The organism is Geopseudomonas aromaticivorans, assembly GCF_019097855.1.
Lineage (GTDB): Bacteria > Pseudomonadota > Gammaproteobacteria > Pseudomonadales > Pseudomonadaceae > Geopseudomonas > Geopseudomonas aromaticivorans.
Window position 1 is genome coordinate 1 of the sequence record NZ_JAHRGL010000020.1, and the last position, 53,437, is coordinate 53,437.

General features: G+C 67.4%; 62 protein-coding genes and 1 pseudogene (1 of these 63 cut by a window edge). 19 read left to right on the forward strand and 44 right to left on the reverse strand.

What is annotated here, in order from left to right; genetic code table 11:
* From KRX52_RS09685 to KRX52_RS09735, 11 genes and pseudogenes are all read right to left on the reverse strand, one after another.
* Positions 1-124, reverse strand: a pseudogene (locus KRX52_RS09685) (IS110 family transposase); the annotation flags it as partial.
* A gap of 89 nt (positions 125-213) precedes the next feature.
* A complete protein-coding gene (locus KRX52_RS09690; RefSeq protein WP_217681542.1) occupies positions 214-756 on the reverse strand; it encodes a flavodoxin in 543 nt (180 codons plus the stop codon).
* 224 nt (positions 757-980) lie between these two features.
* Complete coding sequence (clpX, locus tag KRX52_RS09695; RefSeq protein WP_217681543.1) at positions 981-2,297, reverse strand: ATP-dependent Clp protease ATP-binding subunit ClpX; 1,317 nt, start codon at positions 2,295-2,297, stop codon at positions 981-983.
* The gene (nifM, locus tag KRX52_RS09700) at positions 2,290-3,171 is read right to left on the reverse strand and encodes a nitrogen fixation protein NifM (protein ID WP_217681544.1); all 882 of its coding nucleotides are present in this window, start codon (positions 3,169-3,171) and stop codon (positions 2,290-2,292) included. Before nifM ends, clpX begins: the two co-directional genes overlap by 8 nt.
* Complete coding sequence (locus KRX52_RS09705) at positions 3,161-3,631, reverse strand: nitrogen fixation protein NifZ (RefSeq protein WP_217681545.1); 471 nt, start codon at positions 3,629-3,631, stop codon at positions 3,161-3,163. Before KRX52_RS09705 ends, nifM begins: the two co-directional genes overlap by 11 nt.
* A gap of 18 nt (positions 3,632-3,649) precedes the next feature.
* Entirely contained in the window at positions 3,650-3,997 is a 348-nt protein-coding gene (nifW, locus tag KRX52_RS09710; protein ID WP_217681546.1) for a nitrogenase-stabilizing/protective protein NifW, read from the reverse strand.
* A gap of 36 nt (positions 3,998-4,033) precedes the next feature.
* On the reverse strand, positions 4,034-4,783 hold the full coding sequence (gene cysE / locus KRX52_RS09715; protein WP_217681547.1) for a serine O-acetyltransferase: 750 nt from the start codon (positions 4,781-4,783) through the stop codon (positions 4,034-4,036).
* On the reverse strand, positions 4,780-5,931 hold the full coding sequence (gene nifV, locus KRX52_RS09720; RefSeq protein WP_217681548.1) for a homocitrate synthase: 1,152 nt from the start codon (positions 5,929-5,931) through the stop codon (positions 4,780-4,782). The genes cysE and nifV overlap by 4 nt, the downstream gene beginning before the upstream one ends.
* 46 nt (positions 5,932-5,977) lie before the next feature.
* Entirely contained in the window at positions 5,978-7,186 is a 1,209-nt protein-coding gene (gene nifS / locus KRX52_RS09725) for a cysteine desulfurase NifS (RefSeq protein ID WP_217681549.1), read from the reverse strand.
* A gap of 1 nt (position 7,187) precedes the next feature.
* Entirely contained in the window at positions 7,188-8,150 is a 963-nt protein-coding gene (nifU, locus tag KRX52_RS09730) for a Fe-S cluster assembly protein NifU (RefSeq protein WP_217681550.1), read from the reverse strand.
* Between the two features lie 57 nt (positions 8,151-8,207).
* Positions 8,208-8,531 carry a HesB/IscA family protein gene (locus KRX52_RS09735; RefSeq protein WP_217681551.1) on the reverse strand — a complete coding sequence of 108 codons (324 nt, stop codon included), beginning with the start codon at positions 8,529-8,531 and terminating at the stop codon, positions 8,208-8,210.
* 415 nt (positions 8,532-8,946) lie between these two features.
* Here KRX52_RS09735 and KRX52_RS09740 point away from each other — a divergent pair, with 415 nt between their 5' ends.
* The 5 genes from KRX52_RS09740 (at position 8,947) to KRX52_RS09760 (ending at position 12,786) form a co-directional block, all read left to right on the forward strand.
* Positions 8,947-9,759: a TOBE domain-containing protein gene (locus KRX52_RS09740; RefSeq protein ID WP_217681552.1), complete on the forward strand. Its 813-nt coding sequence runs from the start codon at positions 8,947-8,949 to the stop codon at positions 9,757-9,759.
* A gap of 14 nt (positions 9,760-9,773) precedes the next feature.
* Positions 9,774-10,535, forward strand: coding sequence for a molybdate ABC transporter substrate-binding protein (modA, locus tag KRX52_RS09745; RefSeq protein WP_217681553.1), 762 nt, complete (start codon positions 9,774-9,776; stop codon positions 10,533-10,535).
* Between the two features lie 19 nt (positions 10,536-10,554).
* Positions 10,555-11,238, forward strand: coding sequence for a molybdate ABC transporter permease subunit (modB, locus tag KRX52_RS09750; protein WP_217681554.1), 684 nt, complete (start codon positions 10,555-10,557; stop codon positions 11,236-11,238).
* A 23-nt stretch (positions 11,239-11,261) separates the two neighbouring features.
* The gene (modC, locus tag KRX52_RS09755; RefSeq protein WP_217681555.1) at positions 11,262-12,389 is read left to right on the forward strand and encodes a molybdenum ABC transporter ATP-binding protein; all 1,128 of its coding nucleotides are present in this window, start codon (positions 11,262-11,264) and stop codon (positions 12,387-12,389) included.
* 178 nt (positions 12,390-12,567) lie between these two features.
* Positions 12,568-12,786, forward strand: coding sequence for a Nif11-like leader peptide family natural product precursor (locus KRX52_RS09760; protein WP_217681556.1), 219 nt, complete (start codon positions 12,568-12,570; stop codon positions 12,784-12,786).
* 72 nt (positions 12,787-12,858) lie between these two features.
* On the opposite strand, the gene KRX52_RS09765 is transcribed toward KRX52_RS09760, so the two are convergent.
* The 19 genes from KRX52_RS09765 to nifH all read right to left on the reverse strand — a co-directional run bounded on the left by KRX52_RS09765 (position 12,859) and on the right by nifH (position 28,804).
* Positions 12,859-13,605, reverse strand: coding sequence for a DUF364 domain-containing protein (locus KRX52_RS09765; protein ID WP_217681557.1), 747 nt, complete (start codon positions 13,603-13,605; stop codon positions 12,859-12,861).
* On the reverse strand, positions 13,602-13,994 hold the full coding sequence (locus tag KRX52_RS09770; RefSeq protein ID WP_217681558.1) for a hypothetical protein: 393 nt from the start codon (positions 13,992-13,994) through the stop codon (positions 13,602-13,604). The genes KRX52_RS09765 and KRX52_RS09770 overlap by 4 nt, the downstream gene beginning before the upstream one ends.
* Positions 13,995-13,999: 5 nt before the next feature.
* The gene (locus KRX52_RS09775) at positions 14,000-14,323 is read right to left on the reverse strand and encodes a 2Fe-2S ferredoxin (protein ID WP_217681559.1); all 324 of its coding nucleotides are present in this window, start codon (positions 14,321-14,323) and stop codon (positions 14,000-14,002) included.
* A gap of 11 nt (positions 14,324-14,334) precedes the next feature.
* The gene (gene fdxB, locus KRX52_RS09780; protein ID WP_217681560.1) at positions 14,335-14,625 is read right to left on the reverse strand and encodes a ferredoxin III, nif-specific; all 291 of its coding nucleotides are present in this window, start codon (positions 14,623-14,625) and stop codon (positions 14,335-14,337) included.
* A 532-nt stretch (positions 14,626-15,157) separates the two neighbouring features.
* Positions 15,158-15,367, reverse strand: a complete 210-nt coding sequence (locus tag KRX52_RS09785; protein ID WP_217681561.1) for a CCE_0567 family metalloprotein — start codon at positions 15,365-15,367, stop codon at positions 15,158-15,160.
* 15 nt (positions 15,368-15,382) lie between these two features.
* Positions 15,383-15,865 (reverse strand): NifX-associated nitrogen fixation protein, encoded by a 483-nt coding sequence (locus KRX52_RS09790; RefSeq protein ID WP_217681562.1) that lies wholly within the window; start codon positions 15,863-15,865, stop codon positions 15,383-15,385.
* A gap of 28 nt (positions 15,866-15,893) precedes the next feature.
* Positions 15,894-16,370 carry a NifB/NifX family molybdenum-iron cluster-binding protein gene (locus KRX52_RS09795; RefSeq protein WP_217681563.1) on the reverse strand — a complete coding sequence of 159 codons (477 nt, stop codon included), beginning with the start codon at positions 16,368-16,370 and terminating at the stop codon, positions 15,894-15,896.
* A gap of 3 nt (positions 16,371-16,373) precedes the next feature.
* Positions 16,374-17,750: a nitrogenase iron-molybdenum cofactor biosynthesis protein NifN gene (nifN, locus tag KRX52_RS09800; protein WP_217681564.1), complete on the reverse strand. Its 1,377-nt coding sequence runs from the start codon at positions 17,748-17,750 to the stop codon at positions 16,374-16,376.
* Positions 17,751-17,760: 10 nt separating this feature from the next.
* The gene (gene nifE, locus KRX52_RS09805) at positions 17,761-19,173 is read right to left on the reverse strand and encodes a nitrogenase iron-molybdenum cofactor biosynthesis protein NifE (protein ID WP_217681565.1); all 1,413 of its coding nucleotides are present in this window, start codon (positions 19,171-19,173) and stop codon (positions 17,761-17,763) included.
* A 314-nt stretch (positions 19,174-19,487) separates the two neighbouring features.
* Entirely contained in the window at positions 19,488-20,141 is a 654-nt protein-coding gene (locus KRX52_RS09810; protein ID WP_217681566.1) for a peroxiredoxin, read from the reverse strand.
* Between the two features lie 214 nt (positions 20,142-20,355).
* Entirely contained in the window at positions 20,356-21,567 is a 1,212-nt protein-coding gene (locus KRX52_RS09815) for a hypothetical protein (RefSeq protein WP_217681567.1), read from the reverse strand.
* 192 nt (positions 21,568-21,759) lie between these two features.
* Entirely contained in the window at positions 21,760-22,227 is a 468-nt protein-coding gene (locus KRX52_RS09820) for a hypothetical protein (protein ID WP_217681568.1), read from the reverse strand.
* A 292-nt stretch (positions 22,228-22,519) separates the two neighbouring features.
* Complete coding sequence (locus KRX52_RS09825) at positions 22,520-23,251, reverse strand: 4Fe4S-binding leucine-rich repeat protein (protein ID WP_217681569.1); 732 nt, start codon at positions 23,249-23,251, stop codon at positions 22,520-22,522.
* Positions 23,252-23,259: 8 nt separating this feature from the next.
* Positions 23,260-23,529: a DUF6129 family protein gene (locus KRX52_RS09830; protein ID WP_217681570.1), complete on the reverse strand. Its 270-nt coding sequence runs from the start codon at positions 23,527-23,529 to the stop codon at positions 23,260-23,262.
* Between the two features lie 10 nt (positions 23,530-23,539).
* Positions 23,540-24,280 (reverse strand): dinitrogenase iron-molybdenum cofactor biosynthesis protein, encoded by a 741-nt coding sequence (locus KRX52_RS09835; protein ID WP_217681571.1) that lies wholly within the window; start codon positions 24,278-24,280, stop codon positions 23,540-23,542.
* A 4-nt stretch (positions 24,281-24,284) separates the two neighbouring features.
* The gene (gene nifT / locus KRX52_RS09840) at positions 24,285-24,503 is read right to left on the reverse strand and encodes a putative nitrogen fixation protein NifT (protein WP_217681572.1); all 219 of its coding nucleotides are present in this window, start codon (positions 24,501-24,503) and stop codon (positions 24,285-24,287) included.
* 130 nt (positions 24,504-24,633) lie between these two features.
* Positions 24,634-26,205, reverse strand: coding sequence for a nitrogenase molybdenum-iron protein subunit beta (nifK, locus tag KRX52_RS09845; protein ID WP_217681573.1), 1,572 nt, complete (start codon positions 26,203-26,205; stop codon positions 24,634-24,636).
* A gap of 112 nt (positions 26,206-26,317) precedes the next feature.
* A complete protein-coding gene (nifD, locus tag KRX52_RS09850) occupies positions 26,318-27,799 on the reverse strand; it encodes a nitrogenase molybdenum-iron protein alpha chain (RefSeq protein WP_217681574.1) in 1,482 nt (493 codons plus the stop codon).
* Positions 27,800-27,922: 123 nt separating this feature from the next.
* The gene (gene nifH, locus KRX52_RS09855; protein WP_217681575.1) at positions 27,923-28,804 is read right to left on the reverse strand and encodes a nitrogenase iron protein; all 882 of its coding nucleotides are present in this window, start codon (positions 28,802-28,804) and stop codon (positions 27,923-27,925) included.
* A 457-nt stretch (positions 28,805-29,261) separates the two neighbouring features.
* On the opposite strand from nifH, the gene KRX52_RS09860 reads away from it, so the two are divergent.
* Both KRX52_RS09860 and KRX52_RS09865 read left to right on the forward strand, forming a co-directional pair.
* On the forward strand, positions 29,262-30,125 hold the full coding sequence (locus KRX52_RS09860; protein ID WP_367890529.1) for an SIR2 family protein: 864 nt from the start codon (positions 29,262-29,264) through the stop codon (positions 30,123-30,125).
* A gap of 36 nt (positions 30,126-30,161) precedes the next feature.
* Positions 30,162-30,728: a hypothetical protein gene (locus KRX52_RS09865; RefSeq protein ID WP_217681576.1), complete on the forward strand. Its 567-nt coding sequence runs from the start codon at positions 30,162-30,164 to the stop codon at positions 30,726-30,728.
* A 257-nt stretch (positions 30,729-30,985) separates the two neighbouring features.
* On the opposite strand, the gene KRX52_RS09870 is transcribed toward KRX52_RS09865, so the two are convergent.
* Complete coding sequence (locus tag KRX52_RS09870; RefSeq protein ID WP_217681577.1) at positions 30,986-31,726, reverse strand: helix-turn-helix domain-containing protein; 741 nt, start codon at positions 31,724-31,726, stop codon at positions 30,986-30,988.
* Positions 31,727-31,841: 115 nt separating this feature from the next.
* Between KRX52_RS09870 and KRX52_RS09875 the strand changes: the two genes are divergently transcribed.
* From KRX52_RS09875 to KRX52_RS09890, 4 genes are read left to right on the forward strand one after another with little or no spacing between them, the layout of a single operon-like run.
* Positions 31,842-32,660, forward strand: coding sequence for a hypothetical protein (locus KRX52_RS09875; RefSeq protein ID WP_217681578.1), 819 nt, complete (start codon positions 31,842-31,844; stop codon positions 32,658-32,660).
* Positions 32,661-32,674: 14 nt separating this feature from the next.
* The gene (gene aas, locus KRX52_RS09880) at positions 32,675-34,840 is read left to right on the forward strand and encodes a bifunctional acyl-ACP--phospholipid O-acyltransferase/long-chain-fatty-acid--ACP ligase (protein WP_217681579.1); all 2,166 of its coding nucleotides are present in this window, start codon (positions 32,675-32,677) and stop codon (positions 34,838-34,840) included.
* The gene (locus tag KRX52_RS09885; RefSeq protein ID WP_217681580.1) at positions 34,837-36,714 is read left to right on the forward strand and encodes an MFS transporter; all 1,878 of its coding nucleotides are present in this window, start codon (positions 34,837-34,839) and stop codon (positions 36,712-36,714) included. Before aas ends, KRX52_RS09885 begins: the two co-directional genes overlap by 4 nt.
* Entirely contained in the window at positions 36,711-37,115 is a 405-nt protein-coding gene (locus KRX52_RS09890) for a cupin domain-containing protein (RefSeq protein WP_254797497.1), read from the forward strand. Before KRX52_RS09885 ends, KRX52_RS09890 begins: the two co-directional genes overlap by 4 nt.
* Positions 37,116-37,292: 177 nt before the next feature.
* Here KRX52_RS09890 and KRX52_RS09895 read toward each other — a convergent pair whose 3' ends face one another.
* The 12 genes from KRX52_RS09895 to rsxA form a co-directional block, all read right to left on the reverse strand.
* Entirely contained in the window at positions 37,293-37,865 is a 573-nt protein-coding gene (locus KRX52_RS09895) for a MerR family transcriptional regulator (protein ID WP_217681581.1), read from the reverse strand.
* Positions 37,862-38,278, reverse strand: a complete 417-nt coding sequence (locus tag KRX52_RS09900) for a hypothetical protein (protein WP_217681582.1) — start codon at positions 38,276-38,278, stop codon at positions 37,862-37,864. The genes KRX52_RS09895 and KRX52_RS09900 overlap by 4 nt, the downstream gene beginning before the upstream one ends.
* A gap of 205 nt (positions 38,279-38,483) precedes the next feature.
* The gene (locus tag KRX52_RS09905) at positions 38,484-38,939 is read right to left on the reverse strand and encodes a hypothetical protein (protein ID WP_217681583.1); all 456 of its coding nucleotides are present in this window, start codon (positions 38,937-38,939) and stop codon (positions 38,484-38,486) included.
* A gap of 331 nt (positions 38,940-39,270) precedes the next feature.
* Positions 39,271-39,987, reverse strand: coding sequence for a dinitrogenase iron-molybdenum cofactor biosynthesis protein (locus tag KRX52_RS09910; RefSeq protein WP_217681584.1), 717 nt, complete (start codon positions 39,985-39,987; stop codon positions 39,271-39,273).
* A gap of 49 nt (positions 39,988-40,036) precedes the next feature.
* On the reverse strand, positions 40,037-40,441 hold the full coding sequence (locus tag KRX52_RS09915) for a NifB/NifX family molybdenum-iron cluster-binding protein (RefSeq protein WP_217681585.1): 405 nt from the start codon (positions 40,439-40,441) through the stop codon (positions 40,037-40,039).
* 50 nt (positions 40,442-40,491) lie between these two features.
* The gene (locus KRX52_RS09920; protein ID WP_217681586.1) at positions 40,492-40,755 is read right to left on the reverse strand and encodes an RnfH family protein; all 264 of its coding nucleotides are present in this window, start codon (positions 40,753-40,755) and stop codon (positions 40,492-40,494) included.
* Between the two features lie 21 nt (positions 40,756-40,776).
* Complete coding sequence (locus KRX52_RS09925) at positions 40,777-41,496, reverse strand: electron transport complex subunit E (RefSeq protein ID WP_217681587.1); 720 nt, start codon at positions 41,494-41,496, stop codon at positions 40,777-40,779.
* A complete protein-coding gene (gene rsxG, locus KRX52_RS09930) occupies positions 41,493-42,173 on the reverse strand; it encodes an electron transport complex subunit RsxG (RefSeq protein WP_217681588.1) in 681 nt (226 codons plus the stop codon). The genes KRX52_RS09925 and rsxG overlap by 4 nt, the downstream gene beginning before the upstream one ends.
* 2 nt (positions 42,174-42,175) lie before the next feature.
* On the reverse strand, positions 42,176-43,267 hold the full coding sequence (locus KRX52_RS09935; RefSeq protein WP_217681589.1) for an RnfABCDGE type electron transport complex subunit D: 1,092 nt from the start codon (positions 43,265-43,267) through the stop codon (positions 42,176-42,178).
* Positions 43,264-44,745: an electron transport complex subunit RsxC gene (rsxC, locus tag KRX52_RS09940; RefSeq protein ID WP_217681590.1), complete on the reverse strand. Its 1,482-nt coding sequence runs from the start codon at positions 44,743-44,745 to the stop codon at positions 43,264-43,266. The genes KRX52_RS09935 and rsxC overlap by 4 nt, the downstream gene beginning before the upstream one ends.
* Before the next feature lie 20 nt (positions 44,746-44,765).
* On the reverse strand, positions 44,766-45,290 hold the full coding sequence (locus tag KRX52_RS09945; protein WP_217681591.1) for an RnfABCDGE type electron transport complex subunit B: 525 nt from the start codon (positions 45,288-45,290) through the stop codon (positions 44,766-44,768).
* Between the two features lie 35 nt (positions 45,291-45,325).
* Positions 45,326-45,898 (reverse strand): electron transport complex subunit RsxA, encoded by a 573-nt coding sequence (rsxA, locus tag KRX52_RS09950; protein ID WP_217681592.1) that lies wholly within the window; start codon positions 45,896-45,898, stop codon positions 45,326-45,328.
* Between the two features lie 462 nt (positions 45,899-46,360).
* Here rsxA and nifL point away from each other — a divergent pair, with 462 nt between their 5' ends.
* The 8 genes from nifL to grxD all read left to right on the forward strand — a co-directional run bounded on the left by nifL (position 46,361) and on the right by grxD (position 53,336).
* A complete protein-coding gene (gene nifL, locus KRX52_RS09955) occupies positions 46,361-47,926 on the forward strand; it encodes a nitrogen fixation negative regulator NifL (RefSeq protein WP_217681593.1) in 1,566 nt (521 codons plus the stop codon).
* Between the two features lie 17 nt (positions 47,927-47,943).
* Positions 47,944-49,503, forward strand: coding sequence for a nif-specific transcriptional activator NifA (gene nifA, locus KRX52_RS09960; protein WP_217681594.1), 1,560 nt, complete (start codon positions 47,944-47,946; stop codon positions 49,501-49,503).
* 273 nt (positions 49,504-49,776) lie between these two features.
* Entirely contained in the window at positions 49,777-51,288 is a 1,512-nt protein-coding gene (gene nifB / locus KRX52_RS09965) for a nitrogenase cofactor biosynthesis protein NifB (protein ID WP_217681595.1), read from the forward strand.
* A gap of 35 nt (positions 51,289-51,323) precedes the next feature.
* Positions 51,324-51,602: a 4Fe-4S binding protein gene (locus KRX52_RS09970; RefSeq protein ID WP_217681596.1), complete on the forward strand. Its 279-nt coding sequence runs from the start codon at positions 51,324-51,326 to the stop codon at positions 51,600-51,602.
* Between the two features lie 12 nt (positions 51,603-51,614).
* Positions 51,615-52,055 carry an ArsC/Spx/MgsR family protein gene (locus tag KRX52_RS09975; RefSeq protein WP_217681597.1) on the forward strand — a complete coding sequence of 147 codons (441 nt, stop codon included), beginning with the start codon at positions 51,615-51,617 and terminating at the stop codon, positions 52,053-52,055.
* The gene (locus tag KRX52_RS09980; protein WP_217681598.1) at positions 52,052-52,639 is read left to right on the forward strand and encodes a nitrogen fixation protein NifQ; all 588 of its coding nucleotides are present in this window, start codon (positions 52,052-52,054) and stop codon (positions 52,637-52,639) included. The genes KRX52_RS09975 and KRX52_RS09980 overlap by 4 nt, the downstream gene beginning before the upstream one ends.
* Positions 52,636-52,992: a rhodanese-like domain-containing protein gene (locus KRX52_RS09985; protein WP_217681599.1), complete on the forward strand. Its 357-nt coding sequence runs from the start codon at positions 52,636-52,638 to the stop codon at positions 52,990-52,992. The genes KRX52_RS09980 and KRX52_RS09985 overlap by 4 nt, the downstream gene beginning before the upstream one ends.
* Positions 52,993-53,006: 14 nt before the next feature.
* Complete coding sequence (gene grxD, locus KRX52_RS09990; RefSeq protein ID WP_217681600.1) at positions 53,007-53,336, forward strand: Grx4 family monothiol glutaredoxin; 330 nt, start codon at positions 53,007-53,009, stop codon at positions 53,334-53,336.
* Positions 53,337-53,384: 48 nt separating this feature from the next.
* Here grxD and KRX52_RS09995 read toward each other — a convergent pair whose 3' ends face one another.
* Positions 53,385-53,437, reverse strand: the 3' portion of a protein-coding gene (locus KRX52_RS09995) for a lipocalin-like domain-containing protein (protein WP_217681601.1). Its footprint extends 385 nt past the window's final position; the window shows 53 of its 438 coding nt (coding positions 386-438); the start codon falls outside the window, past its right edge; it ends in the stop codon at positions 53,385-53,387.

Here is a 53,437-nt window from a genome sequence, read left to right on the forward strand (position 1 = left end):
GGAAGAAGTTGAACATCTGCGCCCGCTTGAGCTGCTTGCGGCAGATCACCTGCTCATGACTGTCGACGCCGTGAATCTGGAACACCTGCTTTGCCAAATCGATGCCGATTCGCTTAAGTTTCATGGTGACTCCCTCCTCCGGTGACTGCTGTTTTCAGCAACTTCAGTCTGGCGCATTGACGCCGTTAGGAGGGGGGAGTCCATTTCATTGCCCTACAGGTTCAGGTCGAAGTCAGGGGCAATCAGCTTCAACCATGTACTCAAGCGCTCCTCGGTGAGGCCACTCTGGTTATCCAGATCCAGGGCCAGACCGACGAACTTGCCGTCGACCACCGCTTCGGAGTGTTCGAACTCGTAGCCCTCGGTAGGCCAGGCACCGACCACCTTGGCACCACCCTCGACGAGGAAGTCGTTGAGCAACCCCATGGCGTTAAGGAACTCCGCGGCATAGCCAACCTGATCACCCAGACCGAAGATGGCCACGGTCTTGCCGGCGAAATCCACACCCTGCAGTTTCGGCAGGAACTCCTCCCAGCTTTCATTCTCGCAATCGGCCGACAGCCCGGGCAGCTGGCCATCGCCGAGGGTTGGCGTACCGATGATCAGGTACTGGTACTGGGCCACGTCCTCAGCGGAGGCGCGATTGACGTTCAGCGCGTCCGCCATGATGTCGTCGTCGAAGCGCTTTTTGATCATTTTGGCCACCTTGCGGGTTTTGCCCGTATTGGTGCCGAAGAAAAGTCCAATCCTGGCCATAGCTCACCTCTGACTGCGTGCATGAGATCCGTTTTCGGGGATGCCTACCTCGGCTTGACCAGGCGGGCATTGGTTATCAGCAGGAAACGGGCCACTTCAGCAATACCCCAAAGCGCTTACAACCCACTGATACGTAAAGCTTTTCTATTTCATGAAACTGTCTTTGTCAGGGAGCTGACAGCGGGGAAGCGTGCCAACCAAGCGCCCTGTCGGCATTGCGACACTCACAGGTCGACCGACATCAGCGCCTGCTGCGGGCTTGCCTCGGGCAGCAGGCGGCTATCCGCCTGCTCGACGTCGCCCTCCTCGGCCAGGGTTTCCAGCACTTCGAGGTGCCCCTCGACCAGATCCAGCGTGCAGCCACGCAGCAACGGCTTCGATGGCATGCTGAACATGGTCTGCTGCAGAGCCGCCTCCAGCACCGCACGCAGGCCGCGCGCGCCGGTCTTGCGCGTCAGGGCCTGATCGGCGACGTGGCTTAGCACCGCATCGGTGATCTCCAGCCTGACGCCCTGGTAGGCGAACAGCTGCTTGTACTGCTTGACCAGCGCATTGCGCGGCTCGGTGAGGATGCGCAGCAGGGTGGCGTGGTCCAGCTCCTGCAGGAAGGTGATGATCGGGAAGCGGCCGATGAACTCGGGGATCAGACCGAACTCGTGCAGATCGTCCGGCAGCAGTGCGGCCAGCAGCTCGTTGATCGATGGCTGCTCCTGGCGCGGCGGCTGGGCGTGGAAGCCGATGCCGCCGCTCTTCGGCTGCAGACGGCTGCACACCAGCGCCTCCAGGCCGGGAAAGGCGCCACCGGCGATGAACAGGACGTTGCGCGTATCCACCACCTGCTCTTCGCTGTGCTCGTTGCGCCGCCCGGACTTGGCGATGCGCACCTCGGTGCCCTCGACCATCTTCAGCAGGGCCTGCTGCACCCCCTCGCCGGAAATGTCGCGCACCGCCGTGCCGCCGCCACTGCGCTTGGCCAGCTTGTCCACCTCGTCGATGTAGACGATCCCCCACTGCGCCTGCTGCACGTCGCCACCGGCCGCCTCCAGCAGACGGGCGATGATGCTGTCGACATCGTCGCCGACGTAGCCAGCCTGGGTCAGGGTGGTGGCATCAGCCGATGCGAACGGCACGCCGAGGATGCGCGCCAGGCTGCGTACCAGCAGGGTCTTGCCGGTGCCCGAGGGACCGGCCATGAGGATGTTGGACTTCTCCAACTCGACCTCCTCGCCGAGCTGGCAGATCGGCTCGCGGTCGCAGTTGAGCAAGCGCAGGTAATGGTTGTAGACCGCCACCGCGAGGGTTTCCTTGGCCGCCTCCTGGCCGATCACCGACTCGTCGAGGTGCTGCTTGTAGGCCGCCGGGGTACGCAGCTGCGGCGCCAGCTGCTGGCTCTTGCGCCGCTGCCCCCAGCTGCTCACCACCTTGTGGGCCAGGGTGACGCAGGCCTCGCAGATACGCCCTTCGGTGCCGGCAATCAGCGGCACACTCGGACTCTTTTCCGCGCCGCAGAACGAGCAGCAGGTTTTCTCGGTGTCAGCCATGGGCCTGGTTCTCCACAGGGGCAGATGGTTGCAGCAGGCTTGCCAGCCATTGGCGCTGGCGAGCCTTGCGCTGCCGGCTCTGCAAGCTGTCGCGCAGGCGCGGCAGAACCTCTTCGAGCGAAAGGCGCCGGGCTTGCTGGACGGCCTCGCAGCGCAGCAGGTGGAAACCCAGTGGCGACTCCAGCACCGGGCTCGTCTCACCCTCCGCCAGCTCGAACAGGCAGGCCTCCAGCTGCGGATACAGGGTGCCCGGCTTGATGGTGCCGAGCAGGCCGTCCTGCAGCGCGGTGGGACATTCCGAATGTTTCAGCGCCTGCTCGGCGAAGCGCTCCGGTTTGCTGCGCAGACGCTTGGCGATGGCCTCGATGCGCGCCCGTGCGGACTCCCGGGTGTTTTCCGGAAAGTCCGGATTGATGGTGATCAGGATGTGCCGCGCCACGCGCGCGGCCGGAACCTCAAACTGCTCGAGATGACTGAAGTAGTACAGGCCGACGTCGGTCTCGCTGACTTCCGGCAGACCGGCGCAGACGCGCTCGAGCACCGCCTCGACCTTCAGTTCATTGGCCAGCATCGCGCGCAGGCCGGCAGCGTCCAGACCGTGGCCGGCGAGCGCCTGCAGCAGCTCGCCTTCGGCATAACGGCTGCCGATGCTCGCCCAGGCCTCCTCCACCTGCGCGGCGGGGATCACCACCCCGGACGCTTCCGGGCTGCGCAGCACCGCCTCCTCGATCTGCCGCTGGCGGGCGGCGATGCGTGCAGCCTGCTCATGCTGCTCTGCCGCCAGTTCGCCGGGCGCCCGGCCGAACTGTTCGTGGGCCACCTTCAGCAGGTAATAGCGACTGTCGCCGTCGCTCATCAGTCGCTCACTGCTCATCACCCACCTCCGCTTGCGGATCGGCCATGCACAGGCTCCGCTCGGGGACCTGCAGCACCCGGCCGTCGCCGAAGTGCACGTGGTACTGCACGCCATCCGGCAGATCGCGCAGCACCTTCATCACACTGCCCACCTGGCCCTGCGCCACTACCACTTCGCCACGCACGGCGAAGCTGCACGTGGCCGTAACGTTGTCGCGAAACTCGAACAGGCTGGGCGTCCAGGGCGCCGAGGCGGGAATCAGCTCCTCCTCGCGGCAACCGACGGTGCGCCCCGATTCGAGAAAGTGCACCCGGTAGATCAGCTGGTCCTGCAGGTAGGTGCCGACGTCGTACACGCAGCCCACCGAACCGCGGCGGATCAGCAGGGTGCCGGTATCCATGCCCGGATAGGTGCCGTCGTTGCGCACATTGCGGACCACGCGCACTTCATCGCCATACTCGAATTGCGGCAGACTCATGGCTCTGATCTCCCCTGCTCAGCTCAACAGCTGGTCGATGGAGACGAAGGTGGTCTGCGGCTCGTGCATGCGAAACACCTTGAACACCTTTTCGGTCTGCGCATCGGAGTCGACGAAGTCCTGGTAGGCGCGGCTGAGCAACTGGCGATAGACCGCCTGCCGCGCCGCGTCGTCATGCTCGTCCAGGCTGCCGGCCTTGCTCAGGTAGTCGTGGTAGCGCTGCATGATGTGCAGCCGATTGATGTGCACGACCGTCTGGTCGAAGGGCACGCCGAAGAAATCGAGGAAGTCTTCGGCGGACACCAGCTCCTCCATCGCCTCGTCCAGCGTCAGGTCGGAATCCAGGGAAAAGCCTTGTACGGTCATGGTCGTGTCTCCGCGGTGGCCGCAGTAGGGAAAGGATCAGCAGCGCGCTCGCGCACCGCCGGCACAGTCGCTCTCGCAGATGCTGTTGTCGGCGCTGCAGCCCTGGAAGAACTGCTGCTGGCTGCCGGCGGCGAGCAGGCCGCCCTGCTCCAGCCGCTGCTCCAGGCCGTCGATGCGCTCCAGCAGGCAGGCGATGGCCTTGCCCACCGGGTCGGGGATCAGGTGGTGGTCGAGGTCGATGCCGTAGGGGTTGAGCTGGCCGGCCTCGCGCAGCCTGACCACCTTGCCGGGGATGCCGACCACCGTGCAGCCGTCCGGCACGTCCTGCACCACCACCGAGTTGGCGCCGACCCGGGCGCCGGCACCGACGGTGATCGGCCCGAGGATCTTCGCCCCGGCGCCGACCAGCACGCCGTCGCCCAGGGTCGGGTGGCGCTTGCCCTTGCGCCAGCTGGTGCCGCCCAGGGTGACGCCGTGGTAGAGGGTCACGTCCTGGCCGATCTCGGCGGTCTCGCCGATCACCACGCCGGCGCCGTGGTCGATGAAGAAGCGCGGGCCGATCACCGCGCCGGGATGGATGTCGACGTTGCTCACCAGCCGCGCGAGGAACGCCAGCAGCCGCGCCGGATAGCGCCAGCCGGAGCGCCACAGGCGATGGCCGAGGCGGTAGAGCAGGATAGCGTGCACCCCCGGGTAGGTGGTGAGCACCTCGAAGGTGGTGCGCGCGGCGGGATCGCGCTGGAACACGCAGCGGATGTCGTCGCGCCACTCGCCGAGCAGGCTCATGCCCGACCTCCTGCGCGCAGCGCACCGGCCGACTCGATCAGCTGGCGATGGAACTCCTCCAGTTCGGCCGCCTGCGGGCTGCGCTTGCTGCGGGTGGAGAAGGCGCGGATGCGCCCGAGCAGCAGCTGGCACTGCACCTCGTCCAGCTCGATGCCCAGCTCGCGGTAGCGGGTGCGCACCAGGTGCGCCCCGGAATGCTTGCCCAGCACCAGGCTGTGGCTGCGGCCCAGCTCGTCGGGATTGAGCCCCTCGTAGGTGCGCCGGTGCTTGAGCAGGCCGTCGACGTGGATGCCCGCCTCGTGGGTGAACACCCCGGCGCCGACCACGCTCTTCTGCCAGGCCACCTGGCGCCCGGAGGCCTGCTCGACCAGCGCCGAGATCGCCGGAATGCCGCGGGTGTCGATGCCGCAGTCGATGTCGTAGAGATGCTTGAGGGCCAGGGCGCACTCCTCCAGCGCGGCGTTGCCGGCGCGCTCGCCGAGGCCGTTGACCGTGGTGTTGAGGTGGCTGGCGCCGCCCATCACCGCCGCCACGGTGTTGGCGGTGGCCAGGCCGAAGTCGTCGTGGGCGTGCACCTCCAGCTCGAGATCGAGGCGCGCGCGCAGGAAGCGGAAGCGCTCGAGCATGCCGAACGGTTCCATCACCCCCACGGTGTCGGCGAAGCGCAGGCGCCGCGCACCGGCCGCCTGAGCGACGTGGGCGACGCGCACAACGAACTCCATGTCGGCGCGCGAGGCATCCTCGCAGCCCAGGCACACCTCGAGACCGGCCAGGCGCGCGTCGCCGACCAGCCGCGCCACCTCGCGCAGGGCCCAGTCGCGGTCGCGGCCGAGCTTGTGCCGGAGCATCAGGTCGGACACCGGCAGCGACAGATCGACCATGCCCACCCCGCTGTCGCGCGCCGCGGCGAGATCGCCGTCGCACAGCCGGCACCAGGCCAGCAGACGCGCCGGCAGCTGGAGGCCGGCGATGGCGCGCATGCCCTCGCGCTCCTCCTCTCCCATGCCGGGGATGCCGATCTCCAGCTCCGGCACGCCCAGCGCGGCGAGGGCGCGGGCGATGGCGATCTTCTCCTCGACACTGAAGGCCACCCCGGCGCTCTGCTCGCCGTCGCGCAGGGTGGTGTCGTCGATGATCACGCTAGCCATGGCTGCTCTCCTGTGCGGATCGGCCTGCCCGAGGTGGTGGGGCGGATCAGGCGTAGACCGGGGCGAAGGCCTTGCCCGGGTCTGCCACCGGACCGTCGCCGTTCCAGTACGGCGACAGCTTGCGCAGCTGGGCGACGATCGGCGGCACCTCGCGGATCACGTGGTCGATCTCCGCCTCGGTGGTGTAGCGCGACAGCGAGAAGCGCACGGTGCCGTGGGCGGCGGTGTAGGGAATGTCCATGGCGCGCATCACGTGCGAGGGTTCCAGCGAGCCCGAGGTACAGGCCGAACCGCTGGAGGCGGCGATGCCGACCTTGTTGAGCAGCAGCAGGATGGCCTCGCCCTCGATGTACTCAAAGGCGATGTTGGCGGTGTTGGGCAGACGGTTGCCCGGATCGCCGGTGACGAAGGCGTAGGGCACCTGGGCGAGGATGCCGGCTTCGAGCTTGTCGCGCAGGCGCGCGACCTCGGTGTTCTCGTGCGCCATGAAGGCCAGCGCGCGCTCGGCGGCGACACCGAGGCCGACGATGGAAGCGGCGTTCTCGGTGCCGGCGCGGCGGCCGCGTTCCTGGTGGCCGCCGCGCAGCAGCGGACGGAAGCGGGTGCCGCGGCGCAGGTAGAGCACGCCGATGCCCTTGGGCGCGTGCAGCTTGTGACCGGACAGCGAGAGCATGTGGATCGACGAGTTCTGCAGGTCGAGCGGCACCTTGCCGACCGCCTGCACGGCGTCGGTGTGGAACATCACGCCGGCCTCGTCGGCCATGCGCGCCATCTCCTCGACCGGGAACAGGGTGCCGGTCTCGTTGTTGGCCCACATCACCGAAACCACCGCCACGTCGTCGCTCAGCAGGGCGGCATAGTCGTCCAGGTTGAGGCGGCCCTTCTTGTCCACCGCCAGCTTGTGCACGGTGTAGCCCTCGGTGACCAGGTAGTCGCACAGAGTCAGCACCGCCGGGTGCTCGACCGTGGTGGTGATGATGGTCTTGCGCTCGGGCTGGGCCTTGAGCGCGGAGAGAATCGCGGTGGAGTCGGCTTCGGTGCCGCAGGAAGTGAAGATGATTTCCGAGTCGTGCTCGGCGCCGAGCAGCTGTTGCACGCTCTGCCGGGCCTTCTTCAGCGCCATGCCGACCTGGTTGCCGAAGCTGTGCAGCGACGACGGGTTGCCGAACTGCTCGGTGAAGAACGGCAGCATGGCCTGCACCACTTCGTCGTCGACGCGGGTGGTGGCGTTGTTGTCTAGATAGACGGCGGTCATCTCACACCTCCAGCTGGGCATGGGCGGCCGCGGCGCCGGCGGCGCTGACCGGGATCACCTTGACGAATTCGCCGAGCTCCTCGATCAGCCGCTGCTGGATGCCGCTGAGGGTCATGCTGGCCATCTGGCAGCCGGTGCAGGCGCCGGTCAGCTTGACGTAGACGTTCTTGCCGTCGACCTCGAGCAGCTCGACGTCGCCGTGGTCGCGCTGCAGGGTCGGACGGATCGACTCCAGCACGGTCTCGATGCGGCGGATGCGCTGCAGGTTGGTCATCTTCGGCGCCGCCGGAGCGGCCGGCGCAGGTGTCGGCTCGGCTACCGGGACCGGCGCGTTGAGGTTGACCAGGCCGGACTTCGACTTGGCCTTGGTCGGCGCGGCGACGAACACCTCGCCGCGCGCGGCCAGCTCCTCGCTGAGCAGACGCTCGAGGCCTTCATGGCAGGCCGAGCAGCCGCCGCCGGCCTTGGTGTAGTTGGTGACGTCCTCGACGCTGGACAGGTTGTTGGCACGGATGGTCTCGCGCACCATCACCTCGTCGACGGCGAAGCACTTGCAGACCAGCGCGCCTTCCTCGTGGTCGTCGTCCAGTTCCTCGCCGCGGTAGTTGGCCACCGCCGCCTGCAGGGCCTCGCGGCCCATCACCGAGCAGTGCATCTTCTCCGGCGGCAGGCCGTCGAGGAAGTCGGCGATGTCCTGGTTGCTGATCTTCAGCGCCTGGTCGACGGTGAGGCCCTTGATCATCTCGGTCAGTGCCGAGCTTGATGCGATCGCCGAGCCGCAGCCGAAGGTCTGGAAGCCGGCGTCGAGGATCACGTCGGTGTCTGGATCGACCTTGAGGGTCAGGCGCAGGGCGTCGCCGCAGCTCAGCGAACCGACGTCGCCGACTGCGTTGGCCTCGACCACCGCGCCGGCGTTCTTCGGGTTGTAGAAGTGTTCTTTGACCTTTTCCGAGTAATCCCACATGACGGCTGATCTCCGGTGATTCCTGGATCGCCGGTCGTCGCCGGCGACTTCGATGTCTTAGCAGGCGAAGGATTTGCCGCAGCTGCAGCTGTGGCTGGCATTCGGATTGACGAAGGTGAAGCCACTGCCTTCCATGCTTTCCACGAAGTCCATGGTCACCCCCGCGAGCAGCGGCGCGCTGCTGTCGTCGACCAGCAGGGTGAGGCCGCCGCAGTCGAGCTGCTGGTCGCCCTCGGCAGCGCGTTCTTCGAGTTTCAGGCTGTACTTGAGCCCGGAGCAGCCGCCGCCCTCGACGCGGATGCGCAGGCCGGCGACTGGCTTGTCGGTGCTGCTGATGAAGCGGTTAACGGCACTCTTCGCGCTGTCGGTCATGATGATCATCGGCGTGTCTCCTCGGCTCCGCGGTGGCTTGAGCCAACCGGCAGAACAGCTTTTGCAACCGCCATGCCACCCCGGAAGATCGAAAAACCCCTTTGATATCAATTAGTTGAACTAAAGCCTGGAAACCCGCGGCTGTCGCGAAAAGGACGCGCGGCGGCCAATGTCGGGTTTGCGACAAGGCCGCAAGCGGCCTGCGTGCCACCCCGCAGCGGCCGCACGTGGCGCCTCGTGTAGCGCTATATACAAAACGACATAGCGCCCGTAAGAATGTCGCATCCCGGACAATCCGCGAGCGCGCTCGGCAGGCCCATACCGACACGCAAGTGATTGATTAAAAAGACGAATATCTGGAAACCCGAAAAATGGAAGCCTTCTTGCAATCACTTCGTCACCGACCCGCCAGCAAGGAGATGCCATGAGCGACCCACAGACACCCGGCCCACTGCGCGTGGATGGCCAGCTCTGGTTCAACCGCGGCGAAAAGGGCTACCTGGGCGGCAAGCGCATCGAGCTGCTGGAACAGATCGAGGCCACCGGCTCGATCAGCCGCGCCGCCAAGCAGATAAAGCTCAGCTACAAGGCCGCCTGGGATGCGGTGGATGCCATGAACAACCTGTCGGAACGGCCGCTGGTGGTCTGCTCCGCCGGTGGCGCGCAGGGCGGCGGCACCCGGCTGACCGATTTCGGCCGCGAGATGCTCCACGTCTGGCGGCGCATGCAGAGCGAGTACGAGCGCTTTCTCGCCCAGGTGGCCCAGGGCATCGAACAGTTCGACGACATCGACCGCCTGTTGAGGGCCATCGCCATGAAGACAAGCGCACGCAACCAGTTCCGCGGCCGCATCAGCCGGGTCGAGAAAGGTGCCGTCAACGGCATCCTGGAGCTCGATCTCGGCGAGGGCCTGAACATCGTCGCCACCCTGACCAACGACAGCATCGACGAGCTGCAGCTGGCCCCGGGCAAGACCGCCATGGCGCTGATCAAGGCCAGTTTCGTGCTGCTCTCGCCCGATCCTGAAGTGAAGATCAGCGCGCGCAATCGCCTGACCGGCACCATCTGCGCGCTGATTCCCGGCGCGGTGAACTGCGAGGTGAAGCTGCTGCTGCCGGGCGGCCGCACCCTCAGCGCGGTAGTCACCCTCGACAGCGTCAGCGAGCTGGGCCTGGCCACCGCCCAGCCCTGCACGGCGCTGATCAAGGCATCCCACGTCATCATCGCCATCGACTGAGCGAGGTCGTCATCATGAGAAACGGATTTTCCCGGCGCTGCGCCGCCCTGCTGCTCGCCCTGCTGCCGCTGGCGGCCGCCCAGGCCGGCGAGGTGCAGGTGGCGGTGGCCGCCAACTTCACCGCGCCGATGCAGGCCATCGCCGCCGAATTCGAGAAGGACACCGGACACAAGGCCCTGCTCGCCTTCGCTGCCACCGGCAAGTTCTACGCGCAGATCCACAACGGCGCGCCCTTCGAGGTCTTCCTCGCCGCCGACGACGCCACTCCGGCCAAGCTCGAGAGCGAGGGGGCTGCGCTGGCCGGCAGCCGCTTCACCTACGCCATCGGCACCCTGGTGCTGTGGTCGGCCACGCCGGGCTACGTCGACGACCAGGGCGCGGTGTTGAAAAAGGACCAGTTCAGGCACCTGGCGCTGGCCAACCCGAAGACCGCGCCCTACGGCGTGGCGGCGCTGGCCACCCTGGCCAAGCTGGGCATCGCCGAGAAGACCCTGCAGGGGCGCCTGGTGCTCGGCGAGAACATCACCCAGGCGCACCAGTTCGTCGCCACCGGCAACGCCGAGCTGGGCTTCATCGCCCTGTCGCAGGTGTACAAGGATGGCAAGCTCGCCAGCGGCTCGGCCTGGATCGTGCCCGCCGATTACCATGCGCCGATCCGCCAGGATGCGCTGATCCTCGCCAAGGGCAAGGACAACCCGGCCGCGGCGGCGCTGGTCGACTACCTCAAGGGGCCGAAGGCGACCGCGCTGATCCGCTCCTACGGCTACGACCTCTGACTGAACAAGGAGCCGCGGCATGGTCCCGCTCGACAGTGTCGACCTCGCAGCGATCTGGCTGACCCTCAAGCTGGCCACGCTGACCACCGTGCTGCTGCTGCTGATCGGCACGCCGATCGGCTGGTGGCTGGCGCGCACCCGCTCGAAGTGGAAGGGCCCCATCGGTGCGGTGGTCGCCCTGCCGCTGGTGCTGCCTCCCAGCGTGCTGGGCTTCTACCTGCTGGTGGCGATGGGGCCGAATGGCTTCATCGGCCAGCTGACCCAGAGCCTGGGGCTGGGCACCCTGCCCTTCACCTTCGCCGGCCTGGTGGTGGCCTCGGTGTTCTACTCGCTGCCGTTCGTCGTACAGCCGCTGCAGAACGCCTTCGAGGCGATCGGCGAGCGGCCGCTGGAAGTGGCGGCGACCCTGCGCGCCAGTCCCGCGGACACCTTCTTCACGGTCGTGCTGCCGCTGGCCAAACCCGGCTTCGTCACCGCCGCGATCCTCGGCTTCGCCCACACCGTCGGCGAGTTCGGCGTGGTGCTGATGATCGGCGGCAACATCCCGGAGCAGACCCGCGTGGTGTCGGTGCAGATCTACGACCACGTCGAGGCCATGGAGTACGCCCAGGCCCACTGGCTGGCCGGCGGCATGCTGGCGTTCTCCTTCGTGGTGCTGCTGGTGCTCTACACCAGCCGGCTGAAACAGGGCTGGCGCGGCTGAACGCGATGGATAGAGGAATCCCCATGCACACGCTCACCGAACCCACGGTCGCCAGCCCCGCCGAGCGCGCCGACGCCGGCATCCAGGCGCGCTTTCGCCTCGCCTATGCCGGCTTCAGCCTGGATGTCGACCTCAACCTGCCCGGGCGCGGCGTCACCGCGCTGTTCGGCCACTCCGGCTCGGGCAAGACCACCTGCCTGCGCTGCATCGCCGGCCTGGAGCGCGCGCCCGAGGGCCGCCTGGAGATCAACGGCGAGCTGTGGCAGGACAGCGCCGCCGGCGTGTTCGTGCCGACCCACCAGCGCGCGCTCGGCTACGTGTTCCAGGAGGCCAGCCTGTTCCCGCACCTGTCGGTGCGGCGCAACCTGGAGTACGGCCTGCAGCGCGTGGCGGCGGCGACGCGGCGGGTGGAGTGGGAGCACGTCCTCGAACTGCTCGGCATCGGCCAGCTGCTCGAGCGCATGCCCGAGCGCCTGTCCGGCGGCGAGCGCCAGCGCGTCGGCATCGCCCGCGCGCTGCTCACCAGTCCGCGCCTGCTGCTGATGGACGAGCCGCTGGCGGCGCTCGACCTCAAGCGCAAGAACGAGATCCTCCCCTACCTCGAGCGCCTGCACGACGAGCTGGACATTCCCATCCTCTACGTCAGCCACGCGCCGGACGAGGTGGCGCGCCTGGCCGACCACGTGGTGCTGCTCGACCAAGGCCGGGTGGTCGCCCAGGGCGGCCTGCAGGAAACCCTGGCGCGCCTCGACCTGCCCACCGCCTTCAGCGAGGACGCCGGGGTGGTCATCGAAGCACGGGTCGCCGAGCACGACGACGCCTACCACCTCACCCGCCTGGTGTTTCCCGGCGGCGAGGTGCTGGTCGCCCGCCGTGCGGAGGCGCTCGGCCAGCGCCTGCGCTTTCGCGTGCATGCCCGCGACGTCAGCCTGGCGCTGGCGCGCGCCGAGGGCACCAGCATCACCAACCTGCTGCCGGCCACGGTGCAGGCGCTGGCCGCCGCCGACACCCCGGCGCACGTGCTGGTGCGCCTGGACGCCGACGGCACCCCGCTGCTGGCGCGGATCACCCGGCGCTCGGCCGACCAGCTCGGCATCGCCGCGGGGCAGCGGCTGTGGGCGCAGATCAAGGCGGTGGCGCTGCTCGGCTGAGCGCTTGTGCGGATTGCTGCAAGCAGCGGCTGTGCGATTGTCGCCAACGCGACAAGCCACTCTCACGCAAGTCATTGATTCAAAAGGCATCTACCGGGGCATCAATGTTGCATTGATGGACGCGGGCAAGTGCTGGTCGAGACTTGCCTTCCGTCAACCGCGACAGAGAGAGAGCAGCATGTCCATCAAGGAAATCAAGGCCTTCTCGGAGCAGGCCAAAGTCGATCCGACCCTCGGCGAGAAGTTGAAGGCCTGCGAGAAGGTCCGCGAAGTGATCGCCCTCGGCAAGGAGCACGGCTTCAGCTTCATCGAGGACGTCCTCTATCCGCCGAACGAGCCGCAATTCACCGAAGAGCAGCTTTCGCCGAAGATGGCCAAGGCGCTGCTGCGCGCCTGAGTCCCCGGCGGGCAATGGAGCGCTGCACCAGGAAATGCAGCGCTCCACTGCCTGGCCAGGCCGAACGCATGCTCAGCCCAGCGCCAGCAGCGCGTACTCCACCGGACCGGTGAACAGCCGGGTACCGCCGCCCTCGGCCACCACCTGGCGCGCGGCCGGCGCATCCAGCACCCGCACCCCGGCCAGGTAGTCCACGCCGAACTGTCGCCAGCCATCCAGCCATGGCAGGCTCGGCCCCATCAGCACCACCCTCGCGTGGCGGGACAGTTCGAGCAGGCGCGGCAGGGTCTTGTTGGCCAGGCTGCTGGCGGTGACGAACACCCAGTCGGCCTGCGGCAGGAGGAACTCGGCGGCGCTGTCCGGCAGGTCGCCGTCCTGCGGGTTGCGCTCCAGGCACTGGTAGGGAATGTCGTGCCAGAGGCGCTCGAGCCCCGGATAGTGGCCGACCACCACCACCCGCTGCCCGTCCAGCTGCGGACGGAAATGGGCGAACACGCGCAGATGGCCGGGCACCTCGCCGCGCAGCGGCAGGGCATCGCGCAGGCAGGAGCCGGTGCCGTTGAGGCTGGCATTCAGCACGGCCAGCCCGACCGCCGCTTCGCCGCCGTCCCACGACAGCAGCCACGGCCGCAGCTCCGTGCCGGGTCGCCCGGCAAGGGTGCCCGCCCAGCTCAGGGTGCGCGGCACCTGGCGCGGACTGAAGGCGAAGCCGAGGCGCTCGCCCACTTCGGCCAGCGTCCAGTTCAGGCCGAGTTGCAGGCGCTCGACCGGCTCGGCTCCGGCCGCACTGGCGAGCAGCCAGTCATACAGCCCGTTCATGCGCCGAGCGCCGGCAGCAGACGCAGTTCGCTCTTCACCGCCCCACTGCGCCCCCAGGCGGTGGCCGCCTCGATCACCCAGTTCGCCTTGCGCGGGTGCGCCAGCAGCACGTCGAACTCGGCGAAGGCCAGGCCGTCGCCGTGCATCAGGATGCTGCCCTGATAGGCGCCGCGCGCAGAACGCCACTCGGCATACAGGCTGTGGCTGCGCGCAAAGGAGTCCTCGCGCAGCTCGGCACGGCTATGCGGCGTACCCGCCACCGCCACGCCCTGTTCGAGACCGGCCGCCTGCAGGCTCGCGGCGAGCGCCTGCCAGATTTCCGCGAACAGCGGTTGCGCGTCCTGCAGGTGCTGGCCCAGAGAGCGGTTCAGAGCCCCTCCCCCCGCCATCGCCGTCACCAGATTTCCGCCGGAGTGAGCTTGTCGGCATACGGCGCGCCGCCGAGCAGGTGCTGCTCGACGATGATCGCCGCATCCGCCGGCTCGACCCAGCTGTACATCACCGAGCCCGGGTAGATCAGCACGTTGGCGCCGGCCTGGCACGGGCCGAGGCAGCCGGTGGTGGTCAGCGCCACGCGATTGCTCAGATTGTGCTGGATCAGCACCTGGTAGAAGGCGTTGTACAGCGCCTCGCTGCCCTTGGCGGCGCAGCTGCCGCGCGGGTGCCCCTCCGCACGCCGCTGGCCGCAGAGGAAGATGTGGAATTCGGGTCTGGCCATGTCGGTTCGCCTCAGGCCGCAGCCGCTTCGTGGGTGTGGCACTGCTTGGGGCAGACCGCCGCGCAGGCCTTGCAGCCGATGCAGTCGAGGGCGTTCTGCACGGTCATCACCATCATCTCGTCGTCTTCGTCGAAATCGTCGGCGTCCTCGACCATCTCCACACGCTCGACCAGGGTGAACACGTCGCGCGGGCAGACCTTGTAGCAGCGCCCGCAGCCGATGCAGCGCTGCGCATCCAGCGCGGTGACGAACTCGGGGGTCCACTCCGCGCCACCGCGGGTACGTCCGGTAATCATTGCCATGCTCAATCTCCTGCCCGCCACCTCGCGTGGCGCAGATCAACGGTTGCCGGCAGGGCGAGCCTGCCGGTCGTTAGAGAAACGCTGAAAAACTCACCGGCCGTCGCTCCCGCGCAGGCGGGAGCCCAGGCACTGCGAGCCCTCTGGATTCCCGCCTGCGCGGGAATGACGATCACTTCAACGCCTGCTTATGTGCCCGGCCGCGAGGCCGGTTGCCGCGCCGCCTGGTGGGCCGGGCGCGGCGGGTGCGCTGCCGCCGGAGCGGCAAGGCACAACGTGGGGCTGCCAGGCAGACCCCGAATAGGACGGCGCAGGCCTTGTGGGCCGGCGCCGGATCGCCTCAGGGCAATCGCATGAAGCCAAGTTCCCGGTCCGTAGGGGCGGATTCATTCGCCTTAGCGGGGTACTTTGGCGAATGAATTCGCCCCTACAGCGCACGGAGGCTATTCATGCGATTGCCCTGCGGGGCGCCCGAGAGGGACGCCCGAGCTGCGCGGCAGCTACCGATAAGCGGCTCCACCGGCGGCAACGCGTGTCAACCGGCGCTGGCCTGATCCAGCCGCGCCTTGGCCGCGACCCAGTCCAGGCAGGCCTGCTGGGTGCGCAGCGCCAGTTCCGGCAAGGCGTCGTAGTCGCTGAGCAGGCGATCCTCGACCAGGTCGTGGATCTGCGACGCCCACTCGGTGGCAATGCGCTTCTTCTGGCTGACTTCCTTCTGCAGGGCCTTGAGGGCTTCTTCGCTCATGTCTGCCTCCTGCGCTCAGAGCTCGGCGACCGCACGGTTCGCACTGATCAGCGCGGACGCCTTGCCCAGCTGCTTCTGTGCCTCGACCACCAGCGCATCCAGCGAATCGAAGCCGAAGCGGTGGACGTCGCGCAGGGTCTTGTCCAGAGCCACCAGCTTGCCGACCAGGATCAGCGCGCGGCCGAAGCCCTCGTGGCTGATGTTGATCATCGGCACGGCGAGCAGGCCGGTCTCGCGCTCGATCAGCTGCGCCAGGGCGTTGTAGTAGGCCTTGACCCGCGACAGGGTGGTTTCGTCCGGGTCGCCGACCACCGGAATGGCCCGCCGGCGCTCCTTGGTCAGCACCAGCGGATCGAGCACGCGGGCGTCGCTCCAGGTGTCGTAGGTGCCGTAGCTGTCCATGGCGCGCAGCTGCACCACCATCTGCCGGATGATCGGCTGCTGCAGGGCCGGATCGCCCTCCAGCACCACCGCCTTTTGCTCATCTACTTCGTACATGTGCGCGTCCTCGTGAAAATGCTCTGTGCTACTCGTCCCAGGCTTCGGCGGCCATGGCATCGAAACGCCGGCTGTCGCCGCCCTGGGTGCGCTGGATGGCCTTGGCCAGCCAGGTCGAGGGTCCGTCGCGCAGCTCGGCCTGCAGGCTGTCGAGCAGCTCGTCGATGCGCGCCGCCTCGGCGACCTTGACCGGCTGCACCCCCGCGGCGAGCAGCTGGCGCACCGCCGAGGCGCCGCAGGCGCGGCAGTACACGGCGATGCAGCCGTCGAGCAGCGCGAGCTTGCTGAGCAGCTTGTCCTCGTTGCCGTCCTGCTCCAGCTCGCCGAACTCGGCGACCGAGAGCAGCTGGGCATGCTCGGGATTGACCCCGTAGATGACGAAGGAGCGCGACGAGCCGAAGTGCTGGTCGACCGTCTCGCGATCGGACGAGGCGAAGGCCACCTTGAGCAGGGTGCCGTCCTCCTCGCCGTCGAGGACCTGCAGTTGCCTTGTCGGGTTGGCCATGGCTCAGTGCCTCCGTGGTTGCCGTTCGGTTGCGGGTTTCTGCGCGTAGATCGAGTAGTACGGGACGATGCCCTGGTGGTGCTCGACCAGCAGGTTGGCGAGGTCGAACAGCGCCTGGCCGCTGGCCCGGTAGCCGCTCCAGCAACGCTGGAAACCGCCGAGCAGGTCGTACTGCGGAAAACCGATGCGCAGCAGCGGCACGCCCAGGCGCTGGGCGCCGGGCAGCGCGTGACTGTTGCCGAGGACCAGCTGGGCGCCGTGTTCGCAGGCCGCGTGCTCGAGGTCCTCGAGATCGCCGACCTGGATGCACGCCAGCGGCGAGTCGGCCAGCGCCGGCGCCCGCGCCGGCACCACCGCCGCCACGGTCTGGCTGCCCATGCCGCGCAGCAGGCTGTCGAAGCCGAGCAGCAGGTCGGGGTCGACGGCGATGGCGACCCGCGCATCGCCGAGCATGAAGTGGGTGTCGAGCATCACGTCCTGCAGCTGGCGGCGCTGCCGCTGCCAGCGCTCGGCCACCGGGTTGCTGCTGATCTCGGCCAGCGCCATCAGCCAGGCGTCCACCGCCTCCAGGCCGAGCAGCAGGCCGAAGCGCCGCTCCGGCACGCCGGTGCGCACCGCCAAAGCATCGGCGGCGGCGTCCAGGCTCTGGCCGACCACCAGGGTGGCGATGCTCTGCCCGGCCGTGGCCAGCTCGTCGAGCGCCAACCCGCCGGTGGTCAGCGGGTTGAAGGCGGCATCGTCGAGGTGACCGTCCAGCGAGCCGGAGAGGTCGGGAATCAGCAGCGGGCGCAGGCCGAAACTGTCGATGCTCTCGGCGATGAACTCCAGGTCGCCGGGGGTCAGGTTGGCCGAGCACAGCACGTTGACCTGCCGCGGCCGCCGACCGACCTGGTCGCGGCGCTCCGGCACCAGGGTCTCGACGATGGCCTTCACCGTGGCGGCGAAGCCGCTCTCGAAGCTGCCGGCGAAGTCCGGGGTATTCACCGCCACCACCGCGACCTCCTTGAACTCGGGATACTCGCGGCGAAACTCGTGCAGCGCGCTGTGCAGATCGCAGCCCTGGGTCTCGGCCAGCGCGGTGGTCAGCAGGCCGATCACCGCCGGATTCTGCTTCTCGCAGATCACCCGCAGCGCCTCGACCACGTTGTCGTCGGCACCCATCACCGAGCTGATCTGGTCCATCGCCGTGGTCTGCAGCGGCACCGGCTCGCGGAAGTGGCGGACGAAGAACACCTTGGCGAACGCGGTGCAGCCGGCCGAGCCGTGCAGCAGCGGCATGCTGCGCGCCAGGCCGAGGATGGCCAGGGCACCGCCCATGGTCTGGCTGGCCTTCAGCGGACTGACCGCCAGGGCTTTGTTGCGGTTGATGATCTCGGCCATGACGGTCTCCTCAGGCAGTGGCGACGTGCGCCGGCACGGCGGCGCAACCGCCAGCCCAGGGCGCCGGGCGGCGCACCGCCTCCCACACCGGGCTCTCGATGGTCAGGCACAACTGGCGCACCAGTTCGAGCATGCCGTCGTAGCCGGCGTAGCCGAATTCGCGCTCCTGGTTGATGTCGAGGAACGGGATGCGCCCCTTGAGTGCGGTGTACATGTTGCGGCCGCCGGCGATCAGGATGTCGGCGCGGTACTCCTCGACGGTCTTCAGCAACGCGCGCGGGTTGCCCTCGTCGAGCATCTTCACGTCGTCGCCCATCAGCTCGCGGATGCGCGCCTTGTCTTCCTCTGTGGACTTCTTGGTGCCGGTGGCGACCACCTGCATGCCCAGGTCCTGCAGCGCGGAGATCACCGACCAGGACTTCACCCCGCCGGTGTAGAGCAGCACGCGCTTGCCGGCCAGCCGCGCGCGCCAGGGCTCCAGCGCGGCGCGGATGCGCTTCTCCTCACGCGCGATCAGCGCCTCGGTGCGCACGCTCAGGTCGGGGTCGCCGATCAGCCGGGCGAAGTCGCGCAGCGCCTGCGAGGTGTCGGTGATGCCGTAGAAACTGCCCTCGAACCACGGCGTGCCGTAGCGCTCCTGCAGCTTGCGGGCGACGTTGAGCATGGCCTTGGAGCAGACCATCATGTTCACCTCGGCGGCGTGCATGGTCTGCACCTCGCGGAAACGCGCGTCGCCGGACAGCGTGCACAGCACGCGGATGCCCAGCTCGTCGAGCAGCGGCAGCACGTGCCAGAACTCGCCGGCGATGTTGTACTCGCCGACCAGGTTGACGTCGTGCACGCGGATGCCAGCGCGCTCGCTGTGCGGCGGCAGCGGGTCGGGCTGGCGAGTGCCGATCACGTACTTGACCATCGCCTCGCCGGCGATGCGGTTGCCGAGGTTCTTGGTGCCGTAGAAGCCGGCCGAATCCACCGGCACCACCGGCGTCTTGAAGTGCTCGCTGGCGGCCTTGCAGATGGCCTCGATGTCGTCGCCGATCAGCGCCGGCACGCAGGTGTTGTAGACGAACACCGCCGGCGGCGCGTAGCTCTCCACCGCCTGGCGGATGGCATGGAACAGGCGCTTCTCGGCGCGGCCCATGATCACGTCCTGCTCGGTGAGGTCGGTGGTCATGCCGATGCGATAGAGATCCGGGCCGCTGGAGCGGGTGCCGCGGTTGTCCCAGGAACTGCCGGCGCAAGCGATCGGCCCGTGGACGATGTGCGCCACGTCGGCGATCGGCAGCAGGGCGATCTGCGCACCGTCGAAGGCACAGCCACCGTCGGTGGCGCCCGGCTTGGGCTTGGCGCAGCCGGACTTCTCCTTGTGGTTGTGCTCGCAGGCGGGCTCGTCGAGCAGCTCGGCAATGTCCTTGGCTTTCATCGCTTACCCCTCTGGATGCGTCGTTGCGGCATTCGCGAGGGGTGTTGCAAGGGCTGGACCAAGTAACAAGTTATTGATTTAAAAGATATTTATTGAAAACAGCGTTGTCGCAAAGGCGCCGGGGTGTCGGGTTTGCGACAACCTGGTGGCGGGGACGGCGTGGAGATGATTCAGCTGGGCCAGTGTCTCCATCTTCGCAAGTTGATCGTTCCCACGCTCCGCGTGGGAACGCAGCCTGTGACGCTCTGCATCCGGTGAGAAACTCCCACGCAGAGCGTGGGAGCGATCACTAGCCCAGGCGTTTTTCTGCTGCCTCACTGCGGCGCGTGGGTTGTGCGCAGGTAGGGCAGCTTGATATCGATGCTGCCGTACTTCTCGCGGGCCTGCTCGTCGTTGAGCGACAGTGCGACGATGACGTCCTGGCCCACTGTCCAGTTGGCGGGGGTGGCCAATGGCACGTTGAAGGTCAGCTGCAGGGCGTCCAGGGCACGCAGCACTTCGGCAAAGTTGCGCCCCACGGACATCGGATAGGTCATGGACAGCTTGAGCTTTTTGTCCGGGCCGATGATGAACACGGAGCGTACGGTGGCTGTTTCGGCGGCGGTACGGCCATCGGGCAGATAGGCCTCGGCAGGCAGCATGTCGAACGCCTTGGAGACGGCCAACCCTTCGTCCGCAATGATCGGGAAGGCCGCCTTGGTGCCGCAGAAGCCTTCGATATCGCCCTTCCACTTCTTGTGCGCTTCCACACCATCCACCGACACACCAATCACCTTGGTGCCACGCTTGGCCCACTCATCGGCCAGTTGCGCAACGGCACCGAACTCGGTGGTGCACACCGGAGTGAAGTCCTTCGGGTGGGAAAAGAGGATGGCCCAGTCGGAACCGATCCAGTCGTGAAAGGTGATGGGACCCTGGTCGGTATCGGCCGTGAAGTCGGGAACGAGGTCGTTGATGCGCAATGACATGAAAAACTCCTCCTCGAGCTTGATGAACAGCAAGCATGGAAGAGCCTAGACGGGATTCAACACACCGGGGGCCTTTCAACAGCAGCGAGCCAAAGCAACCGTTGGCCCTGCCCCGACCATCGCCCACGTCGCGACAGCGTCTTGCCGGGAGGCGCGAAAATACCTGTCCCCTTTCATCGTTGTCAGCTTCCGGCACAGACGGCGCCTTCGCCGGCTATTGCGGCCCGCGGCAAAGTCGCTCGACCCGCTGCGGATAACGGCTCCAATCCGGAACCCCGACAGGTTGCCCGCCGTAAGCATTTCCCAGCGCCTGCGCCGCTTTCCAGATGAGCCTGTACGGAGCGGGAGCTTCAGACATCTCACGCTCGCGCGTCTTCGCCTCAAGCTCGGCCTTGAGCTCCCGCTGCTTCGCCTCGTCATAGTCGCGCACCTTGGCCAGGACCAGCTGACTCAGCACGGCGCGGTCGGCGTCCATCATCCGACCGCCGGGACACAAACGCGCCTCGCCGTAGGCTTCAAGCCTTTCCAGCAACAGCGGGATCACCTCTTCGCTGACCACACCGCGCTCATTCAACCCGTGAGGGACGAGCTGCCTGACAAAGTCGCCGGGCTCGAGCGCATCCCAGATCAACTTGGTTTGGATATGCGGAGTGGCGTAGCCAGCGAAATGCCGTTCAATCAGTGTCCGAAGCACCGCGCGGTCCGCCTCGCTCAGCGGTTCGTTCGCTGCGATCAGTGCGGAATCGCCCACGCCCTTTTCCAGGCCGGCGATCCATCCGGAACGCCGGGCCAGGTAGCCGCTCGGTGGCTCCTGCTGCCAGGGAGAGGTCCATCCGGTACCCCAGATACGTTCATGTTGTTGTTCCGCGCTTTCCCCTATCACGCCAAGGCCGCCGGCCCTGGCTTCACGCCCCACGGCCTGCCCTGCTGCGTACTCCTGCTGCCAAAAATGCTCTTCCGTGTTGGCGAGCACGACGAAGCCAGGAAGCAGCGCCACCTGCAAGGCCATCCCTGCCGTGACCCAGCCCGGCCAGCGCCGGCCCTGGCGCATGGCCCGGTACTGCGCGAGTGGTGCGATGACGATGAAAGGCAAAAATACCGCGCAGGTCATCAAGAGCACGACCAGCGACTCCCCACCCGGGGCCCCTTTGAAGAAGCCTGCTCGCTCGCTGGGAGAAGCGGCCAGGCCGACGAGGAGAACGATCACCACCAGGGCGACAATCAGCCCGCTGACGAGGGCCGCCCGGTAGCGAAAGATCCTGGCAAACAGAGCTAGGTCGACGATCAGGCCATAGGCGACGGTCAGCGCGAAGGCCAGAAGGAATCCAATCCCGTCCAATCGCATCTGGCCGTAACTCGCATGTGCGGCGGAGGCAAACGCACATGCGGCCAGGAGGATGAAGGCTTGGTGAAGGCAGCGTTTCAACACATTCTCAGCCCATCAGCGACGAAGGCGAAGGCGCGTACCACCCTGCTCGAGACCGACGAACACAGTTGCCACGAGATTTTGATCGTTCCCACGCTCCGCGTGGGAGCTTCTCATAAGTTGCCACGGAAGTGCGACCCTGGCAGTCCGGTGCATCCAATGGCTGGGCAAAACCCAGCTACATAGAGTTACTCATTGGCCGCCACATTCAGCTTTAAATTCTGCATGATGCTTTTTGTAACACTCCGTATTTGTGATCCCCCCACAAACCGAGAGAACTCTTTTCATTTCACTTGTACATCGCATTGATTCTTCCTGCAGCCTTTTATTCTCTGAATCAACATGTTCCCTACATCTTGAGCTAATGTGCTCATTACGACACTCCTCGAGCTTTGACATCACTGCCTGCCCCGCAGCTTGCCTCTCCTTTCCGCAAAGAGTATTGGGGTCATGATATTTTTTTGACTCCCTGCATTCTGGTGACATTTTATCTAGAGGAGACTTATCCTTAAATACATACTCACAAATTTTCGAAGATGCCTGTATCTCTCGAATGCATTCTTGATCCAATCCTCGCGAATCTGCATTACCCTCAACAGCGAAGAACAAGTTAAACACTGCAAAGGCAGCAAATATCGAAAACAATAATTGATTCCCCATGACCAGACTCCTTTGTTACTCAGAACTATAAATAGGCACCAATTTGTGCATAACACCCTGACGGGGGGGTTGTGGACAACATCTCCAAGTAGGAGAAGGGAGCCGCTCTGGAATACGGCCTTGGGGAGGTTTCTGGGGGTGAGGGCAGCTTATGCGCCATGACTGCAAATCCTTTGCTTGCGGGGCATCCAACAAGTAGCGAGGGTATCGCGCGCGCCCAAAAAAGAAAACCGGGACAGCCGTCGCCTTCCCGGTTCCTGAAGCGAAAAGCCGATTTTATCTGCCGACCGCCCTACCCCAACCGCTCCTCGATCGCCCGCCGCACCTCCGGATCCTGCTCGTCCAGCGCCTGCAACGCCTCCAGCGGCGCGTTCTCCACCGCCGCCAGGCGCACGGTCCAGTCGGGGTCGCGGAGCATTTCCACCACGTCATCGCCGCTGAGACGCGAGGCGACGATGCGGCGCACTTCCGGTTCCGGATCGTGGGCCATCAGGCCCAGGCTCATCTCCGGCAGGCGCTGGGCGACCAGCTTGCGCACCTGGCGGTCCTCGTCGCGGATGAAGCGGAACAGTCGGCCCGGCGGGATGCGCTGGACCACGTAGGCGCGCACCAGGTAGTCGGGGTCGGCGGCCAGCTGTTCCAGTTGCTCCACTGGCAGGCGGTCGGCGACGGTGATGCGCACCTCGCGGTCCTCGTCCTGCAGCAGGGCGGCGAGCTGTTCGCGCGGCAAGCGGTAGGCCACCGCGCGGCGCACCGCTTCGTCGCTGTCGCGGATCAGCGGGGTGAGCGCCTCGACCGGAGCGTAGCGCACGGCGATGGCGCGCCGTTCCCAGAACTCGTCGCCGAGGTACTGCTCGGCTACCTGCGGGTTGTTGCGGAAGAAGCGGTCGATCTGCCGGCCGCTCGGTACCGCCACACAGGCATCGCCCGGGGTGCAGCGGCCGGCCAGCAGCAGGCTGCGGCGGAAGCTGCAGGCGCGGCAGTCGCCGATGGGAGTGATGTCCTGGCCCTGGTCGTCGAACATGCCACACCTCAGTCGGGGATGATTTCCGCCAGGACGATGCCGGAAGCGGCGTCGAGATCGTTGGTCAGCGCCAGGCAGTGGTCGCTGGAGTTGACCAGGTAGAGGTTGAAGCCGGGGCGCGTGGCGACCGGCTTGGCATTGGCCGCGATGTCGTCATCCATGCACGCGGTGAAATGGGCGCCGGGATGGGCGCTGCGCAGGCGGGCGAGCAGGGCGTCGTCGATGACGCTCTGTTCGGTCTGGCGAATGACGGCGTCGAGCAGGTCTTGGCTGAGCATGGCGGTGTCCTCATCCGGGGCTGTTGCAGGTGAACCGCACGCGCTCGTCGGGCTCGGCGCCCATGGCCTTGGCCAGCCAGGGCGGCGGCGCACTGGCCAGCACGTGCTGCAGTTCCTCGACGATCTCGCGCGCCGGCAGCGCGCTGGCGTGCTTGATCGGGTGTACGCCGGCGCGCACCACCTTGGCCGCCGCCGGGCCGCCGATGCTCAGGGTGTAGAGCAGCTGGCAGTCGTGCAGCAGCGCGGCGCGCTGGGCGTTACGGTCCTCGTCCTCGGCGACAGGCGCCGGGACGCGGATGTCGACCAGGCGACTGGCCCGTGGCGAGATCTGGTAGATCAGGAAGCGCGCGCAGCTGCCGAAGCTGCCGTCCATGCGCTCGCCACTGTCGGAGGCGCAGGCGATGCGCACCGAGTCCTCGAACTCGCCGTCGCGGTAGGCCTCGGGCACCGGCAGCGGCTCCTGCGGCATGCTCACGCCGCGGCCCTTGAGCAGGCCGAGGGCGCTGTGCAGCTGGCGGTCGGACAGCACCGGCAGTGGCGTGTCGGCGCCGGCGGTGTCGCCGAGGCGGGCGAGCAGGCGCGAGGCGCGCAGCTTGCTCAGGCGCGCTTCGTTGATCGGTTCGCCGACGGCGGCAATCAGCGCACGCAGCAGGTGGGCGGTACTCACCCCCTTGAGCGTGCGCGCCGCCAGGGCGATGCGCAGGGCCAGGTGGGCTGGCAGCTGCACGCGTCCCGCCGATGGCGCGGCCATGGCTTCAGGCCTCGCCGGCCCGCTTGGCGCGCAGGGTAATCGGCAGCTTGGGCTGCGGGATCGGCTCGATGTAGTAACTGGAGCCGTCGCCGAGAGTGACTTCGCCACCCCAGCAGTCGGCACTGTCATGCTCCAGCGAGACCACGATTTCTTCCTGGTCTTTCTTGGCGATGTAGAAGGTCAGCTGACCTTGCGGATTGCGGCGAAGCATGACGCTGGGCATGGGCTTTCTCCATAACGGGGTTGGCGGCTGCCGCAGGTCGGCGGACGCGCTGCGCCCGCCGCCTGCCGACAGCCTCCGGGGAGGTGCCGGAGCGGCTGACGCCGCCCCGGCGGGGACCACTGACCGCGACTCAGCGCACCAGGTCGTAGTTGTAGTCGGTGGTCTGCATGAGGCGGGTTTCCTCGTCCAGACGCTCCAGCACCGCGTTGACGATGGTGGTGAGCATCTGCATGGCACCCTCGTAGCCCAGGGTGGTCTGGCGATGCAGGTGGTGACGGTCGAAGATCGGGAAGCCGAGGCGGATCAGCGGTACCTCGAACTCCTTGCCCTTGTGCAGGGTGTCGCGCTGGATGAACTTGCCGTAGCTGTTGCCGATCATGAAGTCCGGCTTGTTGGTGAACACCAGCGAGCGCAGGTGCCAGAGGTCCTTGCCGACGTACACGGTGCAGTCCTTGCCGTACGGCGAGGCTTCGAGGATCGCATCCATGGCCTTCTTCCAGCGCTTGTTGCCGTTGTTGCAGAGGATGTGGGTCGGCTCGCAACCCAGCTCCAGCAGGAACTTGGCCAGGCCCATGACGAAGTCCGGGTCGCCCCAGATGGCAAACTTCTTGCCGTGCAGCCAGGTGTGCGAGTCGGTGATCATGTCGACCAGACGACCGCGCTCCTTGGCCAGGCTGGCCGGGATCGGCTGGCCGGTGACTTCGCTGACCTTCATCAGGAATTCGTCGGTCCAGTCCAGGCCCATCGGGATGTTCAGCTTGGGTACTTCGTGCTTCCAGGTGCCTTCGACCAGTTTCTTGGTCTTTTCCAGCTGCCACGGCTGCAGCAGCAGGGTGGTGGTGGCGTTCGGCGCATCCTTGATCTCGGCCTGGCTGGTGCCGCCGGCGTACATGCGGAACTGGCCGTCGGCCGGGGTATCCAGCACCTCTTCCGGATCGGAGAGGAAGCTGTAGCCGACGTCCATTTCCTTGAGCATGCGCTTGATGACGCGGAAGTTGCCCAGGTAGGTCTCGAAACCCGGCACCACGTTGACCTTGTGGTTGCTGCCCACCACCTTGTCGTCCATGTGGTTGAGGGTGAAGTAGCGGGCGATGCCCTCGAACATGTTGTCCCAGCCGGTGATATGGCTGCCGACGAAGCTCGGGGTGTGGGCGTACGGCACCGGGTAGTCCTGCTCGAGGAAGCCTTCCTTCTTCGAGTTGTTGATGAAGGCGTTGAGGTCGTCGCCGATGACCTCGGCCATGCAGGTGGTGGACACGGCGATCATGTCCGGCTTGTAGGTCGCCTTGCAGTTCTGCAGACCGTCCTTCATGTTCTGCTGGCCGCCGAACACCGCCGCGTCTTCGGTCATCGAGTCGGACACGCAGGACACCGGCTCGCGGAAATGGCGGTTGAAGTAGGTGCGGAAGTAGGCGACGCAGCCCTGCGAACCGTGCACGTAGGGCATGGTCTTCTCGAAGCCCAGCGAACAGAGCACCGCGCCCAGCGGCTGGCACGCCTTGGCCGGGTTGACGGTCAGCGCTTCGCGGGCAAAGTTCAGCTCCTGGTATTCTTGGGTGGTGGTCCACTGGAAGACTTCGTCGATCTTGTCCTGCGGATGCTTCTCCTCGAAGCCATCGCGCTTGCGGTCAAGCATCTGCTTGTATTCTTCGTCGCGGAACAGCGGATAGCTGGGTTTGATGTTATCGACTTGCTGGCTCATGACTCTCTCCTACGCCTCACTCATCTGTGAACGGCGGTAGCGGATGTCGGCTGCGGGCCTGACCTGACTCGGCGGACAGCCCGCAGCGGACGTGGCGTACGGTTGCGGGCGATCAGGCGCTGGCGGCGACTTTCAGCGTGGCTTGTTCAGCCTTCTGCCAGGGCGCCTGCAGCTTGTTCCAGCACGGATTGTTCAGGGTCATGTCCATGTCACGGGCGAAGATGGCGAAGCCGTCGAAGCCGTGATACGGGCCGGAATAATCCCAGGAGTGCATCTGGCGGAACGGAATGCCCATCTTCTGGAAGATGAACTTTTCCTTGATGCCGGAGCCGATCAGGTCGGGCTTGACGCGCTTGACGAACTCTTCGAACTCGTAGCCGGTGACATCGTCGTACAGCAGGGTGGCGCTACCCATTTCCTTCATGGTGCGGTCGTAGTCGTCGTTGTGGCCGAACTCGTAGCCGGTGCCGACCACTTCCATGCCCAGGTCCTCGTAGGCGCCGATCACGTGGCGCGGACGCAGGCCGCCGATGTAGAGCATGACGCGCTTGCCTTCCAGGCGCGGGCGGTACTTGGCGACCACCGCTTCCCACTCCGCCTGGTACTTGGCGACCACTGCCTCGCACTTGGCCTGGATCGTCTCGTCGAACTGGGCGGCGATGGCGCGCAGCGATTCGATGGTCTTGGTCGGGCCGAAGAAGTTGTACTCCATCCATGGAATGCCGTACTTCTCTTCCATGTGCCGGGAGATGTAGTTCATCGAGCGGTAGCAGTGCACCAGGTTCAGCTTGACCTTGGGGGTCAGCTCGATCTCGGCGATGGAGCCGTCGCCGGACCACTGGGCGACCACGCGCAGGCCCATTTCTTCGAGCAGGATGCGCGAGGACCAGGCATCGCCACCGATGTTGTAGTCACCGATGATGGCCACGTCGTAGGGGGTGGTCTGGAAGGAGTTGTCGTTGTCGCGCTTGTCCAGCACCCAGTCGCGCACGGCGTCGTTGGCGATGTGGTGGCCGAGGGACTGCGACACGCCGCGGAAGCCTTCGCAACGCACCGGGACCACGGTGGTGGCGTGCTCGGCGGCCTTCTTCTTCGACACCGCCTCGATGTCGTCGCCGATCAGACCGATCGGGCACTCGGACTGCACGGAGATGCCCTTGTTCAGCGGGAACAGGGTTTCCACTTCGTCGATCAGCTTGCCCAGCTTCTTGTCGCCGCCGAAGACGATGTCCTTCTCCTGGAAGTCCGAGGTGAAGTTCATGGTGACGAAGGCGTTCACGCCGGTGGTGCCGATGTAGTAGTTACGACGGCCCGCACGCGAATACTGCCCGCAGCCGACCGGGCCGTGGGAGATGTGGATCATGTCCTTGATCGGACCCCAGACCACACCCTTGGAGCCGGCGTAGGCGCAGCCGCGGATGGTCATCAGACCCGGCAGCGACTTCTTGTTCGAGGTGATGCACTTCTTCGATTGTTCCAGGGTCGGATCATTCGGCGACAGGTGCTTCGCGCGGTCCTTGCGGGCCTTCTCGGGATAGACTTCCAGGACTTCCTGGATGAGGCTTTCGACCTCTTCGCGTGACATACCGGACATGGGGTATGACTCCTCTTGCCTTGCGTTCATATGCGGGTAACGGACCAGTCGCACTGCGCGCCGCGCAGTGCGACTATCCGGCAGGGCCCATCTGCCCTGCCCCGTCGTGCTGCAACGGTGCGATCAGGCACTGACCTCGTCGGCGGCGGTCTTGCCGACGATGCTCTCGTCCTCGACATCCATGACGCCGAACTCCATCAGCAGCGCCTCGAGTTCGTCCATGGTGATCGGGGTCGGGATGACCAGGTTCTTGTTCTCGTAGATCTTCTTGGCCAGGGCGCGGTACTCGTCGGCCTGCTTGGCGGCCGGGTCGTACTCGATCACGGTCATGCGGCGGATTTCGGCGCGCTGCACCACGTTGTCGCGCGGCACGAAATGGATCATCTGGGTGCCCATCTTGTCCGCCAGGGCCATGATCAGCTCGTCCTCGCGGTCGGTCTGGCGGCTGTTGCAGATCAGCCCGGCCAGGCGCACGCTGCCCGAGTTGGCGTACTTCACGATGCCCTTGGAGATGTTGTTGGCGGCGTACATCGCCATCATCTCGCCGGAGCAGACGATGTAGATTTCCTGGGCCTTGTTCTCGCGGATGGGCATGGCAAAGCCGCCGCACACCACGTCGCCGAGTACGTCGTAGAACACGAAGTCCAGCTCGTCGTCATAGGCGCCTTCCTCTTCGAGGAAGTTGATCGCGGTGATCACGCCACGGCCGGCGCAGCCAACACCTGGCTCCGGGCCACCCGACTCGACGCACTTGACGCCGCCGTAGCCGACCTTGAGCACGTCTTCCAGCTCGAGGTCTTCCACGGTGCCGGCCTCGGCGGCCATTTCCATGATGGTGTTCTGGGCCTTGGAGTGCAGGATCAGGCGAGTGGAGTCGGCTTTCGGATCGCAACCGACGATCATCACCTTCTTGCCCATCTCGGCCAGGGCTGCCACGAGGTTCTGGGTAGTAGTGGATTTGCCAATCCCACCCTTACCGTAGATAGCGCATTGACGCATTGCCATAATTGAGTTCCTCAGGTTTCGTTTCCACTATTGAAGTGGGCTTTAGGCACGAACAAGCCTGCGCAGTTTGACTAGTGCAGCGTTTGTGCCAGCGTTGCCTGACAACTCCAAACCACTGATTTACAAGGACTTATTTTTCAATCCAGGGCCAATAGCGGGCGTCCGATACGCAACAAAGACCCGCCTCAGCGTGTGGCAATGGCGACAACCCAACAAACTCCGGCAATTATCCGGCGACACTTGGCGAGCTACTTTGCATTTGTGGCATAGATGACAATTTGTCGTGAAAAGTCCGGACTTGTTGCCATTGGCTGGCTGACTTAATTGCCGAACAAGGAATAAACCCTTCGCATATCAACAACTTGTCTTGATCGCCGGAAAGTGGCGCACATATTGCGAAGGACTGCAGCGTTATTGCGCGCTTATTGCGCCCCTATATCCCTGCAGGAGAGCCCCGGTGAACAGCAGCTTGATGATGAAGGCAATCCTCGCGCAGCTCGGCGCGGGCGATATCGTTCCCTACCTGGGGCCCGGCGTGCTGCGCGGGGTGGTCGATCGCCTGAGCGGCAAGGCCATGCCGGCCGACAGCGACAGCCTGATCCTCGCCATGACCGGCGGCCAGCCGATGGCGCCACGGCTGATGTACGAGTTCCCGCGCGCGGCCATGCACCTGGAGAACAAGAAGGGGCGCAGCTTCATCGAGCGCTTCCTGACCGAGACCTACGGCGGCGACAACTGGACGCCCTCGCCCGTGCACCAGTGGCTGGCCGACCAGCGCCTGCCCTACGTGATCGACTGCAACCGCGACACCCAGCTGCAGCGCTGCTACGCCGACCGCGCGCACACCCTGGTGGTCGGCGCGGCGCGTATCGCCGCCACCCCCTACCGCTTCGATCTCTACCAGTTCGACGCCGGCCAGTACCGGCGCATCGAACTGGCCGAGGTGGACGGCGAACTGCCGGTGCTGTTCAAGCCGCTCGGCACGCCGCTGCCCAAGCCCGGCTACGTCGCCTCGGATGCCGACTTCGTCGACTACATCACCGAGCTGATGGGCGGCTTCGCCGTCCCGGCCTGGGTCAAGCTCAAGCGCCGCAACCAGCGCTACCTGTTCCTCGGCATGCACTTCAACCGCGACACCGAACGCATGGTGATGAGCGACCTGATCCACGACGCCGCCACGCCGGCCGGCTGGGCGCTGATCGCCGAGCCGAGCGACAAGGAGCGCAAGGTCTGCGCGCGCAAGGACCTGCAACTGATCGAGGCCGACTGGAGCAGTCTGTTCGCCCTCGCCAGCCCCGCCGCCGCCGAGCGGGTGGCCTGATTCCCCTTTCTTCCCCCGACACAGAGAGAACCCACCATGCTGCTGCAAACCTACGAAGCGCAGAACCTGCTGTGCAACCTCAGCGTCAAAGGCGCCACCAGCCAGGCTGACACCTACGCCTTCCGCGGCGACCTGGTCCTGGAGGAAGGCGAGATTGCCGACGATGCCGGCCGCCGCCTGCCGCCGACCGCGGTGGTCAAACAGGCCGCGCTGCTGGTCAAGGGCAACAAGCTGACCATGGTCAGCGGCATCATCACCGAGCTGGCCCAGGTGCCGCTGTTCATCGAGCGCTATCGCCACGACCTGGCCGTCGACGTGCACGTGCTGTTCTATGTGGAAAACCTGAGCAAGGCGCTGAGCACCGACCTCGATGGCGTCGGCATCATCCTGCTGCCGCACGCCGACGGCGGCGCGGCCTGGAACACCCTGATGGGCGACCTGCGCCTGGAAAAGGACGACTTCAAGGGCCAGAGCGCCGAAGACAAGGTCGTCACCATGGCCGACGCCCTAGCCACCTTCAAACCGAAGCTCGACAGCCTCGGCTTCAGCGAATGCCTCACCTTCGTCAGCACCGCGCGCCGCGAGCACCGCGGTCCGGTCTGAGTTCCCCGTTCCCTTGCTGTCCAGCTAGGCCAATAAGCCACTCCCCCGCACCTGGGGGAGTTTTTTTCGCGCCCTCGCTGCACAGCATCCGCTCACCCGCAGGGTGCGCCGCGCGCACCATCGTGCAGCCCCAGGTGCGCATGGCGCAGCCTACTTTCCGCTGGGGGAGCTTTTCCGGCACGCCCTGCGCAGCATCCGCTCGCCCGTAGGGTGCGCCGCGCGCACCGTCGTGCAGCCCCAGGTGCGCATGGCGCAGCCTACTTCTCGCTCCGCCGCAGGGCGGTGAACGCGCCCAGCTCCCACTCGCGCAGCGCCAGCAGCAGCCCGCAGCCGTGGCGTTTGCCCAGCGGGGCGGCGAGGCTCTCCTCGTGCAGTTCAGCGAACTTCTGCCGCAACTTGCGGATCTCCGCCTGCAGGCGCGCCTGCGCCGACTCGGTGAGCATGCCGTGGGCGAACGCCAGCAGCTCGTCGCTGCCGGCAAAGTCGCTGGCGAGGAAGTCGCCCAGGCCGCGGCGGCGGAAGAACGCGCGGATCGGTCCGGCGGGCAGCCAGTCGAAGTCGCGCGCCACGTTGAGGCGCACGCGGTTGCCCGGCAGCAGCTGGATCAGGCGCAAACGGTCGAGGCGCGCCAGGCGCTGGATGCACTCGGCCTCGCTGAGCCGGTATACGCTGAGGATGTCCGCCAGGGGCCACTGGTTGAGCACGCACACCGCCACCAGCAACAGCTTCTCGTCGCCGATCAGCTCCTGCTCCTGGTCTTCGCTGAGGGTGTGCAGGCGGCTTTCGCCGAGCGCCGCCTCCTGGGTCAGCTCGGCGAGGGTGAAGCCGAGCAGGTGGCTGACCTGCAGCAGCCGCTCGAGGCTGAAGCTGCCGCTGGCGAACAGGCGCTTGACGCTGGCTTCGGAGAGGTCGAGGGCGGCGGCCAGGTCACGGTAGGTCATGCCGCGGGCCTTGAGCTGGCGCTTGAGGGTGGTCAGCAGCTGGTCGAGTTCGCTCATGGGAAAGTCGCAGATTCCGATACTTTGCCGGTCAGTCTACGCACCTTTTTCCGCCAGAGTTTCGCGATATACCAACTGCCGCCATCCTGAGGCCACCTACCTCGTGGAGACCGCCATGGAACGCTGCTCTCGTCACCGCCTGCACCACCTACCGCTGCTGCTCAGCCTGCTGCTGGGCATCGCCACCCTGCTCCACGGCCCCATCGCCCAGCTGGAGAACTACCACGCCTTCGCCGACCAGCTGACCCTGCTGGGCATCCCCCACTGCGCCGACGTGCTGTCCAACCTCGGCTTCGCCGGGGTGGCCCTGTGGGGCCTGTGGCGCCTGACGCCGGCACGCCGCACGGCCGAGCTGGCGGCCGGCTGGCCCGGCTATGCGCTGTTCCTGGTCGGCCTGCTGCTGACCGCCGCGGGTTCGAGCTGGTACCACCTCGCGCCCGACGACCATCGCCTGCTCTGGGACCGCCTGCCCATCGCCCTCGCCTCCGCCGGCCTGCTCGCCGGGGTGTGGGGCGACTGCCGCCAGCGCCGCAGCGCCGGGTTCGCCGCCGGGCTGGGCCTGGCCGCCATCTTCGGCGTGCTCTGGTGGTATGGCGGCGCGCTGCAGGGCGGCGGCGACCTGCGCCCCTACCTGCTGCTGCAGGTGCTGACGATGCTGCTGATCCCGCTGTGGCAATGGCTGTACCGCCGCCCGCGTGGCGAGCGCCTGGCCTTCGGCGCCGCGCTGGGCCTGTACGCGCTGGCCAAGGTCGCCGAACTGCTCGACCACCCGCTCGCCGCCCTGCTGCCGCTGAGCGGGCACAGCCTCAAGCACTTGCTGTCGGTCGCCGCCACCGCCGTGGTGGTCGCCTGGCTGGTGCGCCGCCGCACCGCCGCGCTGGCCGCCGACACCGCGCCGATGGCACCATCGCCAACCGGCACCCACTTTCACTGAATCAGGGAACGATCATGCTGAAAACCTTCCTGCGCAGGCTGCTGACCGCACTGTTCCGCGTCCGCGTCCACGGCGATCCCGAGTCCCTGTACAACCCGCGCACGCTGATCGTCGCCAACCACGAGTCGTTCCTCGACGGCCTGCTGCTCGGCGTGTTCCTGCCGGTAGACGCGATGTTCGTGGTGCACACGCAGATCGCCAACCGCCCGCTGTTCCGTTGCCTGCTGCGCTTCGTGCCGCACCTGGCGGTCGACTCGAGCAGCCCGCTGGCGCTCAAGCAGATCGTCAAGCTGGTGGAAAGCGGCCGGCCGGTGGTGATCTTCCCGGAAGGGCGGATCACCCGCACCGGCTCGCTGATGAAGATCTACGACGGCGCCGCCTTCGTCGCCGCCAAGACCGGCGCGACCATCGTGCCGGTGCGCATCGACGGCGCCGCGCGCAGCTATTTCGGCCGCCTGGCCGGGATCTATCCGCGCCAGCTGCTGCCGCGGGTCGACATCCATGTCCGGCCGCGCCGGCACATCGCCATGCCCGCGCTGCCCTCGGCCAAGCTGCGCCGCCGCCGCGCCGGCGAGCTGCTGCGCGACATCCTGCTCGACATGCTGGTCGCCACCCGGCCGCAGCGCACCCTGTTCGAGGCCTTCCTCGACGCCCGCGCCACCTTCGGCAACCAGTACAAGCTGGTCGAGGACATCCGCATGGTCGAGGAGTCCTACGGCTCGCTGCTGAAGATGGCGCTGGCCCTCGGCCGCCTGCTGTCGCGGCACACGGCGCCTGGCGAGATCGTCGGCGTGCTCACCCCCAACGCCGCGCCGACCCTCGGCCTGGTGCTCGGCCTGTCGCTGAACGGGCGGGTGCCGGCGATGCTCAACTACACCGCCGGCGCCGAGGGCCTGCGCGCCGCCTGCACCGCCGCCGACATCAAGACCATCGTTGCCTCGCGCAGCTTCATCGACAAGGCCCACCTCGGCGGCCTGCTCGAGCAGCTGCCAGGCATCCGTGTGCTCTATCTGGAAGACCTCAAGGCGCAGCTCGGCCTCGCCGACCGCCTGTGGCTGCTCGCCCACCTGCTCGTGCCGCACAAGGCCGCCGTGCCCCAGCAGGCGGACGACGCCGCGCTGGTGCTGTTCACCTCCGGCTCCGAGGGCAAGCCCAAGGGCGTGGTGCACTCGCACAGCTCGCTGCTGGCCAACGTCGCCCAAGTGCGCGCGGTGGCCGACTTCACCCCGCTCGACAAGTTCATGATGGCGCTGCCGCTGTTCCACTCCTTCGGCCTGACCTGCGGCGTGCTGCTGCCGCTGGTGTCCGGCTGCAAGGTGTTCCTCTACCCCAGCCCGCTGCACTACCGCATCGTCCCCGAGCTGGTCTACGACCGCGACTGCAGCGTGCTGTTCGGCACCTCGACCTTCCTCGGCAACTACGCCAAGTTCGCCCACCCCTACGACTTCGGCCGCCTGCGCTATGTGGTCGCCGGCGCCGAGCGCCTCAACGAGGAAGTGCGGCAGACCTGGATCGACAAGTTCGGCATCCGCATCCTCGAAGGCTACGGCGTCACCGAGTGCGCGCCGGTGGTGGCGGTGAACGTGCCGATGGCCTGCCGGCGCGGCAGCGTCGGCCAGTTGCTGCCCGGCATGCAGTACGAGCTGGAGCCGGTGCCCGGCATCGCTGACGGCGGCGCCCTGCAGGTGCAGGGGCCGAACCTGATGAAGGGCTACCTGCTGTTCGACCAGCCCGGCGTGATCCAGCCGCCGCCGGCCAGCCGCCCCGGCTGGTACGCCACCGGCGACATCGTCGAGGTCGACGCCGACGGTTTCCTGCACATCCGCGGCCGCCTCAAGCGCTTCGCCAAGATCGCCGGCGAGATGGTCTCGCTGGAGGTGGTCGAGCAGATCGCCGCCAGCGCCGCGCCCGGCGCCGTGCATGCCGCCTCGACGCGCAGCGACGCCAGCAAGGGCGAGGCGCTGGTGCTGTTCACCACGGCCACCGACCTCGCTCGCGAGCAGCTGCTGGCCGCCGCGCGCCGCCTCGGCGCCCCGGAGCTGGCCGTGCCGCGGGTGATCCGCCCGGTCGACGCCCTGCCGCTGCTCGGCTCGGGCAAGACCGACTACCTCAGCCTCAAGCGCCTCGCCGAAGCCACCGCCAGCGAGGCGGCGGAAACCACCCAGGACAACCCGACATGAGTTCGCAATTCGCCCTGCTCAAGACCCGCCGCTTCGGCCCGTTCTTCGCCACCCAGTTCCTCGGCGCGTTCAACGACAACCTGTTCAAGAACGCGCTGGTGGTGCTGCTGACCTTCCAGGCCGCGCAGTGGACCAGCCTCGGCGTCGGCCTGCTGGCCAACCTGGCGGCGGGCATCTTCATCCTGCCGTTCTTCCTGTTCTCCGCCACCGCCGGGCAACTGGCCGACAAGTACGACAAGGCCCGCCTGGCGCGGCTGGTCAAGCTGCTGGAGATCGCCATCGTGCTGGTCGCCGGCGCCGGCTTCGCCCTGCGCAGCCTGGAACTGCTGTTCGCCAGCCTGTTCCTGCTCGGCCTGCACTCGACCCTGTTCGGCCCGGTGAAGTACGCGATCCTGCCGCAGCACCTGCACCAGGACGAGCTGGTCGGCGGCAATGCGCTGATCGAGGCCGGCACCTTCGTCGCCATCCTCGTCGGCACCCTGATCGGCGGCCTGCTCGCCGGCACGAATGGCGGCACCCTGTGGATCACCGCCGGCTGCCTGCTGGTCGCCGTGCTCGGCTATCTCGCCAGCCGCGGCATTCCCGCCGCGCCGGCGCCGGAGCCGGGCCTCACGGTCAACCTCAACCCGCTCAGCGAAACCTGGCGCAACATCGGCTTCGCCCGCAAGAACCGCACGGTGTTCCTGGCGATCCTCGGCATCTCCTGGTTCTGGCTGTACGGCGCGCTGCTGCTCGCCCAGTTCCCGGCCTACGCCAAGGACGTGCTCGGCGGCAGCGAGAGCAGCGTGACCCTGCTGCTGGCCGTGTTCACCTTCGGCATCGGCATCGGCTCGCTGCTCTGCGAACGCCTGTCGGGCAAGCAGGTGGAGATCGGTCTGGTGCCGCTCGGCTCCATCGGCCTGACCCTGTTCGGCCTCGACCTGGCCTTCGCCTCTCCCAGCGCTGCGCCGGCCGGCCCGCTGGCCCTCGGCGCGCTGCTGCAACAGCCGCACCTGCTGCATGTGCTGTTCGACCTGTTCGCCCTCGGCCTGTTCGGCGGCTTCTTCATCGTGCCGCTGTACGCGCTGATGCAGCTGCGCTCCGACCCGGCGCACCGCGCGCGGATCATCGCCGCCAACAACATCATGAACGCGCTGTTCATGGTGGTCGGCGCCGGCGCCGCGGCCGGGCTGCTGTCCAGCGGCCTGTCGATCCCCACCCTGTTCGCCGTCGCCGCGCTGTGCAACGCCGCCGTGGCGGTCTACATCTACCGCCTGGTGCCGGAGTTCCTGCTGCGCTTCGTGGTCTGGCTGCTGGTGCATACGGTGTACCGCCTGGACACCCGCGACATCGCGCGCATCCCCGCCAGCGGTCCGGCACTGCTGGTGTGCAACCACGTCAGCTACGTCGACGCGCTGGTGATCGCCGCCGCCTGCCGGCGGCCGATCCGCTTCGTCATGGACCGGCACATCTTCCGCTGGCCGCTGCTGTCGTTCGTGTTCCGCGCCGCCCGCGCCATCCCCATCGCCCCGGCCAGGGAGGATGCCGCGTTGCTGGAGCGGGCCTATGACGAGGTGGCGAACGCGCTGGGCGCCGGCGAGCTGGTGGCGATCTTCCCGGAGGGGCGCCTCACCGCCGACGGCGAACTCGGCGAGTTCCGCCCCGGCCTGCGCCGCATCCTCCAGCGCCACCCGGTGGCCGTGCTGCCCATGGCGCTGTCCGGCCTATGGGCCAGCCCGTTCTCGCGCCAGGCGCGCACCCTGGCGCAGCGCCTCGGCCAACTGCACCCGCTGCGGCGCATCGCCCTCGCCGTGGGCGAGCCGGTGGCGGCTTTGGAGGCTGAGCCGGAGGCGCTGCGCCAGCGGGTGCTGGAGCTGCGCGGAGCCGTGCAATGAAACCCTCCCAGCCGCCCCCGGAAGCGCCCGCGCTGCAGGCCGCGATCCTCCGCCCCGATCCGGCCGCCGCCTTCTTCACCGCCGAACGCTGCCGTATCCTCGAAGTGCTCAACCACGCCGGCGACCCGGCCGTCTCGGTGGCCGAAGCCCGCGTCGCACCCGGTGTCACCACCCAGCTGCACCGCCTGCACGGCGTGGTCGAGCGCTACCTGATCGTCAAAGGCCGCGGGATGGTCGACGTCGGTGGCCTGCAGCCGAGCGAGGTCGGCCCCGGCGACCTGGTGGTGATCCCGGCCGGCGTGCCGCAGCGGATCGGCACCCTCGGCGAGGAAGAGCTGGTGTTCTACTGCATCTGCACACCGCGCTTCACGCCGGAGTGCTACGAGACGCTGGGGGAGTGAACCCGAAACCGGCATTCCCGCGCAGGAGGGAATCCAGCAGGCCCGTGGCACCTGGGCTCCCGCCTGCGCGGGAGCGACGGTTCGTGAGTAATCGGGGACGCAGGGTGGGCAACTCGCGCAGCGATTGCCCAGCGCTGGGCGCGCGTGCGGGTGGACGAGGCTGCGCCGTTGTCCAGCCTACTGGCCGGTCTCGATGCGCGACAAGCGGCGAATGCTTGCCACCTCCGCCGGATCGAGGCCAAGCAACTTCAGGAAGTTCGCATGCTCGTCGGGGTCTTCGCGCTCGAACTCCATGTGCCACAGGTGCATTGCCTCTTCGTTGAAGCCTGCTCGCCGCAACAACTCAACCCACGACTCCTTGTCCCAGTGTTGACGAGCGTTTCGGACCTCGGGAGCCGCGAGCAGACGTGCGAGATCGCGCTGCTGCTTGCGGATACGCTCCACCTCCTGGCTGAGACTGAGCAGACGCTTCTCCAGTAACGCCATAGGCCCAGCACCTGCTCGCAAGACCGATTCAGCGGCCGGCGAAAGGATGCTGCGTATGTCGGCCAGCGCCAGACCCGACTCACGCAGGCGACGGATGGTGAGCAGGCGATCCAACTCGGACTGCCCATAGAGGCGGTAGCCGGCCGGGCTACGCCCGCAAGGAGCCAACAGCCCGATGGACTCGTAATGCAGGATCGAGGAGCGCGCCAGCCCGACGCGTTTGGCGAGCTGGCCGAGCGTGAACGTGCTGCGGGATTGGCTCATAACGGCAGAGGCTGGCGGTCGGGTGGCGTGAAGCGCTCCCGTGCCGCCTCCGAGTACAAGGTTTCCTCGCTATAGTGGCGCGCCAGGACGAGGCGCGCACCACCGACCAGATCGGCGTTGGCGGCAAGAAAATCCGGCCAAGCGAGCGCCCTGTTGCTGGCGCCGCCATGCGCCATCAGACGGACCAGTGCTTCGGAAAGGGTTCGGTTGTACTTTCCCGGGACACCCAGACGAGTCGCCAGCCGGGCGATCGCGTTACAGGTTTCCGCCACCGCCTCTTCCAGCGAACGACGCTGGAGCAGCAGCCAAGCTGCCCGCATGTGGCCGAGGTGATCAAAGCCGGCTGGCGGCATGCTGGAATCCAGAAAGGCGGCAAGAAACTGGTCGTCAGACATTGATTTCGGACCGGTCATGATCTGCTCCTGTGGAATGGGAGCGCCAAGCTTCGACCCTACTATAGTCGTCAGGTCAAGCCGTAATGAGCCAAAGCAACGTAGGGCAACTCACGCAGCGATTGCCCACCGCAGGGCTGTACTTTGGTGGACAAGGCTGCGCCGTTGTCCACCCTACTTGCTTTAGCCCGTCCCAGTGAGCGAAGCGAGCGATTTGAACCAGTTATTATGCATGTTCAAAGTCGCGGCATGACTCAAGCTTGAAGGTTTCTACAAGATTCTCTTTTAACTCACGTGCTTCGGGGGTTATTTTTTCTGTCATGAGCTCAACTCGAACTGGTAGGAATACACCATTCCTACCAATCAGCTCGGTTTGGCAATGTTTGTAGTGACCCCAGTGAACTCTATTTCTTACCCCGTAAAAATTAGACATGGGGAAAGCTTTTTTGTTTACTTGAAATCGGCCAATCGAGCTGGAGATTATAATTTGTGTTTTTGATATATTTACAATCGTATTGGTCATTGCCTTGAGTATCAGAAAAGACCAATAGCCCCCTATTACAAGAAAAAGTATAACTGAGACCTTGGCGGCCAACATTGTCGTTGCAACCCCGGAAAGTAATATCATTGCTGCGTACTGGGGCTTTTTGCGGCGCGGATGAAATTCCAGGTCAATATTCATATGCACAACTACAAATAGACACCAAGTTGTGCAATAACGCCCGGCCGGGCTTGGTGGTTAACATTCCTTGTCCCTCATCTTTCCCTGTCTGGCGCGCGGCTTCCAGCATCGAGCTGGTGCGCATGGGGAGTCATGCATCGCGGTGGCGAACGCATGAGCGGACGTTAGCGGCGATGCCTGCGCCTGTCCATCTCAAGCGTGCGTTTGGATATGACTCGCGGGCCCAGTGAGAAACCCGTTGCAGATTGGGCGTCTGTGCCGGGCGGGATGAAGGCGATTGCCGGCCGGAAACCTGGCGGTGGCTATCGATGGCCGAAGGTTGCGCTCAGGCTCAAGCGTCTTCGTCCTCGGCAGCGAAGCGCAGGCTCCGCTCGGCACTCCGCCCCAGCAACTTGGCCAGCCACGGCGGTGGCGAACCGGCCATGACCTGCTGCAGTTCGGCCAGCACCGCCTCGGCCTCGCCACCCTGGGGCTTCTTCAGCGGGTGGATGCCGGCGCGCACCACCTTGGCCGCGGCCGGGCCGCCGATGGAGACGACGTACAGCACCTGGCAGTCGGCGATCAGCTCGGTGCGGAAGGCGTTCTTGTCCTCGGCCTGGTCCGCCTCCAGAGTCGAGCGGATGCCGATCAGGGTCTTCGCCGTGGCGCTGACCTGGTACACCAGGAAGCGCAGGCAGGTGCCGAAGTGGCCATCGAGCTGCGCGCCGTTGTTGGAGGCGATGGCCACGCGGATCGAGCCGGCCGGCACCTCGCTCAATGCCACCGGCTGCGGCAGGTCGTCGGCGACGGTCTCGCCCCAGAGGATGCGCACCGCCTCCTTGAGCGCGGCCATCGGCGTGTCGAGCAGGTCGACGTCCTCCTCCGAGCCGGCCAAGCCGATCTTCAGATCGGTGACGGTCACACCCTGCAGGCTCTGTTCGGTGAGCGGGCCGTTGACCTGCTGGTGGAGGATTTCCACCAGCTGGCCGACGCTGGTGTCGGGCAGCGCGCGGGCCGCCAGGGCGATGCGCAGGGCGGTTTCGCGGTTCATGGTTGCGGGGCTGTTCATCTGCTGGCTCCTCGACGGCCCGCGGGCCGTCACTGCTCATCGGTATTCGTCAGGCGTGGCCGTGCTGGTGGCCTTCGCCGCCGCAGGCGTGCTCGTCGTGCGGCACGCCGGGCGGCAGGGCATCGGCGAGGAAGGCGCGCACCGCGGCCAGCGGGTCGCTCTCGCCGGTGGTGAGCAGGCTCACCCCGCGCTCGCCGAGGCGGCGGATCACCCCGTCGCCGGCGCTGCCGGCGATGGCCACGTCCATCGTGTGCAGCGGGTGGCGCTCGGGCTGCGCGCACACGTGCCACTCGTGCAGACAGGCATGCTCGGCCAGTTCGAGGCTGTAAGCCTCCTCCGGCGCCTCGCCGGGCCAGACGTCGAACACCCGCCAGCGCTGGGCGCGCCCGGCGTGCCCGGCCACCTGGCCGTGACGGTCGATGGCCACGGCGATCAGTCGTCGGCGTTCAGTCATGTTCACAGCACCTCGCAGGAAGGAGAAAGGATGCGACCACGCGGGCGCGCTCAGTCATCGTCATCATCGTCGTCTTCATCCAGCACCCGGGTGATGCGCTGGTAGATCTCCACGCGATCGCCCTCCCTCACCAGGCTGTCGAGTTTGACGAACTTGCCGAACACGCCGACCTTCTGCTTCTTCAGGTCGATCTCCGGGCAGTAGCGCAGCAGGCCGGACTGCGCGATGGCCTGTTCCACGGTACTGCCGTCCTCGACCTGGCAGCTCAGCTGCAACGGCTGAGGGGGGGCGGCATACACCACAGCGACTTTCATGGTTTCACTCCTATGCCGGGGTCATTGCAGAACGATCAGTTCGCCGTGGCTGTGGATCCGCCGCTCGGCGCGCTTGCGGTCGAGCACGCGCTTGCCGGCGAGCAGGAAGCCCAGGACGATGAACGCCCCCGGCGGCAGGATCGCCAGCAGGATGCCCTGGAAGCCGGGCAGCACGGTGATCTCCAGCCACTGGAAGTGCGGGCCGAGCAGCGACGAGGCCTGGGCGAACAGGGTGCCGCTGCCGAGGATCTCGCGGATGCCGCCGATCAGCACCAGCACCCAGGTGAAGCCGATGCCCATGCCGGCGCCGTCGAGCATCGCGGGGATCACCGGGTTCTTCAGGCTGAACGACTCGGCGCGGCCGAGCACCGCGCAGTTGGTGACGATCAGGGCGATGAACAGGCCGAGTACCTTGTACAGCTCGTGCATCCAGGCGTTCATTGCCATGTCGATCAGGGTCACCACGCCGGCGATCAGGCCGATCATCACCGGGTTGCGCACCTCGGGCGCGATGGTGTGGCGCAGCGCGGAGATGATCGCGTTGGTCAGCACCAGCACCAGGGTGGTGGCCAGGCCCATGCCCAGGCCGTTGGTGGCGGTGGTGGTGACCGCCAGCGCCGGGCACAGCGCGAGCATCTGCACCAGAGCGACGTTGTAGTCCCACAGCGCCGAGGTGAAATAGCTCCAGACGCCTTTGCTGGGCGGCGCGCTGACGCTCGAAGATCCGCAATGGCTGCTCATGGTTGTGCCTCCGTTTGTGGCGCGCCCAGCAACCCGGCCTGGCGCGCCTGGAACTGCAGGGCCTGCAGCACGCTCTTGACCACCGCGCGGGGGGTGATGGTAGCGCCGGCGAACTGGTCGAACTGGCCGCCGTCCTTCTTGACCTTCCACTGCGCCAGCGGCGTGCTGGCCAGCGACAGGCCGTCGAAGGCCTTGATCCAGTCGCTGCGCGAAGCCTCGATCTTGTCGGCCAGACCGGGAGTTTCCTTGTGGCCGAGCACACGCACGCCGAGGATGCGGCCCTCGGCATCCAGGGCGATCAGCTGCCGGATCGGCCCGCCGTAGCCGATGTTGCTGACCTGGAAGGCCACCGCGGTGAGCAGGTCGCCCTTGCGCGCCGGGTAGACCTCGACCTCGCCCAGCTCGCGGTCCTCGACCTTGAAGGCCTCCTGCAGCGGGTTGTTGTCGTACAGCGCGGCCGGCAGCACCTGGCGCAGCACCACCAGGCGGTCCTCGACCTGCTGGGCGGCGATCTGCCGGTGGGTCAGCCGGTCGCCGACCAGCAGCGACAGGGCGACCAGGGCACAGACCGCGGCCAGCGACAGGCCCTGGTATTCGACCCGCGGGCGCCAGCGCTCGAGCCGGGAGGCGGACGGCGGCGCAGCCGCGTGCGGGGGAGTCAGACTGGTATCGCTCATGGTTAGCCCTCCTGCTTGACCTGGCTGGTTTGCCGGCCGATGGCCAGCGGCTTGCCGCTCGAGCTGCGGCCGTAGGCGCGCGGGCGCCAGTAGCGGTCGATCAGCGGGCTGAGGGCGTTCATGAACAGCACGGCGAAGGCCACCGCCTCGGGGAAGCTGCCCCAGGTGCGGATCACGTAGACCAGCACGCCGCAGCCAAGGCCGAAGACCAGCCGACCGGCGCGGCTGACCGGCGAGGTCACCGGGTCGGTGGCGATGAACAGCGCGCCGAGCAGCAGACCGCCGCTGGCCAGGTGGTAGAGGCCACCGGGATAGCGCTGCGGGTTGATCTGCTCGGCGATGGCGCCGAGCACCACCACGCTGAGCAGCAGGCTCACCGGGATTTCCCAGTGGATGATGCGCCGCAGCAACAGCCACAGGCCGCCGAGCAGCAGGAGCAGCTCGGAGGTCTCGCCGAGGCTGCCGGCGGTGCTGCCGAGCAGCGCCGGCAGCAGCTGGAAGTTGCCGGCGAGGATCTCCGCGGCCGTGCGGCCCAGGGTCAGCTCGGTCTTCAGCCCGCCCAGCGCGGTGGCGCCGCTGGTGCCGTCGGGTATCGCCCCGCCGAAGGTGATGGCCAGGCCCTCGACGAAGCCCGGCGCGGCGGCCGAGCCCAGCGGCGCCGGCAGCGCCCAGCTGGTCATCTGCAGCGGGAAGGCGATCAGCAGGGCGACGCGTGCGAGCATCGCCGGGTTGAAGATGTTCTGGCCGATGCCGCCGTACAGCTGCTTGCCGATGCCGATGGCGAAGGCGCTGCCGCCGACGGCGATCCACCAGGGCGCCCACGGCGGTAGCGACAGCGCCAGCAGCCAGCCGGTGAGCAGCGCCGAACCGTCCTGCAGGCGCTTGCGCGGCTGGCCGAGCCAGTGCAGGCACAGCGCCTCGGTGGCCAGCGCGCTGGCGCAGGTCAGCAGCCACAGGTTGATCGCCGGCCAGCCGAACAGCCAGAGACCGAACAGGGTGGCCGGCAGCAGCGCCAGGCACACCTGCAGCATGATGCGGTCGACCGCGGAGCGGTCGTGGGCGAAGGGCCCGGATGCGACATTCAGGGTGCTCATGATTCCACCTCGTTGCTCGGTGCGGCCGCGGCTGTGGCCGGCTTGGCCTTGGCCGCCGCCTTGGCTGCCTTGGCCGCGGCCTTGGCGGCCTCTTCCTCGGCCAGGCGGGCGGCGCGCGCCTCGGTCAGGCGCTTGATGTGGTCGGTCTTGCGCTCGGCGTTGCGGCGCTCGTCCTGGCGACCCATGGCGTACTGGAAGTACTGCACCAGCGGGATGTGCGACGGGCACACGTAGGAGCAGCAGCCGCAGAGGATGCAGTCGCGCAGGCCGTAGTCGCTGGCGCCGTCGAGGTCGTCGACCCGCGCGCGGGCGGCCATCTCCAGCGGCAGCAGGCCCATCGGGCAGGCGTCCACGCAGCTGGCGCAGCGGATGCACGGCGATGCCTCGTCGTCGCGCAGCTCGTGCGGCGCCAGCGCCAGCAGGCCGGTGGCGCCCTTGATCACCGGCGCCTGCAGCGACGGCAGGTTGACCCCCATCATCGGCCCGCCGAGCAGCACGCCGGCGGGCTCGTGGCTGAAGCCGCCGCAGGCATCGAACAGCGCCTGCGCAGGGGTACCGATCAGCACCTCGAGGTTGCGCGGATTGCTCACGCAGCCGCCGGCCACAGTGACCACCCGCGAGATCAGCGGGCGGCCATGGCGCAGCGCCTGCTGGATGGCGTAGACGGTGCCGACGTTGTGCACCAGGGCGCCGACCGAGGTGCTGCGCGCCTCGGCCGGCACCTCGCGGCCGGTGACCGCCTGGATCAGCTGCTTGGCCGAACCCATCGGATACAGCGCCGGCACCGCCTCGACCTCGATGGCGCCGTAGGGTTCGCTGGCCGCGCGCATCGCCGCCAGCGCCGCCGGCTTGTTGTCCTCGATGCCGATCACTACCCGGTAGGCGCGCAGGATGTGCTGGATCAGCCGCGCGCCGTCGACGATGGCCTCGGCGCGCTCGCGCATGATGCGGTCGTCGCAGGTCAGGTAGGGCTCGCATTCGCTGCCGTTGACCAGCACGGTCTTGATCTCGTGGCGGGTGCCCTGCTTGAGCTTGACCGCCGCCGGGAAGATCGCCCCGCCCATGCCGACAATGCCGGCCTGGGCCACCCGCTCGGCGAGCAGCAGCGGGCTCTCGTCGAAGGGATTGGCCGGCACCTCCAGCTCGATCCAGCGCTCCTCGCCGTCGGTGTCGAGGACGATGCCGTTGACCGTCAGCCCGGACGGGTGCGGGGCGAGGATCGGGCCGATCGCGATGATGGTCCCCGAGCTGGGCGCATGGATCGGCGCCGACATTTCCGAGGGCGAGCTGGCGATCAGCTGGCCCTTGAGCACCCGCTCGCCGACCTTGACCAGCGGCAGGGCCTCGGCGCCGGCGTGCTGGCGCAGCGGCAGGTACAGGCGCGGCGGCAGCGGCACGCTGCCGATGCTCAGCGCCGAAGAGCGGTCCTTGTGGGCGGCCGGGTGGACGCCGCCGCGGATGCGGGCGAGATTGAACATGCGAAGGCTCCGTGGGGAATTCAGGCGGCCTGGGGCTTGCCCCAGCGCCAGGTATCCAGGGTCGGCTCCAGCGGAGCGAGGGCGACACAGTCTTCCGGACAGGCGTCCTGGCACCGGGCGCAACCGGTGCAGGCACCCTGCATCACCACATGGATCTGCCCGTTGGCACCGACGATGGCGTCGGTCGGGCAGGCGCGGTAGCAGCGGGTGCAGCCGGTGCACTGCGCGGCGTCGATGCGCGCCAGCTGCGGCGCGCTCATCTGCCCGGCGTCGAGGGTGACGCCGAGCAGCGCGGCGAGCTTCTCGGCCAGCGCCACGCCGCCGGGCGGGCAGCAGGTCACCGCCGCCTGCCCCTCGACCAGCGCCGAGGCCGCGCCGGCGCAACCGGGGAAGCCGCACTGGCCGCACTGGCTGCCGGGCATCAGCGCCTCGATCTCCTTGAGCAGCGGGTTGTCGTCGGTGACCGCGAACCTGCGCGCCGCCACGCCCAGTCCGCCGCCCAGCAGCAGGCCCATGGTGGCCAGGGCCAGGGTTGCCATCAGCATGTCGCTCTCCTCGCCGGCGCCTGCCGGTCATCCATTCAGATCAAACCGCCGAAGCCCATGAACGCCAGCGCCAGCAGGCCGGCAGTGACGAAGGCGATCGGTGGGCCGGAAAAGGCCGCCGGCACGCTGGCCAGCTGCAGGCGTTCGCGCAGGCCGGCGAAGATGACCATGATCAGGCTGAAGCCCAGCGCCGAACCGAAGCCGAACAGGCCGGCCTGCACCAGGCTGTGCCCCTCGCGCACGCTGATCAGCGGCACGCCGAGCACCGCGCAGTTGGTGGTGATCAGCGGCAGGTAGATGCCCAGCGCGCGGTACAGCGCGGGGCTGACCTTGCGGATGATCATCTCGATCAGCTGCACCATCGCCGCGATCACCACGATGTAGGCGAGGATGCGCAGGAAGCCGATGCCCAGCGGCTGCAGCAGGTAGTGCTCGAGCAGCCAGCTGCTGATGCCGCCGAGGGTCATCACCAAGGTGGTGGCCACGCCCATGCCGATCGACGGGTCGAGCTTGCTGGACACGCCCATGAACGGACACAGGCCGAGGAAGCGCACCAGCACCACGTTGTTGACCAGCACGGTGCCGATCAGAAACAGCAGATAGTCCATTGCCCCACCCCGCTCGGTTGACTCGGCTGTGCACCCTTGTCGGGCACTCACCTGTTGCCGGGTGTTTCTGCAGCAAGCGTGCCATGGCCCGGTGCAGTGCTTTGGCAGCCGCCCAGCCCCGGAAAAGGCTGATCCAGATCAACGGAACGGCACGCCGGGCCGCGGCGAGCCGGCGCGCGCGGCGGGCTTTTGTCGGCTTTGCGACAGGCAACGGCGGCCATTGCCCGTCCACCGTGGGCTTTCGGACAGAAAAACCGCGGCAAACGCGCCGAAACCGCTCTGCCCGGCGGCTTTTGCCCGCCAGCGCGCGCCGCGCCGCGGCGTTGCGCAGCGGCACAGTGTTTGCAAAACCCTCATGACCCGTACGGCCTTTACCGGCCACGCCCTTGCAGCTGGTGTGTTTCGCGTCCGCCGGCGCCCCGCGCAGATCCGGCCCGACGCCGAGTGATGAGGACAAAGCGCATGACCCAGGCCCAACCGACCTGCAGCACCGCAGCGCCCGCGATCCCCGCCGCCTGCGCCGAGCTGCTCCCCGAGGTATTCCGGCAGACGGCGGAGCACGCGCCCATCGCCATCTCGATCACCGACCTCAAGGCCAACATCCTCTACGCCAACCGGGCGTTCAGCAGCATCACCGGCTACAGCCGCGAGGAGGTGATCGGCAAGAACGAGGCGCTGCTGTCCAACGGCACCACGCCGCGGCTGGTCTATCAGGCGCTGTGGAGCCGCCTGGCGCAGAAGAAGCCGTGGTCCGGCGTGCTGGTCAACCGGCGCAAGGACGGCAGCCTGTACCTGGCCGAGCTGACCGTGGCACCGGTGTTCGACGAGCACGGCGAGACGCTCTACTACCTGGGCATGCACCGCGACAGCAGCGACCTGCACGAGCTGGAGCAGCGCGTCAGCAACCAGCGCCTGATGATCGAGGCGATGGTCAATGCGGCCCCGGCGGCGATGGTGGTGCTCGACCACCAGCGGCAGGTGGCGCTGTCCAACCCGAGCTTCTGCCGCCTGGCCCGCGAGCTGACCGTCGACGGCAGCAGCGAGAGCCTGGTGGCGCTGCTGCGCGACAACCTCGCCAGCCCCTTCGCCGCCCTGGAAAGCCAGGGCCGCGCCTTCGCCGGCAAGGAGATCTCCTTCGACCTCGGCGGGCACGCGCCGCGCTGGCTGTCCTGCCACGGCCTGGCCATCCACATCGAGGACGAGCGCGCCCAGGTGTTCTTCGCCCCCGGCGAGGAGCGCTACCTGCTGCTGACCCTCAACGACATCTCCGAGCTGCGCCAGAAGCAGCAGGACTCGCAGCTCAATGCATTGAAGGCGCTGCTCGCCGAGGAAGAGCTGCTGGCCGGCATGCGCGAGACCTTCAGCGGCGCCATCCACCGCCTGCAGGGGCCGGTCAACCTGATCAGCGCGGCGCTGCGCATGCTCGAACGGCGCCTCGGCGAGCAGGCCGGCAGCGACCCGGTGCTGGCCGCCATGCGCGAGGCCAGCGCCGCCGGCATGGAGGCGCTGGACAGTCTCAGCGGGGCGATGCCGCTGCGCCCGACCGAGGCCAAGCTGCCGGTCAACGTCAACCAGCTGATCCGCGAAGTGATCAGCCTGTGCACCGACCGCCTGCTGGCGCAGGGCATCGTCGTCGACTGGCAGCCGGCGCTGCGCCTGCCCTGGGTGATGGGCGTGGAAAGCCGCCTGCGCAGCATGATCAAGCAGCTGGTCGACAACGCCATCGACGCCATGAGCCACAACCAGATCAGCCGCCGCGAACTGTTCGTCAGCACCCGAGTGGAGCACCAGCAGGTGGTGCGCCTGGAAATCAGCGACAGCGGGCCAGGGATCGAGCCCGGCCTGGCGCTCAAGGTGTTCGAGCCGTTCTTCAGCACCAAGCCGCCGCACCAGGCCGGCCACGGCATGGGCCTGGCCATGGTCCAGGAGATCGTCAGCGAGCACGCCGGCACCGTGCATATCGACAGCGACTACCACGACGGCTGCAGGGTGGTGGTCGAGCTGCCCTTCTCCGCCGCCGGCAACTGATCCGGGAGGCCCTACCGATGAATGTGACGCTTGCCAAGACCGCCCCGCCATCGCGGACCGAGCTGTACGACCACCAGCTGCAGGCTCTGGCGCGCATCTCGCGCACCCTCAGCCGGGTGCAGCAGATCGAGGAGATCCTCGCCCAGATCCTCGCCGTGCTGCACAACGACCTCGGCCTGGAGCACGGCCTGGTGTCGATCGGCGACCCGCAGCACGACGCCCTGCAGATCGGCGCCGTGCACACCGACTCGCAAGCCGTGGTGCGCGCCTGCGAGAGCGTGCGCTACCGCATCGGCGAGGGGGTGATCGGCAACATCTTCAAGCACGGCAACAGCGTGGTGCTCGGCCGCATCGCCGGCGAACCACGCTTTCTCGACCGCCTGGCGCTGTACGACCTCGAGCTGCCGTTCATCGGCGTGCCGATCAAGAGCCACGAGGGCAACACCATCGGCGTGCTGGTCGCCCAGCCGCAGCGGCGCGACGAGCTGCTGCCCGAGCGCGCGCGCTTCATGGAGATCGTCGCCAACCTGCTGGCGCAGACCGTGCGCCTGGTGGTCAACCTCGAGGACAGCCGCGAGGTGGCCGACGAGCGCGACGAACTGCGCCGCGAGGTGCGCGGCAAATACAGCTTCGAGAACATGGTGGTCGGCCACACGCCGTCGATGCGCCGGGTGTTCGACCAGGTGCGCCGGGTCGGCAAGTGGGACAGCACGGTGCTGGTACTCGGCGAGTCCGGCACCGGCAAGGAGCTGATCGCCAGCGCCATCCACTACAACTCGCCGCGCGCACACCAGCCGTTCGTGCGCCTGAACTGCGCGGCGCTGCCGGAAACCCTGCTGGAATCGGAGCTGTTCGGCCACGAGAAGGGCGCCTTCACCGGCGCGGTCAAGCAGCGCAAGGGGCGCTTCGAGCAGGCCGACGGCGGCACCCTGTTCCTCGACGAGATCGGCGAGATCTCGCCGATGTTCCAGGCCAAGCTGCTGCGCGTGCTGCAGGAGGGCGAGTTCGAGCGGGTCGGCGGCAACCAGACGGTGCGCGTCAACGTGCGCATCGTCGCCGCCACCAACCGCGACCTGGAAAGCGAGGTGGACAAGGGCAAGTTCCGCGAAGACCTCTACTACCGCCTCAACGTCATGGCCATCCGCATCCCGGCGCTGCGCGAGCGCAGCGCCGACATCCCCGAGCTGGCGGAATTCCTCCTCGCCAAGATCGGCCGCCAGCAGGGCCGCAAGCTGAGCATCACCGACAGCGCCATCCGCCTGCTGATGAGCCACCGCTGGCCGGGCAACGTGCGCGAGCTGGAGAACTGCCTGGAGCGCTCGGCGATCATGAGCGAGGACGGCAGCATCGGCCGCGACGCGGTGTCGCTGAGCGGCCTCGACCACGACAGCCTGCCGCTCGCCCCGCTGCCGGAGATCGACCTCGCCGACGGCGAGCTGGACGACCGCGAGCGGGTGGTCGCCGCCCTCGAGCAGGCCGGCTGGGTGCAGGCCAAGGCCGCGCGCCTGCTGGGCATGACCCCGCGGCAGATCGCCTACCGCATCCAGACCCTCAACATCCACATGCGCAAGATCTGAAACAACGGTGCGCCGGAGCGTGCCGGGCGGCGTTCCCCCGGTCGATGGTTGCCATGCTCCGCGTGGGAGCCCGGCTGCGGGCGCTCCGCGCCCTTGCCCCGATATCGACGCCCCCTTGTCGTCTATCCGACAAAGCCCCGCCCGCGCCCCTGTCGGCAGCCTGACAAAAAGGCCCGCAGCCCGACAAATAGTTCTTCAAAAACAATGACATAAATGAACGGCACGGCACTTGCTCAGCCAATGCTGACTCTCTCTTTCCTCCGGAGACCGACCATGGAACTGAGCGTACTTGGGCAGAGCGATGCGGAGCAGCACGGTGCGGGCGGTTGCTCCTCCGGCTCCTGCGGCAGCAGCGACGACCAGCTGGCCCACCTGCCGGAGCACATCCGCGCCAAGGTGCACAACCACCCGTGCTACTCGGAAGAAGCCCACCACTACTTCGCGCGCATGCACGTGGCGGTGGCGCCGGCCTGCAACATCCAGTGCCACTACTGCAACCGCAAGTACGACTGCGCCAACGAGTCGCGGCCCGGCGTGGTGTCCGAAGTGCTCGATCCGCTGCAGGCGGTGAAGAAGGTCAAGGCGGTGGCGGCGACCATTCCGCAGATGACCGTGCTGGGCATCGCCGGCCCCGGCGACCCGCTGGCCAATCCCGAGCGCACCTTCGAGACCTTCCGCATGCTCAGCGAGCAGGCGCCGGACATCAAGCTGTGCGTGTCGACCAACGGCCTGGCGCTGCCGGACTGCGTCGACGAGCTGGCCAAGCACAACATCGACCACGTGACCATCACCATCAACTGCGTGGACCCGGAGGTCGGCGCAAAGATCTACCCGTGGATCTACTGGAACAACCAGCGCATCCGCGGCAAGAAGGCGGCCAAGATCCTCATCGAGCGCCAGCAGAAGGGCCTAGAGATGCTGGTGGCGCGCGGCATCCTGGTGAAGGTCAACTCGGTGCTGATCCCCGGCGTCAACGACGAGCACCTCAAGGAAGTCAGCCGGATCGTCAAGGCCAAGGGCGCCTTCCTGCACAACGTCATGCCGCTGATCGCCGAGGCCGAGCACGGCACCTTCTACGGCGTGATGGGCCAGCGCAGCCCGGAGCCCGAAGAGCTGCAGGACCTGCAGGACGCCTGCGCCGGCGACATGAACATGATGCGCCACTGCCGCCAGTGCCGCGCCGACGCGGTCGGCCTGCTCGGCGAGGACCGCGGCGACGAGTTCACCCTCGACAAGATCGAGGCGATGGACATCGACTACGCAGCGGCCATGGTCAAGCGCGCCGCCATCCATGCGGCGATCAAGGAAGAACTCGACGACAAGGCGGCGAAGAAGGCCCGCCTGGCCGGCCTGGCGGTGCCGCGCCTCGAAGCCACCCAGAGCAAGGCGCCGCGCCCGGTGCTGATGGCGGTGGCCACCAGCGGCGGCGGGCTGGTCAACCAGCACTACGGCCACGCCACCGAGTTCCTCGTCTACGAGGCCTCGGCCAGCGGCGTGCGCTTCATCGGCCACCGCAAGGTCGACCAGTACTGCGTCGGCAACGACAGCTGCGGCGAGAAGGAAAGCGCACTGGCCGGCAGCATCCGCGCGCTGAAGGGCTGCGAGGCGGTGCTCTGCTCGAAGATCGGCTACGAGCCGTGGGGCCTGCTGGAGGAAGCCGGCATCCAGCCCAACGGCGAGCACGCCATGGAGCCCATCGAGGAAGCGGTGCTGGCGGTCTACCAGGAAATGCTCCAGGCCGGCCGCCTGGCGCCGGACGAGGCGCCGCTGCGGGCCAACGCCTGACAGCGGCACGACCGTACGATTCGAGGAGGTGCGCGATGGCGCTGAAGATAGTGGAATCCTGTGTCAACTGCTGGGCCTGCGTGGATGTCTGCCCGAGCGAGGCGATCTCCCAGGGCAGCACGCATTTCAAGATCAGTGCGCACAAGTGCACCGAGTGCGCCGGCGACTTCACCGAGCAGCAGTGCGCGAGCATCTGCCCGATCGAGGGCGCCATCCTGCTCGCCGACGGCAGCCCGGCCAATCCGCCGGGTTCGCTGACCGGCATCCCCCCGGAACGCCTGGCCGAGGCCATGCGTGAAATCCAGGCGCGCTGAAGGAGGCCGGGCATGACCAGCATGGTGTTCTACGAAAAGCCCGGCTGCGCCAGCAACCGCCGGCAGAAGCAGCAGCTGCGCGCCGCCGGCTTCGCGCTGCAGGTGCGCGACCTGCTAAGCGAGCCCTGGACCCGCGAACAGCTACGGCCGTTCTTCGCCGAGCGGCCGGTGGCCGAGTGGTTCAACCGCGCGGCGCCGGCGATCAAGTCCGGCGCGATCGACCCGCAGGCGCTGGATGCCGAGCAGGCGCTGGCGCTGCTGCTGGCCCAGCCGCTGCTGATCCGCCGGCCGCTGATCAGTTGCGGCCACCTGCGCATGGCCGGCTTCGACCCGCTGGCGCTCAATGCCCTGCTGCCGGAGGACCGCCTGGCGCAGCTCGCCGCCAGCCCCGAAGGCTGCGCGCACGGCGACCACGGCCACGGCCGCTGCGCGGCGCCGGGGTCGTCGCGATGAACGCGCTGGCCCTGCGCCGGGCGGACAGCGCCGCGGCCACGGCGCCGCTCGATCCCAACCCGGCCTGGCTGGCGCAGATCCTCGCCGCCCAGCGCGCCGGGCGCAGCTGCCTGCCGCTGCGCCTGGGCCTCGACCAGGCGGACTACGCCGCGCTGCTGGCCGCGCACTTCCCCGCCCTCGCCGGGGCGCCCGGCGCGCCGGCGGACGGCCTGCTCGACGACGGCCACGCCCTGCGCCAGGAGCTGCTCGAACTGCGCCGCGACGAATGGATGGAGCTGCGCGACCTGCTGCTGGCCGGCCGGCGCGGCGCCACCCCGGCCGCAGACTGGCTGGCGCAGATCGTCGCCGCCGCCTGCCTGGGCGGCAACCACCTGTGGCGCGACCTCGGCCTGGCCTCGCGGCTGGAGCTGCGCGAGCTGCTGCTGCACAACTTCCCGCAGCTGGCCCAGCGCAACGTGCACGACATGCGCTGGAAGAAGTTCTTCTACAAGCAGCTGTGCGAGCAGGACGGCGGCTACGTCTGCCGCGCGCCCAGCTGCGCGCAATGCCCCACCCACCACGACTGTTTCGGAGAAGAGCTATGAGCGACGGCAAACGCATCAGTGTCGAGCAGGCCGAAGCGCTGCTGGCCGGGGAGAACCACGTCATGCTGCTGGACATGCGCGAGGCGCGCGCCTATTGCCAGGGCCACGATCCGCGCGCCATTCCGCTCACCGCGCAGACCCTGCGCGGCCTGCTGCTGCACACCCCGCGGCAGGTGCATATCGTCATCCTCTGCGCCGACGGCAGCGCCAGCCCGGCGCGGGCCGAACTGTTCGCCGACTTCGGCTTCGAGCACTGCTACAGCCTCGCCGGCGGCTATGCGGCCTGGCGCGCCCGCCCCCGCCAGGCAGCCACCCCACAGCGCGCCGCCCACCGCGTCGCCGCACCCATCTGAGGAGCATCGCCACCATGCAGGTCCTGGATACCGAAACGCGCATCCGCCAGCAGATCGCCGACAACCCGGTGATCCTCTACATGAAGGGCACCCCGGAGGCGCCGGAGTGCGGCTTCTCGTGCGCCACCGTCGGCGCGCTGCACAAGACCGGCAAGCCGTTCGCCTTCGTCAACGTACTGACCGCCCCGCACATCCGCGAGAAGCTGCCGAAGATCTCGCAGTGGCCCACCTACCCGCAGCTGTTCGTCAACGGCGAGCTGGTCGGCGGCTGCGACATCGTCCTCGGCATGCAAGCCGACGGCAGCCTGCAGCAACTGCTGGAGTCGCTGCCCGCCGCCGGCTGAGCAGGTTGCCGGCACCCTTCGCCCGCGCGCGAAGGGTGCCGGGTAGCCTCAGCCTACCGCGGGCAAGGCGCGCGTCCACACCAGCCGGGCGGTGCGCGCCT

Excerpts from the sequence above, each read along its gene's own strand:
- KRX52_RS09895 (WP_217681581.1), bottom strand. The coding sequence starts at position 37,865 with ATGAGCCAATCCCGCAGCACGTTCACGCTCGGCCAGCTCGCCAAACGC.
- nifU (WP_217681550.1), bottom strand. The coding sequence starts at position 8,150 with ATGTGGGATTACTCGGAAAAGGTCAAAGAACACTTCTACAACCCGAAG.
- nifS (WP_217681549.1), bottom strand. The coding sequence starts at position 7,186 with ATGACCGCCGTCTATCTAGACAACAACGCCACCACCCGCGTCGACGAC.
- nifA (WP_217681594.1), top strand. The coding sequence starts at position 47,944 with ATGAATGTGACGCTTGCCAAGACCGCCCCGCCATCGCGGACCGAGCTG.
- modC (WP_217681555.1), top strand. The coding sequence starts at position 11,262 with ATGCACACGCTCACCGAACCCACGGTCGCCAGCCCCGCCGAGCGCGCC.
- nifN (WP_217681564.1), bottom strand. The coding sequence starts at position 17,750 with ATGGCCGAGATCATCAACCGCAACAAAGCCCTGGCGGTCAGTCCGCTG.
- KRX52_RS09975 (WP_217681597.1), top strand. The coding sequence starts at position 51,615 with ATGACCAGCATGGTGTTCTACGAAAAGCCCGGCTGCGCCAGCAACCGC.
- KRX52_RS09900 (WP_217681582.1), bottom strand. The coding sequence starts at position 38,278 with ATGACCGGTCCGAAATCAATGTCTGACGACCAGTTTCTTGCCGCCTTT.
- KRX52_RS09740 (WP_217681552.1), top strand. The coding sequence starts at position 8,947 with ATGAGCGACCCACAGACACCCGGCCCACTGCGCGTGGATGGCCAGCTC.
- KRX52_RS09945 (WP_217681591.1), bottom strand. The coding sequence starts at position 45,290 with ATGCTGATGGCAACCCTGGCCCTGGCCACCATGGGCCTGCTGCTGGGC.
- KRX52_RS09705 (WP_217681545.1), bottom strand. The coding sequence starts at position 3,631 with ATGAGTCTGCCGCAATTCGAGTATGGCGATGAAGTGCGCGTGGTCCGC.
- clpX (WP_217681543.1), bottom strand. The coding sequence starts at position 2,297 with ATGGCTGACACCGAGAAAACCTGCTGCTCGTTCTGCGGCGCGGAAAAG.
- grxD (WP_217681600.1), top strand. The coding sequence starts at position 53,007 with ATGCAGGTCCTGGATACCGAAACGCGCATCCGCCAGCAGATCGCCGAC.
- cysE (WP_217681547.1), bottom strand. The coding sequence starts at position 4,783 with ATGAGCCTGCTCGGCGAGTGGCGCGACGACATCCGCTGCGTGTTCCAG.
- KRX52_RS09765 (WP_217681557.1), bottom strand. The coding sequence starts at position 13,605 with ATGAACGGGCTGTATGACTGGCTGCTCGCCAGTGCGGCCGGAGCCGAG.
- KRX52_RS09935 (WP_217681589.1), bottom strand. The coding sequence starts at position 43,267 with ATGAGCACCCTGAATGTCGCATCCGGGCCCTTCGCCCACGACCGCTCC.
- KRX52_RS09775 (WP_217681559.1), bottom strand. The coding sequence starts at position 14,323 with ATGGCCAGACCCGAATTCCACATCTTCCTCTGCGGCCAGCGGCGTGCG.
- KRX52_RS09735 (WP_217681551.1), bottom strand. The coding sequence starts at position 8,531 with ATGATCATCATGACCGACAGCGCGAAGAGTGCCGTTAACCGCTTCATC.
- nifB (WP_217681595.1), top strand. The coding sequence starts at position 49,777 with ATGGAACTGAGCGTACTTGGGCAGAGCGATGCGGAGCAGCACGGTGCG.
- rsxC (WP_217681590.1), bottom strand. The coding sequence starts at position 44,745 with ATGTTCAATCTCGCCCGCATCCGCGGCGGCGTCCACCCGGCCGCCCAC.
- KRX52_RS09820 (WP_217681568.1), bottom strand. The coding sequence starts at position 22,227 with ATGGGGAATCAATTATTGTTTTCGATATTTGCTGCCTTTGCAGTGTTT.
- KRX52_RS09870 (WP_217681577.1), bottom strand. The coding sequence starts at position 31,726 with ATGAGCGAACTCGACCAGCTGCTGACCACCCTCAAGCGCCAGCTCAAG.
- nifT (WP_217681572.1), bottom strand. The coding sequence starts at position 24,503 with ATGCCCAGCGTCATGCTTCGCCGCAATCCGCAAGGTCAGCTGACCTTC.
- nifK (WP_217681573.1), bottom strand. The coding sequence starts at position 26,205 with ATGAGCCAGCAAGTCGATAACATCAAACCCAGCTATCCGCTGTTCCGC.
- nifL (WP_217681593.1), top strand. The coding sequence starts at position 46,361 with ATGACCCAGGCCCAACCGACCTGCAGCACCGCAGCGCCCGCGATCCCC.
- nifD (WP_217681574.1), bottom strand. The coding sequence starts at position 27,799 with ATGTCCGGTATGTCACGCGAAGAGGTCGAAAGCCTCATCCAGGAAGTC.
- nifE (WP_217681565.1), bottom strand. The coding sequence starts at position 19,173 with ATGAAAGCCAAGGACATTGCCGAGCTGCTCGACGAGCCCGCCTGCGAG.
- modB (WP_217681554.1), top strand. The coding sequence starts at position 10,555 with ATGGTCCCGCTCGACAGTGTCGACCTCGCAGCGATCTGGCTGACCCTC.
- rsxA (WP_217681592.1), bottom strand. The coding sequence starts at position 45,898 with ATGGACTATCTGCTGTTTCTGATCGGCACCGTGCTGGTCAACAACGTG.
- KRX52_RS09830 (WP_217681570.1), bottom strand. The coding sequence starts at position 23,529 with ATGCTCAGCCAAGACCTGCTCGACGCCGTCATTCGCCAGACCGAACAG.
- fdxB (WP_217681560.1), bottom strand. The coding sequence starts at position 14,625 with ATGGCAATGATTACCGGACGTACCCGCGGTGGCGCGGAGTGGACCCCC.
- KRX52_RS09890 (WP_254797497.1), top strand. The coding sequence starts at position 36,711 with ATGAAACCCTCCCAGCCGCCCCCGGAAGCGCCCGCGCTGCAGGCCGCG.
- nifW (WP_217681546.1), bottom strand. The coding sequence starts at position 3,997 with ATGACCGTACAAGGCTTTTCCCTGGATTCCGACCTGACGCTGGACGAG.
- KRX52_RS09865 (WP_217681576.1), top strand. The coding sequence starts at position 30,162 with ATGCTGCTGCAAACCTACGAAGCGCAGAACCTGCTGTGCAACCTCAGC.
- KRX52_RS09785 (WP_217681561.1), bottom strand. The coding sequence starts at position 15,367 with ATGAGCGAAGAAGCCCTCAAGGCCCTGCAGAAGGAAGTCAGCCAGAAG.
- KRX52_RS09925 (WP_217681587.1), bottom strand. The coding sequence starts at position 41,496 with ATGAGCAGCCATTGCGGATCTTCGAGCGTCAGCGCGCCGCCCAGCAAA.
- KRX52_RS09910 (WP_217681584.1), bottom strand. The coding sequence starts at position 39,987 with ATGAACAGCCCCGCAACCATGAACCGCGAAACCGCCCTGCGCATCGCC.
- KRX52_RS09760 (WP_217681556.1), top strand. The coding sequence starts at position 12,568 with ATGTCCATCAAGGAAATCAAGGCCTTCTCGGAGCAGGCCAAAGTCGAT.
- nifH (WP_217681575.1), bottom strand. The coding sequence starts at position 28,804 with ATGGCAATGCGTCAATGCGCTATCTACGGTAAGGGTGGGATTGGCAAA.
- KRX52_RS09790 (WP_217681562.1), bottom strand. The coding sequence starts at position 15,865 with ATGTACGAAGTAGATGAGCAAAAGGCGGTGGTGCTGGAGGGCGATCCG.
- KRX52_RS09825 (WP_217681569.1), bottom strand. The coding sequence starts at position 23,251 with ATGTTCGACGACCAGGGCCAGGACATCACTCCCATCGGCGACTGCCGC.
- KRX52_RS09915 (WP_217681585.1), bottom strand. The coding sequence starts at position 40,441 with ATGACTGAACGCCGACGACTGATCGCCGTGGCCATCGACCGTCACGGC.
- KRX52_RS09905 (WP_217681583.1), bottom strand. The coding sequence starts at position 38,939 with ATGAATATTGACCTGGAATTTCATCCGCGCCGCAAAAAGCCCCAGTAC.
- KRX52_RS09770 (WP_217681558.1), bottom strand. The coding sequence starts at position 13,994 with ATGGCGGGGGGAGGGGCTCTGAACCGCTCTCTGGGCCAGCACCTGCAG.
- modA (WP_217681553.1), top strand. The coding sequence starts at position 9,774 with ATGAGAAACGGATTTTCCCGGCGCTGCGCCGCCCTGCTGCTCGCCCTG.
- KRX52_RS09970 (WP_217681596.1), top strand. The coding sequence starts at position 51,324 with ATGGCGCTGAAGATAGTGGAATCCTGTGTCAACTGCTGGGCCTGCGTG.
- KRX52_RS09920 (WP_217681586.1), bottom strand. The coding sequence starts at position 40,755 with ATGAAAGTCGCTGTGGTGTATGCCGCCCCCCCTCAGCCGTTGCAGCTG.
- KRX52_RS09795 (WP_217681563.1), bottom strand. The coding sequence starts at position 16,370 with ATGGCCAACCCGACAAGGCAACTGCAGGTCCTCGACGGCGAGGAGGAC.
- KRX52_RS09810 (WP_217681566.1), bottom strand. The coding sequence starts at position 20,141 with ATGTCATTGCGCATCAACGACCTCGTTCCCGACTTCACGGCCGATACC.
- nifV (WP_217681548.1), bottom strand. The coding sequence starts at position 5,931 with ATGGCTAGCGTGATCATCGACGACACCACCCTGCGCGACGGCGAGCAG.
- KRX52_RS09885 (WP_217681580.1), top strand. The coding sequence starts at position 34,837 with ATGAGTTCGCAATTCGCCCTGCTCAAGACCCGCCGCTTCGGCCCGTTC.
- aas (WP_217681579.1), top strand. The coding sequence starts at position 32,675 with ATGCTGAAAACCTTCCTGCGCAGGCTGCTGACCGCACTGTTCCGCGTC.
- rsxG (WP_217681588.1), bottom strand. The coding sequence starts at position 42,173 with ATGAGCGATACCAGTCTGACTCCCCCGCACGCGGCTGCGCCGCCGTCC.
- KRX52_RS09690 (WP_217681542.1), bottom strand. The coding sequence starts at position 756 with ATGGCCAGGATTGGACTTTTCTTCGGCACCAATACGGGCAAAACCCGC.
- nifM (WP_217681544.1), bottom strand. The coding sequence starts at position 3,171 with ATGAGCAGTGAGCGACTGATGAGCGACGGCGACAGTCGCTATTACCTG.
- KRX52_RS09980 (WP_217681598.1), top strand. The coding sequence starts at position 52,052 with ATGAACGCGCTGGCCCTGCGCCGGGCGGACAGCGCCGCGGCCACGGCG.
- KRX52_RS09835 (WP_217681571.1), bottom strand. The coding sequence starts at position 24,280 with ATGGCCGCGCCATCGGCGGGACGCGTGCAGCTGCCAGCCCACCTGGCC.
- KRX52_RS09985 (WP_217681599.1), top strand. The coding sequence starts at position 52,636 with ATGAGCGACGGCAAACGCATCAGTGTCGAGCAGGCCGAAGCGCTGCTG.
- KRX52_RS09875 (WP_217681578.1), top strand. The coding sequence starts at position 31,842 with ATGGAACGCTGCTCTCGTCACCGCCTGCACCACCTACCGCTGCTGCTC.